The organism is Laceyella sacchari, from assembly GCF_024927925.1.
Taxonomy (GTDB): Bacteria; Bacillota; Bacilli; order Thermoactinomycetales; family Thermoactinomycetaceae; genus Laceyella; species Laceyella sacchari.
Genome location: NZ_CP103866.1, coordinates 1,761,236 through 1,818,906, shown reverse-complemented (window position 1 = coordinate 1,818,906; position 57,671 = coordinate 1,761,236). Strand labels below are relative to the sequence as shown.

Genomic DNA, 57,671 nt, shown 5'->3' with positions numbered 1-57,671 from the left:
TCACCATGGCTAAATTTATGGAAGATGGGGAATGGCATCGCCATCTGAAGCGCATGCGTTTAGTTTATAAGCGAAAAATGCAGCTGTTAGTATCTGCATTAAGAGATGCGTTTGGGCATCATCTGTCCATTATTGGCGAGCAGTCAGGTTTATACGTATTTGTCAAAGTACACTTGAACCATTCAGAAGAATGGTTAATCGAGCGTGCTTTCTCCCATGGTGTGAAAGTGTATCCCACCTCACGCTATGTTGTTCACAACTATCCAGATAAACCAATGATTAAACTCGGCTTCAGCAGTCTTTCTTTTGATGAAATCCAGTATGGTATAGAGCTTTTAAAAAGAGCCTGGTTGTAAATCAAGCCATGTTGTTCACAACTTTGATCCCGCAACCGGGTCTGTTTGCGGGATCTGCAAGTCATGTGTCAGCAAAAAAGCGGGAAAGGTCATTCAGTTGGAGGAAGGATTTTCTTCAACATATCCTTTGCCGAGTGCATACCGGTCGCCGACAAATGGCGAAGAAGGTGCTCGGCTTGTTTCACATCGGGGGCAATTCCTTCCCCATTTAACAGGCGGATGATCCAGTCATACAGGGCATCTGTGTCGCCTTGTGCAATGGCTCGTTCATACCAAAGGCGACCTTCTTGTTCATCTCGTGGGAGGTATTCCCCATCTAACAAGAGGGAACCCATTTCCCACATTGCCTTTGTTTCTCCAGCTTCTGCCGCTTGCCGCAAGAGTTTTTTGCCAGTATCTATATCTTGAGCAATACATGCTTCTCCGCAGACCATTCGCCAGCCCCATTCATACATCGCTTGTGGATTTCCTGACTCCGCCGCTTGCCTTAACCAGCGTTCACCGGCTACTTCCTGAGAATATGTGCGTGAATCCATCCTTAGGCTACCAACAGTCGCCGCTTCGTTGAGCAAAGCGACACCGATTTCACACATCAGTTTTTCTACATGATTTGGCAGGTGTTTTCGTAGATATGCTTCTACGACTCGCTCCATTTCTTCGTCGGTCAGATTTGTCGCGTTTACTTCGTTATGCATTGCTAAACCTCCCCATTCGGCATGTCATCAGTACAATCTTCTTTTATTTACCCAGTAGCGAGAAGGGTTAAAAGAGGGGCAATGGATCACTTGAAAAAAAGGTACGATATTGTATTAGAATGGAATCAAGTAATTTGATGATTTCATTGGAGATGCTATATGAATCAGTTATTATCGCACTTTCTAATAAAATTGGATGAAACCCCTACTCAAAGAAGGAGGTGTGAGATGGAGAAGAAAAAAGCCAAGGTTGGGACACCATGGCATCTTTGGCTCGTAGGAGTATTCTTTGTCTTTCTCAATGCTTGCGGAGTTTATGATTACTTTATGATGCTAGGACATGATCCGGCTTATTACCAAATGAACAAGCACGGAGAGGCCGTTGTTGCGTATTTTACTGATTATCCCATTTTGTTTAATGTTTTTTGGGCCGTTAGCATCAGCAGTGGTCTGATTGCATCCATCCTCCTTTTAGTTCGCTCTCGTTGGGCGGTTCCGGGGGCGCTGATTTGCTTTGTTTCTTTAATTTGCTTAGATGTTTTGACGTTTGCATTGAGGGATCGTTGGCATGTGTTCGGGCCATGGTCAGCACTGTTTGACATTATCATCCTGCTCATGATGTATGTTCTTTTCTTATATAGCCAGAAAATGGCCAAAATAGGCGTGTTAAGATGATGAATAAGTTGTCGAAGAGAGAGCCGGGTAGTTGTTCACCGGCTCTTTGACGTCATGTCAACATACGTCCCATTTACCAGCATCGAGTCATTTTGCAGACTTTCGATCATAAATCCTTGCTTTTGATAAAGGTGCAATGCCCGTTTATTGTGGGTCATCACGGTGAGACCAAGTCAGTGGATCTGTTGTTCTCGCACCCATGATTCCCCAAGTTTAAGCAATTTTGTGCCCCACCCCTGTTCGCAACAAGATTGCAAGAGGCCTATAGCGATGGTGGCAGCATGCCAGTTGCGGCGCATGTAGCCACGGCACAATCCCAAGTGACCTGAAATGCGCTGCCACTCACATGCCCTCCGAATCGCCCTCCAATATTTGTTGAAGCCGGATTTCTTGCTGTTGACGGGACAGGATTCGTTCACCCGGTTCAAGCAAAAAGTTTGTTTCACGGTCCAATTACTCAAAGAAGGTAAACAGCATGTCAGCATCAGTGTGATTAACTGGACGGATATGCAAGATGAACGGATCTCCTTTCGAAATAGGGGTGAAAACGCCACTATCATAACATAAAAAGAGAGGGAACAAACGAAGGTTGCTTATTTGAGCCCAGCATAGTTGAAGCGATGAGACTCATAATATGTGGTATGTGTGCCATACATGCGTAGCAGGAATCATGCGAAAACGATTGAGTGTGAGGAGCGGAACCGCCAGATGCAAGGTCACGTCATTTATCAGTTGGGCGATTTTCCACCTTTTCCCGGTGAAACGGATGACACGGGTCGGTTTAACCGAGCGATTCGGGCGATGGCCCCAGGCGGGATGTTATTTGTTCCCGCCGGTCGATACGCGGTGAAAGAAATCACGGTGACCAAGTCTATTTCCCTATGGTTTGCCGAGGGAGCCTGGGTAGAGGCGAGTGATCGGGAGACGGCGTTTTTATTTCAGTTTGCGGGGGAGAAAAGCGCTGACGGCTATCCCTTGCTAAGAGAGGCGAAACGGGGGGATTGTGCGCTTTATCTTCCGCCGTCCGCCGCTCGTGACATAAAGGCGGGGGATGTGATTTGGCTGAGCGATGACAGCGCTCGCCCGTCTGATGGACAACAAGAGATCAACTGTGAAGTGCATGAAGTCGCTGAGATTGAGTGCCTGGAGCGGGAGTTGCTGGGTGATACGGTGGAGGGCGCTGGGGTACGGGGCTGGAAGAGCTGGGAGGAATCCCCTTCCGGCCCTCGTGGTACCACGCTGATTTGTTCTGAGCCGATCCCGGTTGAAGCCGGGCGATGCTACCGATTAGAAGTGTCCGCTAAGCACAACCTCTCCGATCATGGAGCCAGCGGAAGTTGTTATGTGGAATGGGTAGGGAAGCAGGGAGAAATGATTGCCCGCTCAGATGTGATCTCTTTTTTATACAAGGGTTGGCATGTCCATCAGGGTTGCAATTGGGTTGCCCCCCGCGGAGCTACATGTGCCCGGATTTTCCTCCGGTTGCCCTCGGAGCAAGCTGTCCAATCCTGCTCTTTATCGGTGGAAAAGATTTCGTTTAAAGAAGTGTTTACCAAACTGACGGTGTGTGATTTTATCAGGCTGCCCAAACGGGTGGCGCGGGTTAATGTGGTGAAGATCACCCCGCTTATGCATTGTAGGGTAGTCAATTTTCGTTATCGCTTAAAGCAAGGTGCGTCCAAAGGTTTCGGTATATTGGCCCAACAAGTGCGTCACTTTCATGTCAATGGTTTGTACGCTGAACAGGGAGTAGAATCAGCGATTCAAGTGCGGCGCAGCATGGATGTAACTGTGGAAAATTTTATGATCCTGCCTCCGCAACGCCTCGGCTCAGGGCAGGGATATGGCGTCCAGTTTTTCGGTGGCAATCTGGGAGTGGTGGTGCGCAATGGGTATGCTTGCCGCACCAGGCACGCGGTGGACCTGGACAGTACATTTGACGCGGTGGTGGAAGGGGTGACCGATATGGAGGGGAGAGGCGTATCATTCTTGCTCACCCATAACGGATGGGGAGGAGATATGGTGTTTCGCCATTGTCGGTCGCTTTGTTCCGGCTCGTCGGGATTTGTGGCCGAAACCCAAGGAGCAACCAATCCTTATGACTTGACGCATCCCAACATTCATATCATCGACTGCACCTGGCAACGGGATGTCAGACCCGGCAATGGATTGTGTTATGGCTTTGGTGTATGGTTAAAAGCGCCGGTGTCAGGCAGGATTGAGCGCTTCACGGCCGAAACGGGAATGGGCGTGCAGGATGTCGAGGAGATGGATAATGCGGCGGTGCGCCTCCTGCCAGTTGGAAATCGATTACATGTCTGTGATGTGTCGGCAAGAAGCTTGCGTCGTGGATTGGTTATTGCTCATCCGCATGTAGCCGATGAAACGGAACCTGATCGATATATTTGTGTGGATCGTATGGCTGTGCAGCATTGCCAATCAGCCATTTATGTAAATGGGGGGTGGGGCAAGCGCTTGTACTTGCGTGACCTCACCTTGGATCAGGTTAAAAATTACGTCGTAGAGGGGAATCAGACAGGCAGCTATGAAGCCTTTGTGATGGAGCGCGTGTCAATCACCAATTCTCCGTCAGTAAAGCTTTTCCAATCCGGTCCTACGCCAAGGCCTGGTTCAGTGGTGCGCGGCTGGATAAGAAGAGTGTGGCGGGATTGGATGTCCAAAGTTGTAAAGCGTTGAAGCCTTAGGGTGATTTAAAGAGAGAATCAAGCGGTTGCTCCCTTTTTGTTATTGTGAATATAGTAAACAAGTTTGTTTTGCAAACAAAACATTCGATAAAAACTTGACCATTCGATATAATAACTAATGAGAGGTACATAAATATCTACTAAAAGAGGTGGCAGGACCTTGCAAAACTTCGTTTTTCATAATCCGACCAAGCTGATTTTCGGTAAAGATACACTCCCAGCCTTAAAAGAACAGGTTCCACAATATGGAACCAAGGTATTGCTGGTTTACGGTGGAGGAAGCATCAAGCGAAATGGCATTTATGACAAGACGATCAATCTGTTAAAGGAAATCAATGCGGAAGTGTTTGAGCTACCAGGTGTCGAGCCAAATCCTCGCTTGTCCACGGTGCACAAAGGGGTAGAAATCTGCAAAAAAGAACAAATTGATTTCTTGTTGGCCGTCGGGGGCGGAAGTGTAATTGATGCCACCAAGGCCATTGCCGTTGGAGCGAAATATGACGGGGACGTTTGGGAAATCATCACCAAACAAGCAGTGCCGTCGGCGGCGTTGCCATTTGGAACAGTGCTCACGTTGGCTGCGACCGGTTCGGAAATGAACAGTGGATCGGTGATCACCAATTGGGAAACGAAAGAAAAGTTGGGTTGGGGCTCTCCGCTGGTGTTCCCACGGTTTTCTATCTTGGACCCCACCCACACCTTTTCGGTACCGCGCGACCAAACGGTCTATGGGATTGTGGATATGATGTCACATGCGTTGGAGCATTATTTCAGCCTGGCGCCCAACGTTCCATATAATGAACGCATGGTTGAGTCGCTGTTAATCACTGTGATGGAAGAAGGAAGCAAGCTGGTTGAGGACTTGGAGAATTACGAGCTACGCGAAACCATCCTCTTTTGCGGCACCATGGCCTTAAATGGCGTATTGTCACAAGGAATGTCCGGCGACTGGGGTACGCATGGCATTGAACATGCGGTGTCGGCGGTTTATGACATCCCGCATGGTGGCGGGTTGGCCATTATTTTCCCCAACTGGATTCGTTATAACTTAGATAAGGCATTGCCCAAAATGAAACAGTTGGCGATCCGCGTCTTCCAAGTGGATCCAACGGGCAAAACGGATCGTGAGATCGCGGAGGAGGGTATTAACCGCCTGCGGTCTTACTGGAACAGCATTGGGGCTCCCAGTCGATTGGCAGATTATAACATCGATGACAGCCAATTGGAATTGATGGCTGAAAAAGCCGCTGGGGACGGCACCGTCGGTCGCACCTACCCAGTGGGGAAAGCAGACGTGTTGGAAATTTTGAAAATGAGCCTCTGACCACGCAAAGGGATCATCCTCCGGACATGCTGGGGGGTGATCTTTTTGCTTGCTTAGGGGAATTTGGGATAATGAAGGTCAGTCGAGTGAATACCTTTCCAAAGAAAAACCTCCCTGAATCAATCAGAGGAGGTCGATTGTCATTTTAATACCATTTTAATCCCAGATGGTTTATCGCTTCGCCAATATATCGGAAGCACTCTGGATCACCGCAAGTTTGAGTGGCCACTTCGGGATTTTGATATTGCTTTTGAAGCGATTGGAAAATTTCTTTATTTCCACCTGTGAACAACATTTGGACTAACTCATGCCAACGTTTTGCCAACGCCAGAACAGTTGGGTCAGTCGGAGGCGTTCCTTTGTCCATCTCTACCCGCACTTTGGCAATCAATTCTGGCCATTCCTTCTCAACGGATTGAATTGTTTCTTCGCCAAACATTTCTCTTCTTTTTTTCAGATATTCCATCTGCTCTTCATTAAAGTGTTTTCTGTCATTTTCTTGTCGACTCGTAAGGGCACGTTCCAAATTGGCCAGTTGTTGATAAAGCTCCTGTTGGGTCCGAATTTGCTCTTCTACTCGTTCTCGATGCATACGAACCAGCTTTAGTGGAATAAGCTTTCAGCTTGCAAGGATTTGTTTAATTTCCTCCAATGAAAAGCCGAGTTGCCACAGCGATAAAATTTGTTGCAACCGGAGCAAATCTTGATAAGTGTAAAGACGGTGTCCTGTTTCGGTGTATTCAGTGGGCTTCAACAGACCTAACTGATCATAGTACCGCAACGTGCGCACGGTGAAGCCTGTTTGTTTGGCCAACTCTCCCACTTTCCAAACTTGTATTGCCACTGGGGTACGCTCCTTTCGAGTGACTGATTTGAATGTACAACATGACGTAACGTAAGGTTCAAGAGGAAATCGTAAAGTGGGCCAAGAAGAGGCAGTAGCCTGCTGTTTGGTTGATGGGAAGAAATATAATTGATGCATAGTGCGTGTTTTAAATTGTATAATGACACTTTTCTATGGCTTTTATATAAAACTCTTTGGTATAATGCAGTAATAACGCATTTTATCTGCACATTAGCTATTGTGAAAAAATTGATTAAAGCATATGAAAAAGGAATATTTGAGTAGAATTAGTTGGTGAAAAATATGTCTATCCACGACAAGGTATCACGTATCGTAAAACAAATCCCGCCGTCAGGCATCAGGCGTTTTTTTGACATCGCCAGCCAAAATTCCTCCGTAATCTCGCTGGGGGTAGGAGAGCCTGATTTCAGTACGCCGCCGTCCATAAACAAAGCGGGGATTGAAGCGTTGGAGCTGGGGATGACCCATTATACATCTAACCGGGGCTTGCCTGAGTTGGTTGAAGAAATTGCTTCTTATTTGTTCAGGCGGTTTGCTTTGGAATATCGGCATGATGAGATATTGGTGACCAACGGCTCCAGTGAAGGCATCGACTTGGCGTTGCGGATGTTGATTGATCCCGGGGATGAAGTGCTGGTTGTCGAGCCGAGCTATGTGCCTTACGGTCCAATCGTGCGACTGTGCGGAGGGGTGCCCGTGCCGGTGCCAACATCACTGGAGCATGAATTTAAGCTGACGGTGGAAGATCTGGAGCGAGTGATTACACCTCATACCAAAGCCTTGATTTTTTGCTACCCCAATAACCCAACGGGCGCCATCATGGACAGGGAAGATTGGGAGCCCATTGCTCGTTTCATTGAAGAGCGGGATCTCATCGTGATTTCCGATGAGATTTATGCCGAATTAACCTATGAGAAAGAACATGTGTCTATCGCTTCTTTTGCTTCCATCAAAGACCGGGTTATCTTGGTTAGCGGCCTGTCTAAAGCATTTGCGATGACTGGTTGGCGGGTTGGATACGTGGCTGCTTCTGAACTGCTGTTGTCAGAAATGTTGAAGATCCACCAATACACAGCCTTGTGCGCTCCGACGATCAGTCAGATTGCGGCTGTCGAAGCGTTGCGAAACGGCGGGGGGCCATGCCAAGAGATGGTGCGGCGATATGACGAGCGAAGGCGACTGGCGGTGTCCGCGTTTGCGGAAATGGGACTATCTTGCACTGTGCCTGCCGGAGCCTTTTATGTTTTTCCACGCGTCACTGATTTGGGAATGGATGGACAAGCATTTGCTGAGGCATTGCTGGCTGAAGAAGAAGTGGCCGTTGTACCCGGTTGCGCTTTTGGGGAGACGGGGAAGGGGCATATTCGTTGTTCTTATGCCACATCGGTCAAGGAGTTAAGGGAAGCTTTTCGACGGATGGCGCGATTTGTGGAACGGAAGAGACAGGCGTTGCACCCGTTGCAACCGATGCGGTGAAGTGACGTTCTATTATGGCATCGATTGCGGCCAAGCAAGGGGACAGCTCCCTTGCTTAAACCGTTTGTGATCAGAAGAGATGGAACTTTTCCGATGATTGAAATTCCACCATTTCCCGAAGCTCTTTTGTGATCGATTCGGTGCCAAGTTCTTTTCGGAACTCATCCATCAGCGGTTCGTAATAATAAAGCAGGAACTGCTCGTATTTCTCATCGATTTCCTCTTCCGTCTCTTCGTCGCGATTGGGCATGGTATGCGCCATATCATTGAGATAATCCAACACGTCGTTGGAGATAAACAGCAAGTATTGGGGAACCACTTCCCCGATCACTTGTGCAAACAGGGAGCGAATTCTTTCCGCGTATTTCGCTTCGCCTGAAAAATCATATGCGAAATACGCCATGTTGAGATTGTGTAGCAGTTGGGCAATCTTTGTGTAGGCCTCCATTTTTTTGTCATAGATACGGCTGTGCACAAAAGAGCGTTGCCCCTGCATATGGGATCGGCGATTGGAGTAGACTGTGATCGCCACGGTGACAAGCGCTACAATACCGGTGATGATCGCGGCGTTTTCTTCGGCCTGCAAGCCTTTGGTGTTCATCCATACTTTGACTCCAACATAGGCGAGGCAGACCAATGCGGCGATGCTGAGCAAGACGGCGACGATTTTCCATCCGTCTTTGCGAAGGCGTGTTAAAAATTGGTTCCAAAGGTTGCCCATCCGCTTTTGGCGTTTCAGTTGCTTGACCAATTTCGCCTTCATACGCTGCTGTTTGGCGGGGTCAAGCTCATTATATTTTTCACTTAGCTGTTTATAGCGGATATGTAATAGGCTCACAATTTCACCTCCAGCCAAAACTTTATTTTAATCCATGAAAGATAACCTTTCATCTATGTTTTTTGAATTTATACTTATATCATTATGGCGAAAATGTGAAAAACAAATTAATCGTTGCGCTGAATAAATATTCATTTACAGATATAATAATGTTAATATGAATAATAATTATTAGATTCAACTTGATAGATTTACTTCTGACTGCTTTCCCCAGGCGATAGGAGGCGTGTTTCATCCATAAGTTTTTTGAAGTGATCCGCCCAACGGATCACCGCTAAGTGTATGATAAAAGAAAGGGGGCGTCGGGGAGCGGTTTGGTTCCGATGCCTGCCAGAAGTGTTTCACATCCTATAAAGGAGGCGTTTGTTCATGAGCGTGGTAAAACCTTTCAAAAAAGTGTTGGTAGCCAATCGGGGAGAGATCGCTATCCGCATTTTTCGTGCGTGTACAGAGTTGGGGATTCGCACGGTCGCTGTCTACACTGAACAGGACAAAGTGTCGCTCCACCGTTTCAAAGCGGATGAGGCTTACCTGATTGGGGAAGGCAAGGGGCCGATCGAGGCTTATCTCGATATTGAAGGGATCTTAGAAGTGGCCAAACGCCATCATGTGGATGCGATTCATCCTGGATATGGATTTTTAGCGGAAAATGCTGACTTTTCAAAGAGATGTGCTGAGGAAGGCATTGTGTTTATCGGGCCGTCGCCTGAACACATCCAAATGTTTGGGGATAAGGTAGATGCCCGGGCGATGGCTATTCAAGCAGGCATCCCCGTCATTCCGGGTACACCTGAACCTATTCAATCATTGGATGAAGCACGCGAATTTGCGGAACAGCATGGATTTCCCATCATCCTGAAGGCCGCGGCGGGTGGCGGCGGACGCGGTATGCGCGTCGTTCGCACCAGTGAAGAGCTGGAAGAAGCTTTTGAGAGAGCGCGGTCTGAAGCGAAGTCGGCTTTTGGTAACATGGATGTCTACATTGAAAAATACTTGGAGCAGCCTAAACATGTTGAAGTGCAAATCTTGGCTGACCGATACGGAAATGCCGTTCATCTGTTTGAGCGGGATTGCTCGATTCAACGTCGTCATCAAAAGGTGGTGGAAGTCGCCCCTAGTGTTTCCTTGCCGCCAGAGCTAAGAATCGAGATTTGTGAAGTGGCATTGCGGCTCATGCGAACCGCTGGTTATTGCAATGCAGGAACGGTTGAATTCCTGGTCACCCCCGATCACCGTTTTTACTTCATTGAGGTGAATCCCCGTGTGCAGGTGGAGCATACGATTACTGAGATGATTACAGGTGTTGACATCGTGCAATCGCAAATCCGGATTGCCGAAGGGTATGCATTGAGCGATCCTGAGATCGGTATACAGGGGCAAGATTCCATCACCACCCGTGGCTTTGCTATCCAATGTCGTGTGACAACGGAAGATCCGGCGAGAAACTTTCTTCCGGAAGCAGGACGGTTGCTTGCGTACCGGTCTGGCGGGGGATTTGGAATTCGATTGGACTCGGGTAACGCTTATCCTGGCGCGGTGATCACTCCGCATTATGATTCGTTGTTGGTGAAGGTGTCTTCTTGGGCGATGACTTATGAGCAAGCAGCGAAGAAAATGCTGAGAACCCTGAAGGAGTTTAGAATCCGGGGTGTGAAAACGAATATTCCGTTTTTGGAAAATGTGGTTCAGCATCCGAACTTCTTGAGCGGCGAATACAATACGTCATTTATTGATACCACGCCAGAATTGTTTGTGTTTCCCAAACGGAAAGACCGTGGTACCAAGTTGTTGACTTATATCGGCCAGACGATCGTCAATGGTCATCCTGGGTTGCCGAACGGGAAAAAGCCAGCCTTTGCTACACCACGCATACCGGCGACTTCTGTCGATCAGCCATACCCCGCGGGTACGAAGCAGATTTTGCAGGAAAAAGGCGTGGATGGGCTGCTGGAATGGGTGAAGTCCAGCAAACGGTTGTTGGTGACGGATACGACTTTCCGGGACGCGCATCAATCTTTGTTTGCCACACGCGTGCGAACCCATGATTTGTTAGCCATTGCCGAAGCTACCGGAAAGTTGGGGGCAGATTTGTTTTCTTTGGAAATGTGGGGCGGGGCCACCTTTGACACCAGCATGCGTTTTCTAAATGAAGATCCTTGGGAAAGATTGCACATATTGCGTGAGCGGATTCCCAACATCCTGTTCCAAATGTTGTTCCGTGGAGCCAACGCGGTGGGCTATACGAATTACCCCGACAATGTCATCCAAGAATTTGTTAAAGTAGCCGCCAAGTCTGGGATCGACGTGTTCCGTATCTTTGACAGCCTCAACTGGTTGGAAGGGATGCGGGTGGCTATTGATGCGGTGCGTGAAGCTGGCAAAATTGCCGAGGCGACAATCTGTTATACAGGGGATATCTTAGATCCAAACCGCGACAAATATTCGCTGACGTATTATGTGAATTTGGCTAAGGAGCTGGAGAAAGCCGGTGCCCACATGATCGCCATCAAGGATATGGCTGGTTTGCTAAAGCCTTTTGCGGCGTACAAATTGATTACGGCATTGAAAGAAGAAGTGGGTCTGCCCATTCATCTGCATACTCATGATACGAGCGGCAACCAAATGGCCACCTTGATTAAAGCATATGAGGCGGGTGTCGATATTGTTGACGCTGCACTTAGCTCCATGGCGGGGCTGACGTCCCAGCCCAGTCTGAACGGATTGGTGGCTTCGCTTGCGGGGCAGGAGCGGGAAACTGGTTTGGACCTGGCCAGCTTGCAGAAGCTGTCCGATTACTGGGAAGATGTGCGCCCGTATTATGCTGGCTTTGAAAGTGGGATCAAGGCTCCCAGCTCAGAGGTGTACGAGCATGAAATGCCTGGCGGGCAATACTCCAACTTGCATCAGCAGGCAATTGCCGTCGGGTTGGGCGACCGCTGGGAGGAAGTAAAACAAACCTATGCGACGGTCAACCGGATGTTCGGCGATATCGTGAAGGTGACTCCTTCCTCCAAAGTTGTGGGAGATATGGCTTTGTTCATGGTGCAAAACAACTTGACGGAACAAGATGTGTATGAAAAAGGGGAGCGGTTGGACTTTCCAGAGTCGGTGGTCCAATTTTTCCAAGGGTATCTCGGACAGCCGCCTGGGGGATTCCCAAAGACTTTGCAAAAGCTGATTTTGAAAGGTCGGGAACATTTTACTTGCCGTGCGGGGGAACGACTGGAACCAGTGGACTTCGCCAAGGTGCGTACGGAACTTGAAGAAAAGATCGGACGGCCGGTTACAGAATATGATTTGCTGAGCTACATCATGTATCCGAAAGTATTCCTCGATCGGGAGAAGAAAGTGAGTGAATTTGGCGACCTCTCGGTTTTGGACACGCCCACTTTCTTCTACGGCCTGCGTTTGGGTGAGGAAATCAAGGTGGACATTGAACAGGGAAAAACCTTGATTGTGAAACTGATCAATGTAGGTTCGTTGCATTCCGATGGAACGCGAACCATCTACTACGAATTAAACGGCCAACCGCGGGAAGTGACTGTGCGTGACTTGTCAGTGCAAGAAGACGCCCAGGCCCACCGCAAAGCGGATCCTGATGTGCCAGGGGAAATCGGCGCGACCATGCCTGGCAAAGTGTTGAAAGTGTTGGTGGAGCCGGGAGATAAAGTGAAAAAAGGAGAATATCTCGTCGTCACGGAAGCGATGAAGATGGAGACGACGGTGCAAGCTCCGTTTGACGGTGAAGTGAAAGCCATTCATGTGAAGGATGGACAAACCATTGAAGCGGGAGATCTGTTGTTAGAATTGGGTTGAGAGATCAAGCGATAGGAAGGACGAAGGACTGACGAGACGGTTTTGCCTCAGGTGAGCTGGGGTGAAATCGTCTCGTCTTTTTTGTGGTGCCTAATGGTTACGGATGGGCAAGATTGGACAGGAACAAGTCGTATTCGATCGCCCGTTTTATTCTGCCGTGGTTGCCGGTTGTGGTGGTTGCTTTACACAGTGAATTCCAAATCGCTTCTTCCACCGCTTCCACGGTCATTTCAAACAAACGGGAAATAGCTTCCCCGTCCTCAACAAGGTAAGTACACGAACGGGTTAGCCCGTCTGGATAATGGGGGATGCGATGGGCGGTAGAAAAAGCGATGACGATGTCTCCGCTTCCATGAGCGGCGTATGACCCGGTGCGTGCCAAGCCAAAGGTGGCTCTTTTGGCCATGCGGTGCAGTTGTCGCTCATTGACAGGCGCATCGGTGGCGATAACGATCATGATGGACCCGTCAGGTGTTTGAGTGGGAGGGTGTGTGTGTGATGCCACTGTTGTCCGGCCACGCCCAAGCAGTAGCAGATCGCGTTCTTCACCGAAATTGCTGACAACCAAAGCACCGACCGTATAGATATGTTTAGCGAATAGGGCTACCCTGGAACTGGTGCCGATCCCGCCTTTGTAGCCCATACAGGACATGCCTGTTCCGGCACCCACGCAACCTTCTGCCACTGCTTCTGTCGTCGCTGATTGAATCGCTTGATAAGCGTGCTCCGGTCTGACGTGCAATCCTCGAATATCGTTAAGGTACCCGTCATTACATTCACCCACTAGTACATTGACGGTTCCGGTCGATTCACCAATGTCGCTGTTTTGGTCGAGAAGGTAGCGAAGGGTTCCTTCGGTTACGGCGGGAACGGACAAGGTGTTCGTTAACATGATGGGACTTTCGATGGTACCTAGCTCTTGGAGTTGAATGGAACCAACCGTTTTTCCGAAGCCGTTGATCACGTGCACACTTCCCAGCACTTTTTCTTGAAACAGATTGCCGCCATGCGGCAAGATCGCTGTCACTCCCGTTCTTACTGCTTTTCCTGCCTCCAAATCATAGGACAAGGTGTGGTGGCCGACTTTTACCCCGGGCACGTCAGTCAAGCCGTTTAATTCACCAGTGTCAAATCGGCCGATCTTGATACCCAATTCACGCAATCTGAGGCGATTTTCCATGTGTGCATTCCCCCCTGTTTCAAACGGTCCCTTGTTTATACCATAACTCATTTTTAATGGAAAATATTTTTCTGCCTTGTCTGTTTCAGAAGACACGTCTGCGGGTAAGAAGGAGGTGATGACGGACGATCTCGCCCGCCCTGGGGCAGAATGGTCCTTTCGTTTGCAACTTGAAGCAGGCAAGTGTTGAAACACGAACGGAAATCATTTATTCAATATTGCAAAAGAAAGGGATTATGACATGAAAAAAGCTTGGATTTTGTTGGTTATGGTAGCCGTGTTGTTAAGTGGTTGTGCTGCTGTCGAAGAAGTAAGCAATTCCATCAATTACGCCAAACAAGCGGCTGACTACATCACCTTGGTGAGTGATTTTGCGAATGAAGCTCAAACATTGGTTGAGCAGGCTGTCACGGATGAAAATGTCCGTAAGGAATTGGAAAACAAACTACAAGCCTTGCAACAGAGCATGGAGTCTTTTAACAAATTGACCCCTCCAGAGATCGCGCAAGATATTCATCAACAAATCGTCAGCTACAATGAACAATTGAATGCAGCGATTGAGATGTATATGACGACGTTGAAAGATGCCAAAATTGATCCGACCACTTTTGAAAACTCAGAACTGATGAAAACAGTCCAAGAACTGTCCAAGCTGGCGCAGCAAATCGAGGGTTTGCAACAGTGAACAGGCCGTGTATCACACTTACTTTGTATAAACAAAAGCTCTTTCACCTACCTTTGAGAGGGGAAAGGGCTTTTAGTTATGTCAAAGAAGGGGATACGTTTATTTGCCTCTCATTGTACGCAGAGTGCAAGTCGGTGGAAGGAGAAAGATGGGAACAGTTTCTCTCTGGGCCTTCAAAATTGTCCCCCTGGGAACACAGGGGGAGGGTCGGAGAGAAACGGGGTATGTTGCTGACAGAATGATGCAAGGGAATGGGAATCAATGCTGGGGGGCTACATGAGCGGGAGGGATATCCCGCCAATGTATTGCCAAGAAAGCATTGAGGAAAACGGGGGAATGAGATACCCCAAGCCATGAGGTATCTCTTCAAGAATTGGGAAAAGATAGGTCGATGTTGCCGAATGGGTTGAAGTTATGACTGTAGAGGCATGTTCCCCAGCCCATTCGGTGAACTTAATTATTGTACATAAAAAAGTTGTAGAAAGTATGACGTATAAATGCGAAATTGTTACAAAAGTTATAAATTCGGTTCAAAATGGGCAATGATGGTGGAAACATATGATGCCAACACGGTTCGAATGATTTCCAATGCATGTTCATAAACGGCGAGATAAAGAGTGTTTTTGGTTGGCACCCCTTTTGCATGTTCTGATGGTAAAGACAGCAGAAAGGGGATAGGGAAATGAGCCATTCACAACAAAAAAGAGAATTCGGGTTTGCTACCAAGGCAATCCATGATACCGCCCATGAAAGATTCGCCGGAGGGCCGCTCGTTCCACCGATCTATCAAACATCAACCTTTGTGTTTCCCACAGCGGAGGAGGGGGCGGAACGCTTTGCTGGTGAAGCGTCGGGATACATTTACTCCCGGTTGGGGAATCCGACGGTAACCGCTTTGGAAGAGAAGATCGCATCTTTGGAAAAGGCGGAGATGGCCTTGGCGTTTTCTTCGGGTATGGCGGCGGTATCAGCGGCGTTGATGGCTTTGGTGAAAACAGGTGATCATATCTTGTGCTCCAAAGGGATGTATGGATGCACATTCAGCTTGTTGAATTGGTTGAAAAACCTGTTTGGCGTTGAGCATTCCCTTTCCACCATGAGCGATGAAGAAATGTTGCGTCAAGCGATTAAGCCGAACACCAAGCTGATATACGTAGAAACGCCTGTCAATCCTACCATGGAGTTGATTGATCTGGAGATGGTCGGGCGAGTGGGCAAGGAGTTAGGTATTACTACTATTGTGGACAACACCTTTATGTCCCCATATTTGCAAAGGCCGATCGAATGGGGTTGTGATCTGGTTATCCATAGTGCGACCAAATATATCGGCGGGCATGGGGATGTGATCGCTGGATTGGTCGCAGGTCCGCGGTCGTTGCTGGAGGAGGTGCAAAAGACCACACAAAAAGATTTTGGCGGCGTTCTCGGGCCGATGGATGCATTTTTGCTCCTTCGTGGATTAAAGACGCTGGCAGTGAGAATGGAAGCACACACGAAAAATGCACAGGCGGTGGCGCAGTTTTTAGTGTCGCACCCTCAAGTGGAGCGTGTTCACTATCCCGGATTGCCTGAATTTCCCCAGCATGCGTTGGCCCAAAAGCAGATGGACGGCTTTGGTGGAGTGGTCAGTTTTGAATTAAAGGGCGGGCATGAAGCTGCGACGCGGATGCTTAATCATGTGTCGCTGTGTCGATTGGCAGTTAGTTTAGGGGATGTTGACTCACTGATCCAACATCCAGCTTCCATGACGCACGCCATTGTCCCACGGGAAGAGCGTCTTAACATGGGGATCACAGATGGTCTCATTCGATTGTCAGTCGGTATTGAGGAGGTGCAGGATATCATCTGCGATCTTGAGAATGCGCTTTCATTTGTGTGATATGGACACAGAGACTCTGTTAAGATAAAAGAAAACACCGAAAAAGGGTGGCTGACATGGAAACGACGACGTTTGAGATCGAGACGGAGAACCGGGTCGGAATCACTCATGATGTAATCGGTTGTTTTCTTTGTTCTAATATCAGTATCATGCGAATGGAAGTGAAGCCGCATTACATCTATATCAAAATCAAATCGTTAGAGCAGAGGTTGCACAGTCAGCTCATTTCTTCCATAGGGGAGATCTCCGGTGTGCGGCGCATCGACGTGATTCCTTTCTTGCCTTCAGAAGGCAGGGAAGATCAGATGAACACGATCTTGGAAACAGTCTCTGAAGGGATGATCCTGTTGGATCAAACGTTGCGCGTTCAAGCTGTCAATCGGGCGGCACACAGTATGTTGCCGATTCCATGGGATCAGTTGAAAGGGAGACCACTCGCAGATGTGTGGGGGAGGCATATTGTTGATTGCAGGCAGTGTTTGGAAAGCGGGATCGAGGTATTGAACAAGACAGTGACGATTCAAAGGAAGACTGGGGAAACGGTGCAAATGGTGGCCAGCTACTACCCGATCCGCTCGGTAACGGCCAACTGCAACCAGGGGATCGTGATTGTGATCAGGGACATGAAACAGATCAGCGATTTGATTCAATCAGTCAAGAGTACAGGGATGGTTCAATTTGCGGACATTGTGCATCGTAGTGAAGAAATGGCTCGTTGCATCGCCCTCGCCAAACGCGTGGCCCGGTGCGACGCAACCATTTTCTTGTACGGGGAGAGCGGGACGGGCAAAGAGTTGTTTGCGCGGGCCATTCATTACGAGAGTTTGCATGCTGACGGGCCTTTTGTCCCTGTCAATTGCGCGGCTATTCCCGAGGCGCTGTTGGAAAGCGAATTGTTCGGTTATGAAGCGGGTGCTTTTACCGGTGCGGCCAAAGGCGGAAAAAAGGGATTGTTTGAAATGGCCCAAGGGGGAACCCTGTTTTTGGATGAAGTGGCCGAATTGCCTCTCCATTTGCAGGCAAAATTGTTACATGCGGTGGAAGAACGGGCGGTGCGGCGGGTTGGCGGCGATAAGTGTATCCCGATTAATCTCCGTATCATCGCAGCAACCAACCGGGATTTGTCAGCGATGGTGGCGCAAGGTCGGTTTCGGGGTGATTTGTATTACCGCTTGCATGTGATACCGATCCAGCTTCCCCCCTTGCGGGAACGAAAAAGCGACATACCGCTTTTGGCGTCCCATTTTGCAGGAAAATTCCGCCGATTGGCCGGCCGCCCGCCGTTGCCTTTGTCTTCCCAAGCTATGCATATGCTGCTGACCCATGATTGGCCTGGCAATGTCCGCGAATTGCGTAATGTGATCGAGCGAAGTGTTTATCTCTACCTTGAAGAGGAAAAGGAGCTAAAAAAGGTTCATATTGAAAATAAACCAACTAGCAAGGGGACGACAAATGCCGTTGGGCTAAAGGAACGGATGGAAGCCTATGAAAGGGAAATCGTGGCTGAGGCGCTCAAGCGATGCCAGAGCGTCCGCCAAGCCGCTCGCGATTTGGGGATCAGCCACACCGCGCTGTTGAGAAAGATGAGAAAGTATGGTCAAAGCTGAAGTGGATCAAGGGTGCAATCATTGTATCTGCACAAGAAAAAATTTGCGTCTGTGGGATGATTGAGCGTACAATGCACCTGATGTCTATTCAGTGGAGGGGTCGCCATGGATGTTTCAAAACAAGACTTATATGATCTCATTGACCGACTTGATCCGCGGGAGTGGAAAGCGGCGCATGCTTTCCTTTTGAATTTGGTGCAAACAGCGAGTCAGGATGCGTCTCAATCTCAGAAAAGGCGATTTTATGCCGAGATTGAAAAGAAAGAAGCGGTGGATCGTTCCATTTCTGAAAGGGAAATGGAACAAATGAGCGGCTTGTCGGAACAATTGACGCTAAGCGAGTTGCAAAATGAATTGGCTGTTCCAGCAAATTGGAATGGGCCGATCGACTGCCACGTGATGATCAGCGCCGCAATTGTCCCTTTTTTGCAGGAGCAATCTCCTTCGGAACAGCGAACCATCATGGAAACGATGGCAGAGCTCCAGTGCTTCCCACCGCGGGTGGAGATGCGACGCTTGTTTGGATTGGAAGGAAATCTTCAGTTAAATATGGGTTCATATCGGTCGATTTGTTACATTGATCATGAAAATGATGCCATTGTGGTGTTTACACTTGATTATAATGAATAGACTGTCCGCTGTGATTGGCTGTTGCGAACGGATGGGAGAATCCCTGCACCTTCTGCCAGAATTGAAAGAGATAGGACTATATTGTAGTATTTGATTGGAGGTGGATCACATGAGAAGGATTTTATCTGTTGTGATGGCCGGTTCTGTGGCGCTGTCTGCAGCCGCCTGTTCAAATAGCAAGACGATGGCCGATCAACAAGCCCAGAAAGAAGAAAATTCCTCGTCCAATCAGTCAGAAGCACCTTATACAGCACCTGATCCGGATGATTTATACAAGGTGGCGCCTGCCGAAGATTTATACCAACCGCCGAAAATGTACATACCAGCCCCACCCTATACGCCACCTAAGATGGCACCGTCCAATTTCAAATATGTACCGCCGGAAATGATCCATCCTGACATGGAGATCAAAACGACCGACAAGCATGTGGTGATTGAACTGCCAGACCACATCTTGTTTGATACCGACTCGGCCGTCTTGCGCAAAGAGGCTTATCCGGCGCTGGCTCAAATCGCCAAATCCCTTTCCAAAACGGAAAATGCTTCCTTCCAGATTCATGGGCATACCGATCATCGGGGTACCCATGAGCATAATCTGCAATTGTCGCAAGAGCGGGCTGACGCAGTGAAAAAGGCGTTGGTAGAAAAGTTCAGCGTAAACGAAGCACTGCTGTCAACGAAAGGGTGGGGAGAAACGAAACCGCTTGTGGCTAACGATTCTCCTGAAAACATGCAGAAAAATCGCCGGGTAGAAGTAATTGTGGTTCCCGGTGCCTGATATTCCATGCACGATCTGAAACAGGTCGTGCATGATATGTATAATAACTATTTTTTATTTAGAAAACTTAGATTTTTATTATTTGTGTGAACTAAATGATTTAGTAGGAATTTTATAAGAAGAAGTGGAATTAAATTTTATACAAAAAATTTTCCTTGGATCTGCTTAAACATTATGTTGCGGTGACCGCTGATACGGTAGGGAATGCCTGGGGGAATGTGGAGTTGGAGGAAGATGCATTAAATTATTATGCAGATGAACGCTGGACTTCAACACTGTTTATTAATAAACCCAAAATAGCGAAAAGGAGTGATTGGAATGAAATCAAACAATTTTGATACGATCGCGCACTTATATGACGAAACACGGCAATATCCAGAATTCGTTTACGAAAACATTTTCAAATTAATCGAAGCATTGGGTCAGCTTGACTCAAAGGAAGCAAAAATATGCGAAGTTGGTGTCGGTACGGGAAGAATGGCAATTCCCTTCATAAAAAAAGGATACGCGTATACGGGAATCGACATTTCTAATAATATGTTGTCCAAATTCAAAGATAAAATTGCCAACATAGATCATATAAACCAGGTCGAAGTATTTCAAGCGGATGCAACCCATCTCCCGTTTGAAAATTCACGTTTCGATATGGTATGGGGAACAAAAGTTTTACGACATATCTCCAATTGGAAAGGTGTACTTCAGGAAGCAAAGCGAGTGTTGAAGGAGAATGGTGTTTTTTTGCATGGAGAAGAATATTGGGTGGTCGCTCCGCCAACAGTAAAGGTAAGGAGACAATGGGAAAAATTCATTTTTGAACAAAATGAACGCCCTAACCGACCATTTGGAGTAACGGATGATCATGAGATTGCTAAGTACCTCGAGGAAATTGGAGGGAAGAGTCGGATTCTGACTTTATCTACCTGGCCGGTGCACGAAACGTTCTTACAAAAAATTGAGCACTTTGCGACAAGAGCCGGATCATCAACTTTTGGAATAAGTGATGAAGCATTGGAGAATTCTGTGGAAAAGTTGAAACAATGGGCTTATCATGAGTACGGGAATCTCAACTACCCCTATTCGGGGATTAGAGGCTTTCGAGTTGTAATGGGAACATTTGATTCTTAAGATGGAGCATAGTGAAAAATATGTTTTCTTCCGGCCATCCGTTAGTAAACGGTTGGCTTTTCTTTTTCTTGTAGTTCAATTATTTAAAGTCGACTAGGAGGGCGTCAGCTCCCGGGTTTTGCTCAGGCGGACATGCAATCTTGTCCAATGTGTGTTACATTGGTTAAGTAAGCCGGATTCGGCAGACAGATTATTCCATTTAGAAAGGGAGAATCATGAAGAAAAAAATCGCCAATGTGTTTTTCATTTCCATCGTATTGTCTGTTCTGTTTATTGCATGGGGTGTGGTTGCACCCAAAAGTCTTGCCAGTGTTACCTCTATGATCCAAACGTTTCTCCAAGATCAGTTTGGATGGTTTTACCTCTTTTCCGCCACTGGATTCCTCATTTTTTCCCTCTATTTGGTTTTTAGCCCGTATGGCAAAATCAAGCTGGGCAAAGACGATGATCAGCCTGAGTACAGTCGAATCAGCTGGTTTGCCATGCTGTTTAGCGCCGGTATGGGAATCGGGCTTGTGTTTTGGGGAGTGGCTGAACCGCTTTCCCATTATCACATACCGCCTGTAGGTGAAGGACAAACGCCAGAAGCTGCACGAATGGCTATGCGTTACTCTTTCTTCCATTGGGGTCTTCACCCTTGGGGAACTTATAGTGTGTTGGCCTTGGCGTTGGCTTACTTTAATTTCCGAAAAAAAACCCCCGGACTTATCAGTCACATTTTTTATCCCTTGTTGAAAGAAAAGGTGAACGGCCCGATCGGCAAAGTGATCGATGTGATTGCCGTTTTTGCCACCGTGTTTGGCGTCGCGACGTCATTGGGCTTTGGTGCCGCCCAAATCGGTGGGGGGATTTCATATCTTACTTCCATTGATAATAATTTCACCACCCAACTGATTATCATCGTTGTGGTGACGTGTTTGTTTTTGTTGTCTGCGGTTACAGGTTTGAGCAAAGGCATTCAATATTTGAGCAATCTCAATATCTTGTTGGCCTTGTTGTTGCTGTTGTTCCTTTTATTCGCCGGGCCTACAAAGTTTCTTATGAATTTGCTGATCAGCACCATCGGCGGGTATCTGCAGAACCTTCCCGCGATGAGCTTTTACATGGCTCCGTTCCAACCCGAAGCGAATGATTGGGTTCAGAATTGGACCGTTTTTTATTGGGCGTGGTGGATTGCTTGGGCTCCGTTTGTCGGCACATTTATCGCCCGTGTTTCCAAAGGGAGAACGGTAAGGGAGTTTATTATCGGCGTTCTTCTGGTACCGACCACTTTTTGCGCTATTTGGTTCGCCGTTTTTGGCGGAGCGGGCTTACATCTGGACATCAACCAAGGGCTTCCCTTATTTGAGACGATGAATGACAAAGGTACGGAAGTGGTGTTGTTTGACGTGTTACAACAATATCCGCTTGGACTGGTGATGACAGTGTTGGCTGTCTTGTTGATCGCCACCTTTTTCATCACTTCGGCCGATTCAGCCACGTTTGTGTTAGGAATGCAGACAACAAACGGGTCTTTAAATCCACCAAATCGCGTTAAGTATATCTGGGGCTTTATCATTTCCTCGTCGGCCGCGGTGTTGCTTTATTCAGGTGGATTGGAGGCGTTGCAGACAACTTCCATTATTGCCTCTTTCCCTTTCATTTTCATTTTGTTCGGAGTGATTGTTTCACTGATGAAGTCATTCCAGCAAGAGCGTTCTGCGGCTGTAAAAGTTAAATATACGGATCAACTGGAGACATCTGCCAAAAATGCTGAATTGTGAACGACGGATGTATGAAGTGGATGTTTTCGGTGCATAGTATTACTGAAAAGATTAAATCTGGATTTTTAGGAGGAGCCTGTCACCGATGGGCTCCTTTTGTCTTTTCCATTCCCACGGCCAGAAGCTGAACGTAAGAAAGGGGTAGGGAAGATGCAAATAAGTAATCAGCCAGCAATCCAGAAAATGATTTGTGATGCGTACAGTGAAGGACAACGTCAGTTATTTGGGGCCGTGCGCAAAGATGTGGAAGCGATTGTGCACCAAGATAAGATTTTCATTATTGCCGGGAATGCTTCAATCATGAAGGAGGTTTCTCCACGCATGTCTATTCGTGGGAGACGGATCGATCCAATCTTGCAGGAAATGAAAGAGAGGGAATATCACAACGATATGCGTTCCATGCTTGCCGAGATTACCGGCCAGGCCGTCTTATCTGGACAGCCAAATATTTTTATCGACAATGGACTGACATTGGATATTTATTGCATGGATAAAACAGTGTTTGATATTCCATAAAATGAGGGTGTACCACGGGCGTAATCGCAAATTTTCGTTGGGCTTGTCGATTCCTTTACAATTCCCGAGTGTTTTTATATAATGGTATAAAAATGAATATACGGAACATGATTTAGGAGGAGACTGCCACTTGGCGGTCTCCTTTTGTCATGTCTGCTTTTGTATTGTAAAGCGATAAAGCATCGCTGATCACAGTTATTTATATACACATTTTATGTGGATATAAATAAATAAGAATTGAGGAGGTACGATATGGAACAACAAGCTATTTTGGCCATAGGCATTTTTTTGGTGATTTATGCCTTAATTATTTCTGAGAAAATTCATCGCACCATTGTTGCCATGATTGGCGGAGGACTGATGGTGGCGTTGGGAATTATCGATCAAGAAACTGCCATCCATCACATCGATTTCAATACGTTGGGGTTGCTCATCGGCATGATGATCATAGTCAGCATCACTGCTGAGACGGGATTATTCAAGTATATATCAGTGGTGGCGGCTAAGCGGGCCAAAGGGGACCCTGTTCGGATATTAATTTCGTTGACACTGATCACGGCCCTGGGATCGGCCTTTTTGGACAATGTTACCACCGTGCTCCTTATGGTGCCTGTCACGTTTAGCATTACCCGTCAGTTGCGAGTGCCCCCGGTCCCGTTTTTGATCACCCAGATTATCGCTTCCAATGTGGGAGGGACGGCGACACTGATCGGTGATCCGCCCAACATTATGATCGGCAGCGCGGTGAAAGAATTGACGTTCATGGCCTTTATCGAGAACTTAACTCCGATTACTATAATCATCATGGCCGTCTATGTACCGATTTTTGTGTTAATATATCGGAAACAGATTCAAACCACGCCCGAACTGAAAGAAAGCATTATGAAACTGGATGAAAAAGCAGTTATTACCGATCATAAGCTACTCCGCAAATGTTTGATTGTTTTGGGGCTGACGATTCTGGGCTTTTTCACGCACCAGTTGTTACATCTGGAGTCGGCCACCGTTGCTCTCGGCGGCGCCTTCCTGTTGTTGCTGTTGACGGGTGAGCACACAATGGAAGAAGCGTTCACAAAAGTGGAATGGATGACGATTTTCTTTTTTGTCGGTTTGTTTGTCCTCGTGTCGGGCTTGATTGAAACAGGAGTCATCGCCCAATTGGCGGAGCAAGCGATTGAACTGACGAAGGGCGATGTGGTGGTAACGTCGATGTTGATCCTGTGGCTCAGCGCGTTCGCGTCCGCTTTTCTTGACAACATTCCGTTTGTGGCCACGATGATTCCCATGATTCAAGAGATGGGGCAAATGGGGGTCAGCAATTTGGAGCCGTTGTGGTGGAGTTTGGCGCTGGGTGCCTGCCTTGGTGGCAATGGTACGTTGATTGGGGCGAGTGCGAATCTGATTGTTGCCGGCATGTCAGGCAAAGAAGGGCATCCAATCACTTTCATCAAGTACCTGAAGGTCGGTTTTCCCCTGATGTTGTTGTCTATCGTCTTGGCCAGCGTCTATGTCTATTTCCGTTATTTGGTGTAAAGGAGAGAGCTCATGCTGCGATACGAATATGACAAGCTGAAGTTGAACATGCAGGAAAAAGCGAATGGAAACGATGTTGAATTTGACATCCGTTGCTTGGATGGAGCGATCATGGAAGCGATCAAGCGGGTGCAAGAGCTGTTTGAGGATAATGATGTGCATACGGATGTGCTGTTTTACGCATACCCCAATCATGAATATCGGGTGATTGTGCGCCAAGATTATTATGTGGACTTTATTTTGGCCCTGATGAAGCACCGGGTGTTGCAACGCGTGGAATGGATGACGTAGGTTGACACCTGTGTGCGGAACAAAACAAGGAGCCTCCTTTCCGCTTACGAAAGGAGGCTTTTTTGTAGATGGTTATGCTACTTGCTCTTCTTTGTCTTTTTCTCCTTTGGCGACAACGACCGCTACACACACGTCTCCAGTGATGTTGGTTGCCGTCCGGCTCATATCGAGCAAGCGGTCTACCCCCAACACAATCGCGATGCCCTCCACCGGCAGGCCGACCGATTGCAACACCATGGTCAGCATGATCAAACCGGCTCCGGGAACGGCAGCTGTACCGATGGAAGCCAATGTGGCTGTCAGGATGATGACCAATTGCTCTTCCAACCCTAGCGGGATGCCATACAATTGCGCGATGAACAGCGCAGCCACCCCTTGCATGATAGCGGTACCATCCATATTAATGGTGGCTCCCAGTGGCAAAACGAAGCTACTGATTGACTTGGGAACGTTAAAGTCTTTCTCAGCCACGTCCATGGTGACTGGCAACGTGGCTGCACTGCTGCTGGTGGTGAAAGCTACCTCCATTGCCCGCCCCATTTTCTTAAAGAACTGTATTGGGTTGTATTTGGCGAACAAGCTTAGCAACGCACTGTAAGTGATTCCCATGTGAACGATCAATGCCAAGATCAAGGTGATCATGTACCACGCCATCGAGCCGATCAAGTCGATGCCGGCTTGCCCGACCGCCCGCGCCATTAACGCAAAAGCGGCATATGGTGCACAAGCCATGATAATGGTTACCAATTTCAGCATGATCTCATTGCCTTGCTCGATAAACTGCCGCACTTGGTCCACTTTGTTTCCCAACAAGGCCATACCGATACCAAACAGCAACGCGAAGAAAATAATTTGCAACATGTCGGCATTGGCCATCGCCGACACCGGGTTTTCAGGAATGATGTTCAACAGAGTGTCTTTCATGCTTGGAGCTGCTTCAATTTTCGGCTTTTCAGCCGGCTTCTCAATGCTGGTACCCACACCGGGTTCGATGAAGTTGGCCAATATCAAGGCGATGGTGATCGCAACCGCAGTGGTGAGAATGTAAAGAACGATGGTCTTTATGCCGATCCGTCCCAGTTTCTTGGGATCGGCAATGCCTGCAGCCCCTGCCACCAAGGAGAAGAAAACCAAGGGGACTACAACCATTTTAATCGCTTTAATAAACAAGACGCTGATCGGGTCAAACAAATAATTGTTTAATGTTTTGAATAGTTCGGGCAAAAATAAGTTCAAGATGACACCGACGATAAGACCGAGAATAATACCGATTAAAATTTTGGTTGTCAGTGAGAGTTTCTTCATAAATTCACACCTTTCATCATTGTTTCATATTTCGTGTTGGGAAAATGGCATAGTTCATTGTATTGTCAATATCAAATTTATTATAACATTTAAATATGGCAATTTGCATCATGGTGTGAATATTTACCTGTTTGCACCACATAATCATGCCATTTCAACAAAGATAAGGTTATTTACGGCAATTTATTTTCATAATGGTATATGACGGGTGTGAAGAAGTTGAGATCATTGTCAAATGACGGGTTGCGGGATCTGTAATTTTATGCATATTGCTAATGAAATGCTTGACCCCCAATTATCCGCCAGAGGTTTCCTTTCCATCATGCAGGCGTTCATTAAAACACCCAGACCGTTATTAGTCTGGGTGTTGATTATTCTCCCGATCAGTGTGAGGCCAAAAATTGTTTCCCATATTCGCCATGATCATGAATGGCAGGATGTTCCGCTTGAATCGTCGAATGTTCGATGCCGTACGTCTCCCTGAGGAGATGATTGATGGTCCGGATGGTACGCAGGGGATCCGCATCTTCGTGAACAAACACATGCGCTGACAGCGAGTAGTGGTCAGTGGATATCGCCCATAAGTGCATTTCGTGGACATCAACCACCCCCGGTGCCGACTGGATGTCGTTGCGAATGGCCTCAAGGTCGAATGTGGTGGGAACCGATTCCATCAGGATCAGATAAGATTCTCGAATTATCTTTGCTCCGCCATAGAAGATGATGCCACCGATCATCATGCTAACCAACGGATCAAACAGGGTGTATCCAGTTATGATGATAAGCAGAGAGGAAACAATGATGCCGACTGAGCTGAGCAAGTCGCCGAAAAAATGCCATAAGGCACTTTTAATATTCAAATTTTCTTCTTTCTTGGATTGGCGCATCAAAACAACGGTCAACACCAAATTTACCAGTAAGCCCACGATAGCGACCCCCAACATCAGCCGCAGGTTGATTGCTTGGGGCCGGATCATGCGAAGGATGCCCTCGATGAAAATGCCAACCGATATGGCGGCGAGCGCCAATCCATTCAAAAAAGAAGCGATGATTTCAAAGCGAAGGAAGCCAAAAGTGTATTTGTGATCCGGTTTGCGTGCAGCCAGGTAGACAGCGGTCAAACTTAATCCCAACGCGATCACATCCGAAATCATATGTGCCGAATCCGACAAGAGAGCGAGAGAGTTTGACAGCAATCCGCCGACGATTTCGACAATGGTGAAAAACAATGTCAAGCACAGGGTGATCCATAAGGCGGTTTTAGATGTTGGCTGCTGTTTGACGTGATTGAGATGATGATAATCATGGGATTTAATGATGTTCGCCCTCCTTTTTATAATAATTATCATTTGATAATCATTATAATTATATGCCAGTTGTTTATCAATAGCAAGCTATTCACTGCTTTTCGGATAGGTGGATGCAAAAGGGCGAAATAAGCAAGAGGCACGAACATGATACTCAGACGTTGCTCACTGTCAAACTTTTCAAAGGAAGAGGCTGTCGGAAGTTCTGCACTATTCGGAATTGGTTGAATGGCGGGAAAAGAGTTATAAGTCCTTCAGATTCCACTCACTATCAATAAATGCAAACTGTTTTTTTGGTTGGCAGTAATGAGAGGCCTTTGGAAGCAAGTCTGTTTGCTGAGAGGTTAGTGACATCAAGATGGACGTATGTAGGATGCTTACATGATTTGCCCAGAGGAACGGATAAGCACTTTGTTACGTGCGAAACAAATGGTCGTTACCAATCACATCTTGAAATTCTGCAATTTCTTCTGCGGTTGCCGTTTGTATCTTCACTAAATAATTAAATTCTCCACTGATGCGAAATAAATCGGTTACAGCTTCAGTCTCTTTACAAAAGTCGATAAAAGCGAGACAATGTTCTGTTTTTACGAGCATGAAAGAGGTTGTGCCTCTGTTTAAATTATGCATATTCAATGCAGCATGATAACCAGATATGATCTTTTTATCTGTTTCATCAATTTGTCCTTTCATGCCTGATGCCTCCTGATCACTTTTGTAAAGTAAACTTACTATTATAAACAAACTTATATTTCATAAGAATCATGGCATAATATCGTTATCTTTTATATGTATTACGCCAGTTCATATCCCTATCATAGAAAAAGAACAACTTAGCACAGGAGTGATTATATATGAGCGTAAAAGGACGGGCCCATATTGCCATTCAAGCGAGAGATTATACAGAAACCATCGAAATTTTATACTCAAGCCCCAGGATTTAACATCGGCCATCGTTGGACACTTCCTTCTTTCCAGATCAGAGAAGCAGCTATGCTTGTTTCTCCTGACCGAAGAACTTGCATTGAAGTATTTGATCATGAGGCAGTCATCCATGCTCAAGGAAGAAAAGCTGAGTCGGAAGATGAGGTTGCTTATGGGGCGTTATTACATTTAGCTTTATATGTAGAAGATGTAGAGGAAATGTATCAAAAAGCGCTTGTTTATGGTGCAAAAGCGTGTATTCACCCAGAGCAACTGTACCTGGGCGAACCTCCGCTTGTGGTAAAAAATGCTTTAGTTTATAGTCCCAATGGAGAAGTAATTGAATTTATCGAAGAAGTAGATTTTAATCGATCCACCTGTAAAGCAAACCGCATGCAATACTAGTGATCGTTGCGGGAACATTTCCTTGCAGATCAATTGCCGCTTGGGCTCCCTCCGGAAAATAAAATACTGTGCAACCTGTGGGGTCTTCTTCGTATTCGGCCATTCATAAGATGTTTTCTGCCATTCACATCCCCCCTTTTGTATCATAGTGAGAGAGGTTAATGTATTGGATAAGAAATGCCAAACACCCTACTAGTGTAGGGTGTTTGGCTTACAGCTCTATTTAATAGTCTTAGCGACGTCTTTTTTTTCTTTTCTTTTTCTTGCCACCAATTCCGATATAAATGGTGTTCTTGTTAATATTTTTGTTCCAGTTTGAATTCCAGTTTGTGTTTTTTCTAACCCATTTTTTAATGCGTTTACTCATCAAAATCCCCTCCTTTACAGGCGGATTTGAAAGTGATTTCTATCAACTTTCTATATATTCATATGCATGTTGATAGAAAAGAGCTTGGACGAATCATAGGGTATGAATTCACTATTTTAGAGAATTGTAATAAGGAGGTGTGGGAACAGACGCAGCGAATGGTTTAGCGTCAGTCCTTCTGACATGCATATCAAGATTAAGAAGTTAACAAGCGAAGATCTGTACCGGCTTGTAACTGTTGATAACCAGACGGGGACTTAGGCTAAGACTGCCTTTCGGAACAGGTTGCTTTCAAGACATGTGTGATATGAAAAAGAGCGGAGATCATCCGCTCTTTTTTTCAGAAATAGCGAGGGTTAAAATGATATTGATAATCGTTATCAACAATGGTATAATGATGGCAACGATAACCAGTCGCGGTGAGGAAGGTTATGTCTCCAGTGTAGTCAACTTCCTGCGGCTGCCCGGCAAATAATGAGGTGAAAGAAATGGGTATGAGAGATGGGAACGTGTTGTCTGATGAGGATATGATGTATGGTTGGCTCTGTTGTGACAGATGCGGCAATGTGATGCATCCCGAATGGATACGGGCTGTTCAAAACACAGTAAACCAAGTGATTCAGGCCTATTACCGCTTGCCCGTTGAAAGACGTTCGGGCATCCGCATTCTTGAATTGATCGGCCGATATTGGAGAGTTGACGCCAAGCTGTTTGAATCGGAGTATCATTACCATGAAGTGTTGTTGAAAACGACTGATCATTTGATGCAATATTTGCTCAACGATCATCGTGCGGACCCGCCTGTGTTTTTATTTGAAGAGTTGCATGCGTTCATCAAGGAGTTGGATCTGAATTTGCAATTAAACTTGCATGTGGTTCATTGGACCCCTGATTCGCTGAACATCAAAAAATATGTTGTTTCAGACAATCCGTATGTATTGGACGCATTTAAGCATATCATTTCTGTCTTTTGCCATCGGGGAATGTTATCTTTCCCTGAAAAAATTGCGGTGATCAATCTTTTAAATGGAAGCCAAAAGACAGTGGAAATTGAACAAGACCTGCAAAAATCCCTGGATTATCTGCGCTTGACCAAAACATCATTGCAGGAATATGGATTTTTCTTGCCGGGATAAAGGACGAGCTCTGACGCACTGGAACGGAACACAAGCTTTCAGCCCTGCGAGCAACTGAGATGTTCGCAGGGATTTCTGTTCGTCAGCTCCCGCAAGGAGTAGAAAATGTAGAAGACGCTTGGCGTCTTGAGGCTGCTGACAAACTGCCTTGAAAGGCAGGGTCAGCAGCCTTTTTTGTCGAATCAATAAAAAACACTCTATAAGGAGTTTTTTCTATGTTTAGAACAAACCCGAGTAAAGAACATCAACCAGAACTAGTTAACATAGAAGAATTAGTTCCACGAGATCACTTGTTACGGAAAATTAATGAAACGATCGACTTCTCCTTCATTGCTGAGAAATGTAAAGAATTATACTGCCAAGATAATGGGCGTCCATGTCTTGACCCAATTATGTTATTTAAAATGCTACTCATTGGATATTTGTTCGGCATTCGTTCCGAACGCCGACTCATTGAGGAGATTAAAGTTAACATCGCTTACCGTTGGTTTGTAGGGTTATCTCTAACCGACCCAGTCCCACATGCATCTACTTTCAGTCAAAACCGTCGAAGACGGTTCCAAAGCTCCACTATTTATCAGGAAATATTTGATGAAATTGTCATTCAGGCGATCCAACATGGATTTATTCAAGGAAAAGAGCTTTTTAGTGACTCCACTTTTCTTAAAGCCAATGCCAATAAAGGAAAGTTCAAAAAACAATTAGTTAAAGTTACTCCCAAAGGATATATGGATGATTTAGAACAAGCAATTGAGCAAGATCGAGAAGAGCACGGAAAGAAGCCTTTAAAAAAAAAGCCCATAAAGGTTGAAACGAAAGAAATTCGTGTAAGTACGACCGATCCAGATAGTGGTTATATGGTTCGAGATGGAAAACCCGAAGGCTTTTTCTATCTCGATCATCGTACTGTCGATGGTTTACATAACTTCATTACAGATGTATTTGTTACACCAGGAAATGTCCATGATTCAGTTCCTTATTTAGAAAGGTTAAATCGTCAGAAAAGCCGCTTCGGCTTTTCGGTGAAAGCTGTTGCTCTGGATTCTGGTTATTTAACTATGCCTATTTGTCGTGAATTGAGAGGACAAGGAATCTTTACGGTTATTGCACATCGGAGTTTTCGACCAGATAAAGACCTCTTTCCGAAATGGAGATTTAAGTATATTCCTGAGCAAGATGTATATCTTTGTCCAGCAAAGCATCAACTTACATATCGAACGACCAACCGTGAAGGATACAGACAGTACAAATCCAATCCCGAGATTTGTAAGCAATGTCCTTTTCTTAAGAATTGCACAAAGTCAAAGAACCACACAAAAATCCTAACACGTCATGTATGGGAAGATGCAAAAGAGTGGGTTAGACAAAATCGCTTGAGCCCACGTGGAAAAACTTTATATAAGCGTCGAAAAGAAACGATTGAACGTAGCTTCGCTGACGCGAAGGAACTTCATGGTCTTCGATACGCACGCTACAGGGGGCTTGCAAAAATTCAAGAGCAATGCCTCCTAACTGCTGTGGCTCAAAACATAAAAAAGTTGGCTATGCTGCTTTCGAGAGCAGGTAAGGGAGGTGGTTTTAAGTTTATATGGGTTGATATTCATCCATTAATTGTTTATATCCCTTTTATATACAAAAACCCTGCGATCAACAAAGTTGATTCGCAGGGTTTGTCAACATTCTCAAGACGCTTGGCGTCTTTTTTTATTGCTCTGTGATGGATGAATTTTGTAATATGGCTTGATTTGATCTTTTTATCCAAAAATATTCATCTTATTTCATACATATTGTATCAAGTTTTACGAAGATAATACCTTTATGATCTAAGGATGAAATAGTTAAGGTTTTTTGTGAAATTGACTTACAATTGTGATGTTTTCGCTGGTGTAGGAGGTTGGTTTATGGATTTGTTTAGAAAGAAAAGTATCTCTGCCATGATGCAACAAGCCCAGACAGGCACAGCATTAAAAAGAACCTTGGGTACATGGGATCTGACATTGCTGGGGTTGGGAGCCATCATCGGCACGGGAATTTTTGTGCTTACAGGCACAGGGGCGGTGACGGCCGGTCCAGGAATCATGATTTCATTTCTCATTTCGGGTTTGGCATGTGCTTTAACAGCCTTGTGCTATGCTGAATTTGCCACCTTGGTGCCCGTCTCGGGGTCTGTGTATACATTTGCTTATGCGACATTGGGAGAATTGATCGCCTGGATTATTGGATGGGATTTGATTCTGGAATATCTTCTTGCAGTCAGCCTTGTTTCTGCGGGATGGTCGGGATATTTACAAAGTTTATTGCAAGGCTTAGGCATCTCCTTGCCGACAGCTTTGACGGCGGCTCATGGAGCTGTGCCAGGGGTGGAGACATGGTTTAACTTGCCTGCTTTTGCCGTTGTCATCGTGATCACTTTTTTTGTAGCCAGAGGAGTAAAAGAGTCAGCGCGTGTGAATAATATCATGGTGTTGATTAAAACAGCTGTCGTGATCTTGTTTGTGATTGTGGGCATCGGTTATGTCAAACCAGATAATTGGCATAATTTTATGCCTTTTGGTTTGGAGGGAGTTTTCTCTGCGGCCGCAATCACATTTACCGCATTTTTGGGGTTTGACGCCGTTGTTGCCGCTGCCGAGGAAACCAAAAATCCGGCAAAAGATTTGCCGCGGGGGATCATGTATTCGCTTTTCATCTGCATTCTTTTGTATATTGTTGTTTCCGGGATCATGACGGGGATTGTTCCTTTTGCTGAGTTTGAAGGGGTTGCTCATCCGGTTTCACTTGCGTTGCAGTATGCGGGGCAAGACTGGGTTGCTGGTTTTATCGATTTGGGAGCGATTGTGGGAATGCTTACCGTTATGCTGGTTATGCTGTTTGGACAAACTCGAATCGCTTTCGCTATGTCAAGGGACGGCCTCTTGCCCTCCGTTTTCTCCAAGGTCCATCCAAAGTTCCAAACGCCGTATCGGGCTACGTGGATCATTGGTAGTGTGGCCGCTTTACTCGGGGGCATCGTGCCACTGGATCGTTTGGCGGAGATGATCAATATTGGGACATTGACTGCCTTTGTCCTGATCTCACTAGGGGTAATTGTTCTTCGTAAAACGCAACCTGATTTGCCGCGCAAGTTTCGCACTCCTGCTGTCCCCTTTGTTCCACTGTTGTCGATGGCAGTTTGCATTTTTTTGATGACGAATTTGTCTGCAACCACTTGGTACGCGTTTCTCATCTGGTTGACCATTGGATTGTCTATTTATTTCTTGTATTCCAGAAAAAGATCTCATTTGAATGGGTGATAATGAAAAACAGCCAGGAAACGTTGGTTTCCCGGCTGTTTTTTTGTTTTTTTAGTCAGTGGGAATGCCTCGTGCGGCCCAGATCGCATCGATTTGGGTGGCGTGCGCACCATTGTAGAGCATGACGTCCGCTTGCTTAATTGCCTTGGCGCCATCGGCAAAGGTTGCGTTCGGTGTCAGGGACCAATGGGATTGAAGGATTAGTTTTGTGGCTACATCCCGTCCAAATGCTTTCGCCATATCATATTCGCCTTGGGACCAGATTTCGCCGTCATCATGCACTTCACCAGCCCAATCGCGCGGATATACTTTGTTTGTGTCTAAGCGGCGCAAGCAAGGTGGGTTGGTGGAGGAATATGAGACAGCATCCCATTCACCAATGCAAGCTTTCCCGAATGAGTCATTGCCAGTCATGGCGTCTTCATAAGTGGCTCCCAGGAAATCGCCGAACCCTTCGCCCATCGCTCCACCTTCAGCCGATTGACCCCAGTCAGGCACTTGATTGTCTTGGATCGCATGACCGTACTCATGCGCGATGATTCCGGCATCTTCTGCATCATCCACACCGCCGGTGCCAAAAGTTAATGATTTGGTGGCCGGAGAATAGTAAGAGTTATCTGCCGTTGTGCCGTTTACATTGACTTTGATCGCACGATTGTTGATGTTATTGAAGCCGAGACTTTGAATGTAGCGTTGCAAACTGTCGATATGATAATAGGCCATGACATCCTCAAAACTGTCATTTGCGCGAGTATAGTTGAACGTATTCGTTGCGGAATATGTTTTCGCTTTTGACGAAATGGTGACGTACTGTCCTCTGAGATAACCTGAGCCGTCCAGCCCCTGTAGGATGACCGATTTCAGTTGGCTTGTCAGTGCTGCAGAATCCTTGTCCTGATTGTCGCTCAAACCAGAGGCGGTTCCTTTGGTTTCCACCGGATTGGGGTTAAAGACGGTACCGGTACCAGTAGCGTTTTGCACTCGGTTTTTCTTCTTGAGCAATTTCCCGCTACCGGCGTGAATGTACGTATCCCATTCATCCTGAGGCGTCTTTGTTTTCACGACAATGCGGTAAGACGGGATGGCTGTGCCGTTTTGAATCACATAGCCAAATTGGCGCGATGCCGGCGTCCATTTGCCAGTGTCGTTTCCACCTATATAACTGAGCGCTTTTGCTTCCGCTTCAGACTGGGAGATTTTCCTTTTCATTTGTTCAATCGAACTGTACGGGACATAGTCCGAGACAGCGAGCAGGGGTGTGCCTGTACGGTCGATGGTAACCGTTACCTGTTTGGTGAAGACGGGTGCACCTTGGATCTCTTGTTGATAGCGAACGTAGGAGCCTGCAGGGGTATCAATGGTCGTCACGTATTTAAGGCCGGAAAGATCTGATGGCAATTGGTATTTATCAGCGTTCTGCTTCAGGTACTGATCCGCTATGGACTTGGCATCAAGCGTTTTTACTTGTGATTGGTCAGAGTTGGTTCCCGGTTCGGCAAATGCGATCGGGATGGACAGCGTCAAAGCGATCGCTGTCGTTGTAGCGATCAAGAAATTCCGTTTGGCCATGGGTAGCACGCTCCTTCAGTGAATGAATCTTTTATAAAAACATTATATAATTTACTTTTAAAAAAGAATAACAATTTTAACTAAATAATTATAAAAAATATCTGATTAGACATTGACAGTGGCATATTTGAAAAAGGCCGCTTGGCATATGGCGGTGCTGGCGCGTTGTGAGGCGACTTCATTTGGCTGAGGTGTCTTGATAACAAAACAAGCCGATGGTTGGAAACCATCGGCTTGTTTACACTGAGGCCATATTCAGTTTTGTTTCTTTTCGAGGGTGTCCCTGGGAGTGAGTTCGCCAAATTTGGTAAGTTCATCTTGAGTAAGGGCGTTTTCCCGGGCGGAAGAGGACAGCCTGGTGTTGATTGAGCCGGATGGTGTCCTTTTTCCGTCAAAGACGATTTCAGGATCTATATCAGGTTTCATCAAGGGTGACCTCCTTGAGTTCGCGTCAATCGGCCAGTTGTGTTATCGGCCAGTATATTGGTGAGCTTCGTGATTCGGTTGTGTTGTGCGCGACATGATTTGTTGAGACATTTGCTCTTGCACTGATGCGGGCTGATGTAATGACTGGGTTTGGTTTAGGCGATCCATGGATTGTTGTAGTTGGGACAGTTGCTCTTTTAGTGCGTTCACTTCATTGGAAAATTGGTTTCGCAGTTGGTTTAATTCGTTTTGCACATCTTTGATGTTCATAAAAATCACTCCTTGTCGTTAAGAGGAATCATCTGAAGTAGTTTGATCAAACAAGCGGAAGTTCATACTTCCAACGAGCTTGGACAAAGATGTGCAGAGAAGGAAGCGATAGAGGAGTGTTCCTGCGTCTGCCGCAGGGTGTGAGGTATGGATTTGCCAAGTAACAAAGATTCACATAAAAAGAGCCCTTTGATCGGCATTATCAGGGCTCTTTTCATATGCGTAAGATTTCTTTGTAAAATGGAGTTTGTCTCTCCCATTTTAATTATAAAGGATAAATGGGATAAGATATAGGCTGTTTATTCTTAGAGCAAAGTTCTAGAATTTATACGTAAAATATTGTAATCAACGCTATGGAGCATTGCTTTAAAGTGGCGATTGGCAGTGTTTAAAAGAAGGGGAGAGTAGAAATGAGTGCTTATGTTGTCAGCTTGCAGGAGATTGATCATACGCAGCTTTTGCGCGTCGGGGGCAAAGGATTGAATTTAGGGGAATTATCGAAGATGGATGGCATACACGTGCCAGAAGGATTTTGTGTTACAACAGAAGCTTATCATCAGGCACTCAAGCACAATGAAGCCTTCCGTGCATTGGTGCATCAACTAACAAAGCTAAACACAGATGACCGAGATCAAATCGGTGAATTGTGCAAGAAGATTCGAAAAGTGATAATGGAAGTGGAGATTCCTTCCGATGTTGTGAAAGATGTTTCTCATGTTCTTACCCGGCTTGGCGATGAACATGCCTATGCAGTGCGTTCCAGTGCAACTGCTGAAGATTTACCACATGCCTCTTTTGCCGGTCAGCAAGACACCTATTTAAATATCATTGGCAAAGATGCAATATTGCAACACATCAGAAAGTGTTGGTCTTCCCTCTATACTGATCGCGCCGTGATTTACCGCATGCAAAACGGATTTGATCACAGCCAGGTACATCTTTCTGTAATTATTCAACGGATGGTATTCCCACAGGCTTCAGGCGTTTTATTTACTGCCGATCCCATTCATTCAAACCGAAAGGTGGTATCGATTGATGCCAGTTTTGGCTTGGGTGAGGCCATTGTCTCGGGCTTGGTAACAGCGGATTGCTATAAAGTGCAAGAAGATAACATCGTCGATAAGATGATAGCAACCAAAAAATGGGCTATCTATGGACAAAAAGAAGGTGGAACCGAGACGCAGCCCATCGATCCTGATCAACAAAATTCGCAAACCCTTACGGACCAACAAATCTTACAATTGGCACGCATTGGTAAACAGATTGAGACGTACTTTGGTTGCCCACAAGATATCGAATGGTGTTTGGTTGATGACACATTTTATATTGTCCAGAGCCGGCCAATTACGACTTTATACCCCATCCCGGAAGCGGATGATCAAGAAAATCGCGTCTATATTTCGGTCGGCCATCAACAGATGATGACGGACCCCATGAAACCATTGGGCCTGTCGATATTTCAGTTAACATCGTTTCAGCCCATGAAGAAAGCGGGAGGAAGGTTGTTTGTCGATGTTACGCATTTGCTGGCTTCACCTGACAGCAGAGAAATGTTATTCAATGCCATTGAACAATCCGATCCGCTCATCAAAGATGCGCTCATCACCATCGTGGAGCGAGAAGGCTTTATTAAATCGCGACCCAAGGGTGAAGGAGTCCAACATATCAGTAAAATCAATGAAGGGATGTCTTGGGGATTTTTGGAGAAAAACCTCCATAAAGACCCGACCATCGTTCGTGATTTGATTAAGCAGAGTGAAGCATCGTTGGCAGAGTTAAAACAAAACATCCAAACGAAATCAGGGTTGGATTTGTTTGATTTTATTCTGGAAGATTGCCTGCGACTAAAGAAGATGTTATCTGATTCACAAAGCTTAGATGTGATTATGGTTGCTATGAACGCTTCCTTTTGGATCAATAAAAAAATGCAGGAATGGTTAGGTGAGAAAAACGCGGCAGATACGCTGACTTTATCGGTACCCAATAACATTACTTCGGAGATGGGGTTGGCGTTACTGGATGTCGCCGATGTAATTCGTCCTTATCCGGAAGTGGTTCATTATTTGCAACATACACAAGATGAAAATTTTTTGGATGAACTGACGAAGTTTGACGGTGGGCAGGAAGCGAAGGAGGCGATCCTTGCTTATCTTGACAAATACGGCATGCGCTGTACAGGTGAAATCGATATTACCAAACCTCGTTGGAGTGAAAAACCAACGTCACTCATCCCGATGATTCTCAGTAACATCAAAAATTTTGAACCCAATGCCAGTGCGCGAAAATTTGAGCAAGGACGGCAGGAAGCGTTGAATAAGGAACGAGAGTTATTAGAGCGGTTGAAGCAACTGCCAGATGGGGAGCATAAAGCTAAACAAACAAAACAAGTGATCAGACTGATTCGGGATTTCATCGGTTATCGAGAATATCCAAAATACAGCATGATTAATCGCTTTTTCGTTTACAAGCAAGCGTTGATGAAGGAAGCCGAACAGCTTGTACAAGCCAACGTCATTCGAGAAAAAGAAGATATCTTCTATCTCACGTTTGAAGAACTTCGCGAAGTTGTCGCGACAAACAAACTGGATGATCAGATCATCAACAAGCGAAAAGAAGAGCACAAACGATTTGAAAAACTTACTCCCCCGCGCGTTATTACGTCTGACGGAGAGATCATTGCCGGTAAATACAAACGAGAAAACCTCCCACCGCATGCAATTGTCGGCCTGCCGGTTTCTTCTGGAGTAATAGAGGGCAGAGCACGGGTCATTTTAAAGATGGAAGAGGCAGATCTGGAAGATGGAGATATCTTGGTCACAGCATACACCGATCCTAGCTGGACACCATTGTTTGTAAACATCAAAGGATTAGTTACCGAAGTGGGGGGATTGATGACTCATGGAGCCGTCATCGCGCGTGAATATGGCTTGCCAGCCGTTGTGGGTGTTGAAAATGCCACCAAGCGGATAAAAGACGGGCAACGTATTCGAGTGCATGGAACGGAAGGGTATATTGAAATATTGTGATTACTTTTTTAATGAACAGCACCGCTCTAATGTTTACCAGAGCGGTGCTTTTTTTGTTTTGTAAACTGGTTTGCTCTCCAAACAAATTACAGAAACTAAGGCGTGTCTGATCAATACAGGATGAGAACTTTGCTGATTCCCATTGTCCACAAAGTGCTTAATGTGCGTTCTGCCTAGCGCGCATTTTTGGCTTTTTTCAATTTGTTATATCCTCGGTCTCCATACGGTTGCAACTTTTGCAACCATTTTTCTTCCATCTCTTTCAATTCAGTTTGATATTTCTCCAATTCATCGGGGTGGGTGATGATTTCTTCACGCGGTTTGATTCGTTCCAGTATGTCAAAAGTGAAAGCGTCCTTTCCGTATTGGTTCCAATCCTCTTGCAATTCACGGTTTATATGGCTGTTCATCGACAACATAAATGTTTCCCGATTGAAGGCTGCATCCAGATTCATGCTGCTGCCGATCAACATTTTTCCGTTGATTTGGTTTTTGAGTTGATAAATCCCCATGGGACGATGAGTTTGCTTGTAGTTTTGAATGAGTTGTTTGCGCTGTTGCTTATCCATCCCTATCACTCCTTTTCTTCAAAGAATCCAATATTGACTACCATCTGGCGTTCTGTCCATAAAACCATACTCAATCAGATAGCGCCGCAATGTGACGTAATCCGGATAGATGTGTTCCAAAATGCGGTTCACTTCCAGTTCGCTGTATTTGCGGTTTGCTTGAAACCTGGTGATGAGATGTTTGAGGATGGCCACTTTCCGCTTTTCTTTCTTGGGAAATTCGGCCAACGGTCCTTCTAGACCCTCAGGGAAATATTTCTCCAAGATTTGGCGCTGTTCCGCTTCAGTGATATCAAAACGCTGATCCACTATTTTGGCTTGACGCGGGGGATTGATCCACTTTGTTGGTTTGGCGGCATGTTCTTCTGTTAGTTCCATCAGAGCGAGGAATACCTTGGCCTGCTTCATTTTTTCGCGTAAGGTAAAGCGGTGGTGCCGGATGGTGGAGGTGCTACCGCCACCAAGTTCTTGAACGATCTCTTTGTCGGTCAAGCCCTGGAAAAAATAGTCCAGCATTTTTTTTTGCAGATCAGTCAGTCCCGTTAATTTTTTGTCCAAGCCCAACAAATAGGTAAACATAGAGCCGTGTTGTTTATGGATGTGATGCTGGGTGTATCGTTCGGCTTCAAAGAAAGTATCGCCGTCAGAATAAATGATCCCTTTTTCAAAAGATTGGCCGCAGATTAAGCAACGATAGATGCCAGCGTCCTGATCGTACACATAGCCTTGTTTTAATTCGGCGACGGACGCGTCCCAGAACAAGTCGGATATATCTTTCATTTATAAACGAAACTCCTTATCGTTTGTTTTATACATAAACATAATATAATAACGTCTGTTATTTTGCAACGGCGAGCTAAATCTGATTGATGGTCCGTTTCACCATCACTTATTTTTCACTAGTGAGTGTAGTAGAATGAGCATGTAAGCAAGCTCGATATCAGATATGCAACCGAAGAAACAAACAAGGAAGGAGACTGCTGATATGGGGTGTCAAGGCGTTATATCAATTGACGGGTTTGAACTGGCATACCAAATTGAGGGAGAAGGGGTGCCGGTATTGGTTGTCGGTAGCAAGATTTATTATCCGCGATTGTTTTCAAAAAAGATAAAGCAAGCGTTGAAGCTCATATTCATTGACCACAAGGGATTTGCCAAGTCGACTTCACAATCTTTCAAGCCGGAGGATTATAGATTGGAGCGCATTTTGGATGATATAGAGAAGATGAGAGAAACACTTCAGATTGAAGATGTTGTCATCCTTGGCCATTCAGGGCATGCCTTTCTCGCGTTGGAATACGCCAAAAAATACCCGTCCAATGTGCGGAAGGTGGTTTTGCTCAATTCAGCTCCTACCAACAGCCCTGAACGGCAAGCGCAAAGCATGGCTTTCTTTGAGGAAACGGCAAGTCCGGACAGAAAAAGAAAGTTTGAAGAAGACATCGCATTATTAGCGGGCGATATTGAAAAAGAGCCGGAGAGACGGTTCGCTCACATGTGCATCCGCATGGGCGCCCACAGTTTTTTCGATTACACCATTGATGCAACTTCCATGTGGGAAGGGGTGCGCACAAACATGCCGATCATCGACCATTTATGGGGGGAAGCTTTTGCGCGGCTGAATATGATTGATGCGTTGGCAGCATTTGACAAACCTGTGTTTGTCGGTCTGGGTAGATTTGATTATCTGGTGGGTCCTGTCTCGTTGTGGGATCCTGTTGACGAAGGGTTTGCGAATGTGAAGAAAGTCGTTTTCGAACAAAGCGGGCACTACCCCATGTATGAAGAGCCCACTACTTTTGACACGACGTTAATTAACTGGATTTATAACGGGTCTTGAATCAAATTCATCGACAAAGGAATGATGTGTGTTGAAGCCACGTATCACAGTAATTACCCTAGGCGTGGATGATTTGGAAAAGTCATTGGCATTTTATCGTGATGGGTTGGGATTTTCCACAGAAGGCATCATCGGGGCAGAACATGAGCACGGCGCAGTGGCATTTTTTGACTTGCAATCAGGGTTGAAGCTTGCGATTTGGCAGCGCAAAAATATTGCTCATGATGCAAACGTTCCACTGACTGCGTCCAGCCCGGTTGAGTTTACCCTTGGACATAATGTGGGAAGCAAAGAAGAAGTGGATCAAGTAATGGATCAGGCAAAACAAGCGGGTGCGACCATTACAACCCCAGCGCATGATACCTTTTGGGGCGGGTACGCAGGTTACTTTCAAGATCCTGATGGGCATCTGTGGGAAGTGGTCTGGAATCCGCAGTGGGAGATTTGAAATACTTGAAGGAGAGTGTAGATCATGCGCAAAACCTGTGTTCCGACTGGAGTGGAGCCGACAGATACGGGCTTTGGATATACATTGTCCTTAATCGGCGGCAAATATAAAATGATTATTTTATATTGGCTGTCTGAGAATAAGGTGATGCGTCACAATGAGCTGAAGCGGAGTATTGGCAACATTTCCTTTAAGACGTTAAGTGTGATGTTAAAAGAGTTGGAGGCAGACGGCCTGATCATTCGCAAAGAATTTCCCCAAATCCCCCCAAGAGTTGAATATTCCTTGTCTGAACGAGGCCGTTCGCTGATTCCCTTGTTAAATATGATGTGTGAGTGGGGAGAAAAAAACAGATTGCCAAAGGCCGAAACCAGAGAACGGTAGGTATGGCGAGTTGTTTAAATAAAAAGAAGTATCCCCATAACCAGGTGATACTTCCTTTTTGCGTGTTAGATCTGGTCGATAAAATTCACATATTCCTGGGCGCTTTTTGATACTTCGCTTGCAGACGGCTTGTGTTCTTCGCCATAAAACGCAAAAAACGAGCGGTAATCTGCATTGCAATACTTAAAAGTCATTTCAAATGGAACCAACACTTCATCAAGTGTATACTGATATCGTCCATTTTTGCTGTAATCCTCTTTTTTAATCCCTGCTGTCACACCTAAAGCAACTTTACGATTTTTGAATTTATCTCCATTTGAGCCATAGGCCCATCCATAAGTTAAAACATCGTCTAACCACTTTTTCAGGAGAGGAGGGCAATTAAACCAATAGATTGGGAATTGTAAAATAAGATTGCCATGTGACTCAACCAACTTTTGTTCTTTTTGCACGTCGATGTTCCCATCAGGGTAAACCTTGGTCAAGTTGTGAATTGTATATTTTTCTGGATATTTACTTAGCTCTTCTACCCACCGCTTATTAATGACCGATGTTTCTATGTTTGGGTGAGAGACAATAACCAGTGTTTTCATCAGTGGTTCCTCCTTCAAGGATATTTCAATTTGAGTATAAGATGATGACTATAGATATGTAAGTATGCACTTTTATTACAGGTACTTACCAAAAGGTGAGTATTGTATCTTAAGTTGACTCATCAATTGAAAGAGAAAGAGAAAGATGATAACTAAGCATGAATAATAATCAAACAAGTTTGTAGCACGAACATATGCCAACCAGTAAATGTTTATGGTAGGATATCAAAATAGTATTTCTTATTGGATAAGTCAGATCTATTTATTTGTCCTGTGCCATGCAAACGGACAGAGGGGAGAGAGGGAAATGATAAATTTGTCAATGTTAGAGAAGAAGCTTGATGAACTGTTTCAACTAGACCGCTTTGGTAGTGATCCTGCGTTTAGTCGATTTATTCCCATGGTTTATGATCCGATTGGATTTGATTGGAGAAATGTATTTCATCATAAATTCACACAACAATTTAATGGCTTGATGCTAAAAGGTGCTGAAGAAGTTAGCAATGTATTTTTGGCCGTGTTTCCAACCGATGATGTCTTAACCAAGTTCCTGGTTCAATCTCAAGAAGGGGATTTGCTGTTTATGCATCATCCACTGTTTATGGAATGTGGAGATCCAAGGGGGGCATGGGGAAAAGGATTTGTTCCTATTAAGGAGCATTTTATCGACGCTGTTCGTGAAAAGAAATTATCCATCTATACTTGTCATATGCCCATGGATGTTAATAAAAAGGTAGGAACAAGTATATCAATCGCAGAAGCCTTCCATGCAACGGTGGTTGATTCATTTTTCGAAGAATGTGGCTTGATTTGTGAAATACCCGAGACAAACACAGAGGCACTTATTCGCAAGTCATTACAGATCTTCGATATTCCTTATGTGGATTTTGAGGGAAGGCACTTGAGTAAAATCAATCGGATTGCCATTGTGGCTGGATGTGGAGATAAAGTCAGTGCTATGAAAGAAGCAGAGGAAAAAGGAGCCCAAGCATATATCACTGGAGAAGTTCATTGTCATATCGATAATGATTATGGTCGGCAGAGATATCAACAGATGATGGAATACGTTAATCAAACTTCGATGTCGTTGATCGGTGTCTCCCACGCAGCATCTGAGTTTTTAGTCAAGAAAACACAAATGAAAAACTGGTTAGAGAAGCACTTTGATATACACTGTATTCTGTTACCACAAGATAAATGGTGGAGATAAGCAATGATGACACGTGACAGAGAAACGATGAAAAAGACTATCTCCTTTTGTGAGATAGTCTTTTTTATTCTTTAACTATCTAATCCTTAATGTTCCTTGTTTTTTCTTATGACGACCAACAGTTTTCCCAGTAAGGTGACTAGTACAAGACAACCGGCGGCAAACGGAAGGTGAGAAGGTGCCAATCCGGCTAGCATCATCATTCTCCCAAGTGCGGAACCAATCGCACTGCCTAAATAATTAGCGGAACTGTTTAAAGCACAGTAGCTGCACTATGATCTGGTTGTAAGTGAAGTAATACATGTTGTTGCGGGGCTTGTGATGCCCAGCCCATTCCTCCCCAAAGAACAAAGGGCAGGAAGCTGAGAATAGGAAATTTGAGTCCCAAGGGCAAGCTGAACATGGCAAAAGCCATGATGGCTAGAATACCGGACATGAGCCAGCCTGGTCGGCCCGTTCGATCAATCAGGCTACCAATGGAGAAACTCCCGATCACTCCACCAATCCCCCATGCCCATAGATATGGTGTAATGTGATGAATGTCTGCTAGGCTATGCAAGATGGATGCGATATATGTATAGAGACCTAAACTCGCAACGCTAGTCAGAAGAGTAATTCCAATGACTGCTGTAATTCGTTTATTGGTCAGCATTGCAATACGTTGACTCAGAGACAGTGGTGCCGAAGCCGAAAAGCTGGGGAATCAGATTACCATACCCATCATGGCGATTAGACCAAGTACAGTGATAAACCAGAGAGTCCCGTGCCAACCTAGATATTCAGCAACGATCATTCCTAGGGGAACACCTACGACTGTTCCCATGCTCATGCCGCCGAGTACCATTCCAAGGGTACGGCCTTGTTTCTCTTTGGGCACGAGGGACGCAGCAGCTGTAGCAGCCAGTGGAAAAAAAGTCCAGCTCCTATTCCTGCAACAGCACGAGCCATAAGCAGCCAAAAGAAGCTCGGGGCTAAAGCACTAGCTCCATTACCTACTGAAAATACGGCGAGTGCCAATAATAATATTCGGCGCATGGGCTTTCCAGCCAAAAATGTAGCAAAAATTGGAGCGGCCAGTGCATAACAAAGAGTGAACACGCTAACAGCTTGTCCCGATTCAGAAGCACTGATTTTGAATGTTTCTCCGATATCTGGGAGCAGACCAGCCTACCACATAGGCATCAAATCCAAGAGTGAACATGCCGATTGTGAGGAGAAGAACTATTCGCATGATACCCCTCCTTATTTTTTGCACCATATGTAGCATGGTTGAATTCACAGCTAAATTTGAGAGGCCAACCCTGAGAAGGATTTCTGCATAAAACGATATAATGAAGCGAGCCTTTATACCCGAAAGAATACCAAACGATTAAGGCGAAAAGAACGATGGATATTTTTGAGGGTTATAACGATTAGTTATATCAATTGGAGTGAAACAGATGAATATAGAGTGGTTCCATAGTTTTGTTGAAGTAGCTAAGCAACAAAGCTTGTCTAAAGCCGCCAAAGCACTTAATCTTTCTCAACCGGCATTAAGTAAACATATCCGTAATTTAGAACATGAGCTTGATATTGTATTATTTCATAGAACATCTACCGGTATTGAACTGACAGAAGCCGGCGAACGTTTTTACAATCGAATCGTGCCTGTCCTCACTGAATTAACAGCCATTCGTCAAGAGTTAAGGCAATTTCGCCGAACTGTCCCTATTGCCATAGGGTGTCTACCTATTCTGGCAACTTATTATTTACCTCCGAGGATCAAGGAACCTCGTCTCTTGGATTGACCAATGACATTGATGATTCAAAATACTTCTTGGGAACTGATCCAATCATTACAGGAAGGACGGCTTGATGCGGTCTTTGTTGATACATCAGATGTTGGGGATTCTTTGTGGAGTTGCGAATTGTTTACAGAGCCTTACTATGTGGTGCTTCCTGTACATCATCGTTTTCGTTCGCGAAAAACGGTTAAGTTTGCCGAGCTCTGTGATGAACTACTAATCGTTCACCAAGCCCCTTGTGATACAAGAAAGCATATTTTCGAACAGATGGCGTTGCTGGGCCATAAGCCTAATATTATCAGCGAGGTAGCGTTTGGAGACTTTATTCTTGGGGCTGTAGTAGCAGGGATGGGGATCACCATACTCCCCGAATTGATGGCTAAACATATCGGCCATCTCCAGTTGCTTGCTCTACACTAATTTCGGAAGAAAAAGATCAATTTCCATAGCTCCCCGTAGTCGAAAGCTAGGATTGCAATTATATAAAGTGATCTCAGCGGATGATGAATCTCCATCTACGAAGTAGTGACGTAGGTAGTATTCTGCGTCACTTTTGGTTTTAACCATAGAGTGCCTATCGTACGTGTGCTAATATATAAACAAGTTTGCCGCACAAACAAAAATGCATTTATTCGAGAAATCAAAAGGGATAATGAATAGCAAACAGATCCATACCGGTGTTCGTGCAACGCTCAATCACTAAAGGGTTTGTAGCATCTGCCATTTTGCAATTGCAAGAACAGGGAGATGTACAACCTCTTCACCGGTTAAGAAATTCGCGAACTCTTTCACGTCAGGCACTTCATCTAATTCCTGCATCAAGTCTTCATGTTTCATGTCACTGATTTCAGGCTTTTTCCCCTTTTAAATGACTCATATATTTGTAACGCTTATGCGGTCAGTTCCTCTCCCAAGTCAATAGGATGTTACTTTACCTTCTTTCAACTTATAGAACGCCATTCAGGCGTTTTTTTGTTTTTAATAAATGATTTTATTTCTTATTTACAATAAATTAAATTATTTTCAAAAGGATTCGTTGTCTATATGAAGAAATTTCAGGGTGTGCGTCGTTTATCACATCTTGGGAGGTTACATCATGAAAAAAGTTTACGGTGCGCTCTTTGCTCTTATGGTTGTTTGTTCTTTTATTATCACATCGGCAGTACCTGTTATGGCTGCCACTTCCTATGATGTAGTCTTGTACTTTCCTTTCAGTCGATACCCTGAAACAGGAGATCACATTCGTGATGCGATTGCCGCAGGACATTCTTCTATCTGTACCATTGATCGTGATGGAGCGGATGAAAGAAGAAAAGAATCTTTAGCTCCATATCCTCCAAAGAGTGGATATGATCGCGATGAATGGCCAATGGCCATGTGTCTTGAGGGCGGTGCTGGAGCTGATGTGCGCTACATTTCCCCTTCGGATAACCGTGGCGCTGGTGCATGGGTAGGAAATCAATTGGAGCCGTATCCAGACGGAACACGTGTAAAGTTTATCGTTCAGTAATATAAGGCAGAATAAGACCCGCGCTATACAATCTGCCGTGACCTGTGTTTCTGGAATTTAATCTTAAGAAATCTTCAAAATAAAGGGGAAGAGAGAACCTTTCTCTCTTCCCTGAGAATGTTGACAAACCCTGCGAATCAACTTTGTTGATCGCAGGGTTTTTGTATATAAAAGGGATATAAACAATTAATGGATGAATATCAACCCATATAAACTTAAAACCACCTCCCTTACCTGCTCTCGAAAGCAGCATAGCCAACTTTTTTATGTTTTGAGCCACAGCAGTTAGGAGGCATTGCTCTTGAATTTTTGCAAGCCCCCTGTAGCGTGCGTATCGAAGACCATGAAGTTCCTTCGCGTCAGCGAAGCTACGTTCAATCGTTTCTTTTCGACGCTTATATAAAGTTTTTCCACGTGGGCTCAAGCGATTTTGTCTAACCCACTCTTTTGCATCTTCCCATACATGACGTGTTAGGATTTTTGTGTGGTTCTTTGACTTTGTGCAATTCTTAAGAAAAGGACATTGCTTACAAATCTCGGGATTGGATTTGTACTGTCTGTATCCTTCACGGTTGGTCGTTCGATATGTAAGTTGATGCTTTGCTGGACAAAGATATACATCTTGCTCAGGAATATACTTAAATCTCCATTTCGGAAAGAGGTCTTTATCTGGTCGAAAACTCCGATGTGCAATAACCGTAAAGATTCCTTGTCCTCTCAATTCACGACAAATAGGCATAGTTAAATAACCAGAATCCAGAGCAACAGCTTTCACCGAAAAGCCGAAGCGGCTTTTCTGACGATTTAACCTTTCTAAATAAGGAACTGAATCATGGACATTTCCTGGTGTAACAAATACATCTGTAATGAAGTTATGTAAACCATCGACAGTACGATGATCGAGATAGAAAAAGCCTTCGGGTTTTCCATCTCGAACCATATAACCACTATCTGGATCGGTCGTACTTACACGAATTTCTTTCGTTTCAACCTTTATGGGCTTTTTTTTTAAAGGCTTCTTTCCGTGCTCTTCTCGATCTTGCTCAATTGCTTGTTCTAAATCATCCATATATCCTTTGGGAGTAACTTTAACTAATTGTTTTTTGAACTTTCCTTTATTGGCATTGGCTTTAAGAAAAGTGGAGTCACTAAAAAGCTCTTTTCCTTGAATAAATCCATGTTGGATCGCCTGAATGACAATTTCATCAAATATTTCCTGATAAATAGTGGAGCTTTGGAACCGTCTTCGACGGTTTTGACTGAAAGTAGATGCATGTGGGACTGGGTCGGTTAGAGATAACCCTACAAACCAACGGTAAGCGATGTTAACTTTAATCTCCTCAATGAGTCGGCGTTCGGAACGAATGCCGAACAAATATCCAATGAGTAGCATTTTAAATAACATAATTGGGTCAAGACATGGACGCCCATTATCTTGGCAGTATAATTCTTTACATTTCTCAGCAATGAAGGAGAAGTCGATCGTTTCATTAATTTTCCGTAACAAGTGATCTCGTGGAACTAATTCTTCTATGTTAACTAGTTCTGGTTGATGTTCTTTACTCGGGTTTGTTCTAAACATAGAAAAAACTCCTTATAGAGTGTTTTTTATTGATTCGACAAAAAAGGCTGCTGACCCTGCCTTTCAAGGCAGTTTGTCAGCAGCCTCGGGGAAGAGAGAACCTTTCTCTCTTCCCTTTATTTTATTTAATCAATCCCAGAAATCGACTGTTGCGGTTCCACCGACGTCCTTTTCGACATAAAATTCAGCCTTTTTGTTGTCTCCATCCACATAACCGCCAATACCGCGGAAAACACCACATTGACCGGCACTTAAGTATACATATCCCACAAGTTCATCTGCGTTGTTTGGATCATATTCATATAAATAATATGTGGTGGATGGGCCAGATGCGAGGCAAACCATAAAGTCCCCTCCACCAGAATACGCGTATGCGCTGGAATAGGTGAAGGTGGAAGATCCCACATAATCCCATTCCCCAGGTCCATAAGTGGATGCTCCGTTTCCACTCAACACAGTTGACTTGGGAACGACTAAACCCTTTTGGCCCACTTCGCTGGCAGAGGCGGTTGTGAATGGAATGATTAAAGCGCAAGCCAATGCCAATAGACAGAGACTAACACGTTTTAAATTCATCCTCAGCCCTCTTTTCATAAATTTAATTATATTATGAATATATCATAAATTCTAATGAAGTAAAATAGAAATAATACAAATAATTACTATTTTTCGTCTGTTTTTAACTCTTTCGCTTCCCTTCCAACCTTAGTTTTAAATTTAGGGTGATGAGAGTCTTGTGATGGCGTATGTCTGGAAAGGGAATGAGGGTGAAGTTTTAATATGCCAGGGATATGGCTTGGCAAATGTGGAAAATAATGTTCCTAATACTCCGCAAACAAAATATCGAATCGGCTCAATCACTAAAAGGGTTTACAGCAACTGCTATTTTGCAATTGCAAGAACAGGGAGCTCTTTCCGTACAGGATACTATCGATCGTTACCTTCCTGGCTTCCTCAATGGTAAACATATTAATTCATCTGGTATTTATTTCAGACGAATCTCTTTGCTCCATGTATTTCTCCTTATCAGCAAAATTATGGTTACGGATGGGCCACTCAACAGATTGGGATTGGTGGTAAAAAGCAGAGTTGTATAAGCCATTATGGAGATATTAATGGCTTCTGCGGTGACAGTCTTTGATTTGTAGATGATAATTTAACAGTTATTGTACTACGTAATCTTAGTTTTACTCCTGTGACTTTGGATAGCCAAAAAGTGCTTTTCGGCGTTCCTATCAAGATTTTAGAGGAAATTCGGCAATTGGATTTAAATGAAGCAACGATTTATCATTTGCTTGAACCTATCAAACGGAGAACTCAAATCGAGAGTTACAGATTTCCTACGAAAAAGAGTAGCTATATCTGACGACAACCAAGGTACATGGCTCTCCTTGTCAATACCCTATATCGATAACTGAGAAACAAGTAGAATATGTTGCAGAATAGATGGATGAAAGCTAAATTTTCGAACTAACCACAACTACTCCGCGATTATGGTATAGAGAAATGGATAATTGAGGGTCAATCTTATTAAGGCTTGAGATAAACGATCTGTACACACGGCTTCAATTAGAAAGGGATATGCAGGAATGCAGTGGCTTTCATCGCGGGGGTAGGGGGCGTAGCATCCATCTGCTAGGCAATGCATGTTTGAGTTGAATTAGGGTATTAGACGGCCGAGATCTGTTATAGAAAGCTTAAGCGTAATAAAAAGCGCTCATATTTCCATTGGCGTAAACAAGTTTGCTACACAAACAAAACGAATTTAAAAATAAAACTCAATCAGCATCAAATAACCCTTTCTCTATATAGAAGTCAACTTTTTATTTTTTCTTGACCCTCACGCATGCGTGATACCCCATAATTCTGAGCTACATGCAATTCAGGTGACAGGTCAACTTCGTGCCGAATAAGAGCGAGAAATTTTAGAGCAGCCTCCCGATGCTCGGAAGTGACAATCCGCGATTGCTTAAGGATAGAATGGCTACAAGACATCCACTTGAACATGGACAAGTCTCCTTCAGATGCCAGAATGTAGTAATTCGCTGGGTTATTGCATTTTCCAAGGGAATGTAGAACTGATGGACAAATATTGGAATCTAATCAAACCTAAACAGCAACTTGTGATTCAATCCGCCATGTTTTTGTTTGAGGCTGATATTTGCTGGCAGATGTCACAATGGTTATTGTCAATCAAGGGGGGACGGGCTTTTTTTTAAGATATCTCTGGAGTCAGTCGGTATCGAAATATGTGGGTTCTGATCATGATACATGGGATCATTAACACGCCTCCCCATTTGCTTTTGGAGTGATGGAACATGTTAAACATGAATATGCAGATGGGATGATTGGCATCTTAACTGAAATATATTCTTGAATCTTTTGGCTTTAGTCACATCACCTTCACATTTTGCAAAAAGGCGAAACCGGTCAAGATATGGTATGATGGCATTGAATATGATTGGGACGGAGGTTTTGTTCCATGTCAAGTCAAGAGTTCTTTCAGGTGTATGGGTATTGGAGCAACTGGGATTACAAATTGAACCTTGTATTCCTGGCGATCGGAATACTGTACGTTTGGTTAACGGGCCCGTTTAGAAAGCGTTTCAAAGATGCGGAACCGGTGCCCGGATGGAAGAAGTTCTGTTTTCTCAGCGGATTGATTATTTATTTCTTTGCGTTGGGAAGTCCGCTTAATCTGATGGCGCATGAATTGTTCAGCATGCACATGATGCAAATGTCGCTTTTATATTTTGCTGTGCCGCCTTTGCTGCTGTTGGGCATGCCTGCTTACTTATTGCGGCCTGTCGTCAAACTGAAAGTCGTGCGCGGCATCATCCGTTTCTTCACCAAACCGTTATTCTCTGTGTTTTTCTTTAACGGGTTGATATCTTTTTATCACGTGCCGGTGGTTTTTGACAAGATCATGAAAGAACACCTATTGCACAACCTATCGCACGGTATCTTGTTGTTTGCAGCATTATGCATGTGGTGGCCGATCATCGGACCAATTCCGGAATGGGATCGCATCAAACCGATTCCCAAATTGGGGTTAATCTTCGCTAACGGCATTTTGCTCACTCCGGCTTGTGCGATGATTACTTTCACTGACATTGTCTTGTTCCAATCTTATATGGAGATGTCACAAGTCTTTCCGGTGATGAGTCCCATTCACGATCAGCAGCTGGGTGGCGTCATCATGAAGATCATGCAGGAGATCGTTTATATCACGGCGATCGGCTTGGTGTTCCTTAAATGGCTTCGACAAGAAAGAGCCAAAGATGAAGCTGAATTGCGTGAGTGGCAACAACAGAACCAGATGAAGCTTAGAGAATCTTGATAGTGGTGGTGTAACGCATGCACAAGGTTGGAAGCGCCACTCTGGCGTGCTTGGTTTTGCTTCTCGCCACAACGGCTTGCCAAAACGCAGAGGCCCCAGGCCAAGGGGCGTCGTCGACGACTGAAACAGCAGGGCCGCAAGATATTTACCAGCGGCACTGTGCCAACTGCCATGGCGGGAACTTACAAGGTGGATTTGGCCCAGCATTGAAGAAAGTGGGGGTCAAATACGACAAAGATGAGATTCTCCAGATCATTAAAAAGGGAAAAGGCAATATGCCGTCACAAGACTATGTGAGCAAACAAGATCAAGCCACCTTGGCTCAATGGTTATCCGAACAAAAATAAAAGCAAGGCATCCGCAAAATGGATGCCTTGCTTTTTTGCTTCGTGACCGATTTATGCCAAAGAGAATATAGTAAAGTTAAAAATGAATATGGAGTTCGCTTATGACAGATCAACAGCAACTTGTCTGCCAACACAGTTTGTCTTCATTGTTGCCTGAACCGTGTTGTGCGCGATTTCCGATACTGTCCGAACAAAGAGAGGGACGCACGTTTCTGCTCAATCCGACTGTTGAAGAGTTGTGTTCCTTGTCCAAACACCATAATCCGATCATTGCTTATGACCTATTGCCATCCCCAGACGCATATCCGTTCTTGCGTGAACGTACCGTGTGGGTTCCTTCCTATGCTTTTCGGCATCATTTCAAACTGCGACAAATCTCGGCCGATGTGAGATATCCTGTTCCCCGCGCCGTTCCTTTTTTGATTCAACATAAAAAAAAGATGAAACAGCATTTGGGTGCATTAGGACAAAAGGTGTTATGGATAGATGATCGCTTAATACCGCATGCAGAGAAAACAGCTCTTTTGGACACATTGCGGCTGATATGCCGTTTGTCACCTCAATTGAAGGTCATGTGGGTTACTGATCGGAAAGAAACCAAACACCAGCACATCCGGTTTGTTCCTCCTGGCAAAGCGGATCAACTTGCGTTGTGGCAGGGAGCAGATCTCACATTGACAATGGGTTCAGCCGAGTGTTCATTTGCAGCTTTCCATGTGCAATGTCTCCATGCTGGCATTGTCGTGTTAACGGATGACCAGGGAGACCATGGAGAGTGGATTCGTCACCAATATACCGGTTTGGTGCTCAATCCCAAATTCCTCCACAAAGAACTGCGGCATTATTTGCCGATGTTGATGAACCATCCCGATCGGCTGTTCGGACTTAAAAAAAACGGGCAAGCAATGGTGAAAAAGACCTTGAAAACAAGCGAGGCGACTGGCAATGTGTAAGCCTTGTATAGCTAGCGTAATTATGCCCACCAAAAACCGTTGGGAAAGTGCATGGCGGTGCATTCATAACCTTAGCCGCTATACCGAAGAGCGTTATGAGATCATATTGGTTGATAATGCTTCAGATTTTATCCCGGATTATATCTTGAAACGAGATGACCTTTATTTTATTCGCAATGGATGGGACAGAGGAGAAGTGGCAGCCATCAACCAAGGGATGAAAAAAGCATCGGGTGAATACATCGTCTGGTTGAAGCAGAGGGCAGTGCCCTCACATCGTTGGTTGACCCAGATGATTAGAGTGCTTAAAGAGACACCCGCGGCCGGCATGGTCGGACCGATGACCAATCGGGGATTGGAAGAGCAACGTTTGCCTGTTCCATTTCAAGCGCTAAGCAAAATCCATCGCTTCAGCAACCAATACAACCACAGTGACCCGCGTCACTGGAAAGAAGTGTCCCGCCTCCAATCTTTTTGTTGTGTCTTGCCGCGGGCTGTCGTGGAAGAAGTGGGTGAATTGGATGAGTGGTTTGGCATGGGAAGCCATGAAGTGGATGATTATGGCGTTCGGCTCAAACAAGCCGGGTATCGGTTGGTGGTAGCAGGAGATACGTATGTTCATCAGTTCCGCGATACAGAAAAAAACAAAGGGGACTTGCGTGAAAGAAAAAAGAGGGAATCGCAAAACCGACGGTACTTCATACACAAATGGGGAAGTGATGTGTTTGAAGCGGCTGACGCAAGAAAGTGAAGAGAGAACCATCCGTCGGATGAAGTAAAAGTGCGCGAAAAAGAAACGATCCACTTTTAAATGCGTACGCTGGATTCTTCCAGCATCTTTTTTATGGTGTGATATGCAGAGGACAGAGCGGGGAGATCGCCGTAACGGATGATCAGATGGCATGGTTTTTGTTGCCCACGTATTTTATAGCAGACATTGGTGTTGAACTTATGAGATGCAGTCGGGACATGTTGCCAGAGCCACAGGATGTCTTCCTGCATATAGTCAAGCGAAGTGACAAAACCTATTCCGCAGTATTCCAAATATACTTTGCACTCATCCACACCCTCATGGTGCATGATCGACACGTAATATTCTACCGCTCGGGGCGGAAACCCCAGCGCCAATCCCACTTCCCGATGGTAAGCAGGGGAGTCAGGAGGGAGGAGGTGTGTTTGTTTTAAAAAACGGCGTTTGTTGGTCTCCGTTTGAAAATATAAGAGCTGGTCCATCTGATGCAGGCGGACACCGACACTTGGATAAGAAGCCAACTTCAATGATTCAACCGCATGATACGTTTGGTAGTGTGGATTGGTGAGCAAGGCTGGTTTAAAACCGCGCAAAAAAGACTCAATATCTTTCATGCCACGTGCTCCTTTCGCTGTGTGAAAAGATTCAACCTCAAATATTTATACCCTCATTCCGAATTTCCTTTTCATCGTTTTCAATTTTTGTAATTAAAAGGAGTTGAATATCAGTGTAGTAAAAAGCCTTAGCCGCACGGGAACTAAGGCTTTTCGACTTAAGCTACATGATCGTCTGTCGCTTTTTTTCGCTTGAACATTGGTAAGTTGGAGAAGAAGAGGACACTAACCAAGATGAGAAACATCCCGATGACGGTACCTGTTGTTATCGGCTCATTCAGAAACATCATGCCCCAGATCACACCAAAGGCTGGCACCAGCATGGTTACATAATTGGTTTGTGTCGGCCCGACATCCCGAAGCAACCGAAAATACAGCAAGTAGGCGAACGCAGTGGATAAGATCGCCAATGCCATGATGGAGAGAGTGACGGGAAGGGATGGGAGGTTAGCAGGGACATCCAGGGTTGCAAAAGGCAGGATGCACACTGTGGCTCCCAATAACTGCCCGATTGACAGAGATAAGGGCGATACGTCAAACGTTTTTTTGGCGTAGGTCGAGCCCAAGCCGTAAAAAAGCGCGGCGAGAAGCGAAGCGGAAATAGCCAAGACAGTGACCAAGTTTAATTCCATGGGTGACCAACCGACAAGAACACAGACACCAACAAAGCCAATCAGAAGTCCCAAAACCTTCTGAACAGTAAACATTTCCTTTAACCACACTCGCGCGACCACCGCAGTGAACAGGGGAGTTGTTGCGTTTAAAATGGCGGCGAATGAGGAGGTGATATGGACTTCAGCGTAAGAAATCAAGACAAAGGGAAGGGCTGTGTTCATGAGACCAAGCAAATAATACTTTGCATGATCTTTCTTTATAGTAAAGGGAATCTTCAATAAAAAAGCATAAGCAAGCAGGGTCAATAAGGCGATTCCCACGCGCAACCAAACCAAAAAGACAGGCCCCACCTCTGAGACCGCCACACGGATGTATAGAAAAGAAGCCCCCCACAATGCGGCTAGCGCCAATAGGATTCCTAAGTTTTTTAAGCTCATCTCAGTCTAACCTTTCTGTACACGAAATGTCTTTCTTTTATAGTGTAATCAAAACCGTAGTCTCTTTACAGGGGGAAAATAAAAAAACGGGTCCAAGCCTGGTAGGTCCAGATTTATATCAAAAAGCGCCCCAAAGGGTGGGCGTCATGGTGAAAATCGGAACCGCCTGTGACGAAGAGATGATGTTTCTCAGCGAGGCGAATCAGCTTGTTGACATCCCGTGGACGGTGTTCGCGGTGCCAGACTTCGAGGCCGTCCAACCCCAATGTGATCATCTCTTCAATATGGGTCGGGTTTTTAAAACAATAAGGGTGGGCGAGGACGGCGACTCCACCAGCGTTATGAATCATCTGGATGCCCTCTTCTAACGAAAGCCCTGTCAAATCAACGCAAGCGGGTCGACCGTCACCTAAGTAATGCCGAAAAACATCACGCACACTGTAGAGATAGCCTTTGGCAACGATCGCTTTTGCAATATGGGGGCGGGTGATAACACCGTCGCCGCTGTATTGGCGAACATCTTCCATGGTGATTGGCATGTTGAACTGGCGGAATTTATCAATAATGCGTCTGGCCCGTTCGTTCCGGTCTTCATGGAGAATGCGTAACCGCTGTTGCATTTGGTGTAAATCCCGCAAGTTATAACCCAATACATCCACATTATATTTTCGCCAACGCGTACGGATCTCCACACCAGGAATCACGGTCAGCGAGGCGGATTGGCTGGCTGCCATCGCTTCAGCAACACCGGCCACTGTATCGTGATCGGTGATGGCGATGGTTTGCAAGCCCATCGCAGATGCTTTTTTCACCATTTCAGCGGGTGTAAACACGCCATCTGAAGCACAAGTGTGAATATGCAGGTCGAATGTTCCAAGTTCAAGATCATTGATGATGTTCATTATAGCCTCCTTTGGCATCTCATCAATCAGTCACTTTCGCCCTGAATCTCTTCTTGTTTTCATCCCACATTCCTTCTGGGATGTTGCTACGATGAAGATTGGATTTTTTTACAAAAACAGCAGGAATGGATAAGAAGGTGATTGTATATTACTCTCAACAAAACAATGATCGGTGTGATGTTGTCATATGAAAACAAGAGAGATGCTCCCAGGACACTTGCTTTACGATATTTTCGACTCTGACCTGTCCGTCGACTATCTGATTGAATCGTATGAGGAGTGGCGGCAAAATTGGCGCCAGGTGCCGCATTTTGTTTCTGATTCTTTGGAATGGATTGCCGCCAAATACGGGTTTGATCAACACAGGATGGAAGATGAGAGAGAAACGGTTCTTGAGTTGATCAAGGAAGAATATCCCGAAGTGTGGGCATATCTCCATCCCGGTGGCTCATTTAGCAAGTATCATTATGACTATGCCCGTTCTGCTTACTGGTGCCGCTACCGATTGCGTCAATTGTGCTTATCAGAGGAGATACGTGACGAAACCAGCGTAGATGAATCCGAAAAGTGAGAGCAACGGCAATGTTGGCACACCTACGCATTTCTTTGAAAAATGACTTGAGAACCCTTTTTGGGGGACTCAAGTCTTTCATTTGCTTTGAATAATCTTTTCTGTTTCGGCGACTAGATCCCGGAGCATATCGGCTGCTTGCTGTATCTGGGTTTCATCTTTGGAGAGCAGGGTAAAAATCTGATCTACTCTTTTTTTATAGTCAACAGGCTTGATTGCAAACTGATCAACCATCATGACTGCTTTCTTCTCATTGATGCAATATTGTTTGTTCTTGGCAAACAAAACTTGATTCAAACTAGAAATCGCGCGGAAGCAATGTCCAGCAACATAAGCAAGGTCATCCTGATATACAGCTTTATCCACAAACATCAGGGAAAAAGATGCTTCGAAAAAAAAACATTTTATGATGGCTTCTTGCAGAGTTTCTGGGTAAGGCTGGGTTTTCGCCTTTAA

At 45.2% G+C, this 57,671-nt stretch carries 53 protein-coding genes and 3 pseudogenes (2 of these 56 running past the window's edge); 34 read left to right on the top strand and 22 right to left on the bottom strand.

Annotated elements, in window-relative coordinates; all coding sequences use genetic code 11:
• Positions 1 to 356, top strand: partial view of a MocR-like pyridoxine biosynthesis transcription factor PdxR gene (gene pdxR, locus NYR52_RS09065; RefSeq protein ID WP_259435495.1) — the final stretch only. 1,027 nt of this gene lie to the left of the window's left edge; only the last 356 of its 1,383 coding nucleotides appear in the window; its start codon lies beyond the left edge, outside the window; the stop codon is at positions 354 to 356.
• Positions 357 to 445: 89 nt separating this feature from the next.
• Here pdxR and NYR52_RS09060 read toward each other — a convergent pair whose 3' ends face one another.
• Entirely contained in the window at positions 446 to 1,051 is a 606-nt protein-coding gene (locus NYR52_RS09060; protein WP_054096406.1) for a tetratricopeptide repeat protein, read from the bottom strand.
• Positions 1,052 to 1,279: 228 nt separating this feature from the next.
• Between NYR52_RS09060 and NYR52_RS09055 the strand changes: the two genes are divergently transcribed.
• The 3 genes from NYR52_RS09055 (at position 1,280) to NYR52_RS09045 (ending at position 5,755) form a co-directional block, all read left to right on the top strand.
• Positions 1,280 to 1,726, top strand: a complete 447-nt coding sequence (locus NYR52_RS09055) for a hypothetical protein (protein ID WP_132220650.1) — start codon at positions 1,280 to 1,282, stop codon at positions 1,724 to 1,726.
• Positions 1,727 to 2,380: 654 nt separating this feature from the next.
• Positions 2,381 to 4,423, top strand: coding sequence for a hypothetical protein (locus tag NYR52_RS09050; protein WP_259435494.1), 2,043 nt, complete (start codon positions 2,381 to 2,383; stop codon positions 4,421 to 4,423).
• Positions 4,424 to 4,591: 168 nt separating this feature from the next.
• Positions 4,592 to 5,755, top strand: coding sequence for an iron-containing alcohol dehydrogenase (locus tag NYR52_RS09045; RefSeq protein WP_132220644.1), 1,164 nt, complete (start codon positions 4,592 to 4,594; stop codon positions 5,753 to 5,755).
• Positions 5,756 to 5,900: 145 nt separating this feature from the next.
• Here NYR52_RS09045 and NYR52_RS09040 read toward each other — a convergent pair whose 3' ends face one another.
• Both NYR52_RS09040 and NYR52_RS09035 read right to left on the bottom strand, forming a co-directional pair.
• A complete protein-coding gene (locus tag NYR52_RS09040) occupies positions 5,901 to 6,347 on the bottom strand; it encodes a TipAS antibiotic-recognition domain-containing protein (RefSeq protein WP_259435493.1) in 447 nt (148 codons plus the stop codon).
• A gap of 27 nt (positions 6,348 to 6,374) precedes the next feature.
• Entirely contained in the window at positions 6,375 to 6,599 is a 225-nt protein-coding gene (locus tag NYR52_RS09035) for a MerR family transcriptional regulator (RefSeq protein ID WP_259435492.1), read from the bottom strand.
• Positions 6,600 to 6,902: 303 nt separating this feature from the next.
• Here NYR52_RS09035 and NYR52_RS09030 point away from each other — a divergent pair, with 303 nt between their 5' ends.
• Positions 6,903 to 8,096, top strand: coding sequence for an aminotransferase class I/II-fold pyridoxal phosphate-dependent enzyme (locus NYR52_RS09030; RefSeq protein WP_310795314.1), 1,194 nt, complete (start codon positions 6,903 to 6,905; stop codon positions 8,094 to 8,096).
• Positions 8,097 to 8,166: 70 nt separating this feature from the next.
• On the opposite strand, the gene NYR52_RS09025 is transcribed toward NYR52_RS09030, so the two are convergent.
• Positions 8,167 to 8,934, bottom strand: coding sequence for a hypothetical protein (locus NYR52_RS09025; protein ID WP_132220636.1), 768 nt, complete (start codon positions 8,932 to 8,934; stop codon positions 8,167 to 8,169).
• 369 nt (positions 8,935 to 9,303) lie between these two features.
• On the opposite strand from NYR52_RS09025, the gene pyc reads away from it, so the two are divergent.
• Positions 9,304 to 12,750 (top strand): pyruvate carboxylase, encoded by a 3,447-nt coding sequence (gene pyc, locus NYR52_RS09020; RefSeq protein ID WP_259435491.1) that lies wholly within the window; start codon positions 9,304 to 9,306, stop codon positions 12,748 to 12,750.
• Between the two features lie 97 nt (positions 12,751 to 12,847).
• On the opposite strand, the gene NYR52_RS09015 is transcribed toward pyc, so the two are convergent.
• Positions 12,848 to 13,930, bottom strand: coding sequence for a P1 family peptidase (locus NYR52_RS09015; RefSeq protein WP_259435490.1), 1,083 nt, complete (start codon positions 13,928 to 13,930; stop codon positions 12,848 to 12,850).
• A 241-nt stretch (positions 13,931 to 14,171) separates the two neighbouring features.
• On the opposite strand from NYR52_RS09015, the gene NYR52_RS09010 reads away from it, so the two are divergent.
• The 10 genes from NYR52_RS09010 to NYR52_RS08965 all read left to right on the top strand — a co-directional run bounded on the left by NYR52_RS09010 (position 14,172) and on the right by NYR52_RS08965 (position 24,737).
• A complete protein-coding gene (locus tag NYR52_RS09010; RefSeq protein WP_132220632.1) occupies positions 14,172 to 14,615 on the top strand; it encodes a DUF6376 family protein in 444 nt (147 codons plus the stop codon).
• A 682-nt stretch (positions 14,616 to 15,297) separates the two neighbouring features.
• Complete coding sequence (gene megL / locus NYR52_RS09005; protein WP_259435489.1) at positions 15,298 to 16,494, top strand: methionine gamma-lyase; 1,197 nt, start codon at positions 15,298 to 15,300, stop codon at positions 16,492 to 16,494.
• A gap of 56 nt (positions 16,495 to 16,550) precedes the next feature.
• On the top strand, positions 16,551 to 18,101 hold the full coding sequence (locus tag NYR52_RS09000; protein WP_259435488.1) for a sigma 54-interacting transcriptional regulator: 1,551 nt from the start codon (positions 16,551 to 16,553) through the stop codon (positions 18,099 to 18,101).
• Between the two features lie 105 nt (positions 18,102 to 18,206).
• Positions 18,207 to 18,731, top strand: a complete 525-nt coding sequence (locus tag NYR52_RS08995) for a hypothetical protein (RefSeq protein ID WP_132220626.1) — start codon at positions 18,207 to 18,209, stop codon at positions 18,729 to 18,731.
• A 109-nt stretch (positions 18,732 to 18,840) separates the two neighbouring features.
• A complete protein-coding gene (locus NYR52_RS08990; protein ID WP_259435487.1) occupies positions 18,841 to 19,509 on the top strand; it encodes an OmpA family protein in 669 nt (222 codons plus the stop codon).
• Positions 19,510 to 19,827: 318 nt separating this feature from the next.
• Positions 19,828 to 20,634, top strand: coding sequence for a class I SAM-dependent methyltransferase (locus NYR52_RS08985; RefSeq protein ID WP_259435486.1), 807 nt, complete (start codon positions 19,828 to 19,830; stop codon positions 20,632 to 20,634).
• A 215-nt stretch (positions 20,635 to 20,849) separates the two neighbouring features.
• Positions 20,850 to 22,397: a glycine betaine uptake BCCT transporter gene (locus NYR52_RS08980; RefSeq protein ID WP_259435485.1), complete on the top strand. Its 1,548-nt coding sequence runs from the start codon at positions 20,850 to 20,852 to the stop codon at positions 22,395 to 22,397.
• A 150-nt stretch (positions 22,398 to 22,547) separates the two neighbouring features.
• Positions 22,548 to 22,913 (top strand): hypothetical protein, encoded by a 366-nt coding sequence (locus tag NYR52_RS08975; protein WP_259435484.1) that lies wholly within the window; start codon positions 22,548 to 22,550, stop codon positions 22,911 to 22,913.
• A 252-nt stretch (positions 22,914 to 23,165) separates the two neighbouring features.
• On the top strand, positions 23,166 to 24,446 hold the full coding sequence (locus NYR52_RS08970) for an ArsB/NhaD family transporter (RefSeq protein ID WP_132220618.1): 1,281 nt from the start codon (positions 23,166 to 23,168) through the stop codon (positions 24,444 to 24,446).
• A gap of 12 nt (positions 24,447 to 24,458) precedes the next feature.
• Positions 24,459 to 24,737 carry a hypothetical protein gene (locus NYR52_RS08965; RefSeq protein WP_132220616.1) on the top strand — a complete coding sequence of 93 codons (279 nt, stop codon included), beginning with the start codon at positions 24,459 to 24,461 and terminating at the stop codon, positions 24,735 to 24,737.
• A 72-nt stretch (positions 24,738 to 24,809) separates the two neighbouring features.
• Here the strand turns inward: NYR52_RS08965 and NYR52_RS08960 are convergent, their stop codons facing one another.
• The 3 genes from NYR52_RS08960 to NYR52_RS08950 all read right to left on the bottom strand — a co-directional run bounded on the left by NYR52_RS08960 (position 24,810) and on the right by NYR52_RS08950 (position 28,042).
• Entirely contained in the window at positions 24,810 to 26,042 is a 1,233-nt protein-coding gene (locus NYR52_RS08960) for a dicarboxylate/amino acid:cation symporter (RefSeq protein ID WP_259435483.1), read from the bottom strand.
• Between the two features lie 383 nt (positions 26,043 to 26,425).
• Positions 26,426 to 27,358 carry a cation diffusion facilitator family transporter gene (locus NYR52_RS08955; RefSeq protein WP_259436747.1) on the bottom strand — a complete coding sequence of 311 codons (933 nt, stop codon included), beginning with the start codon at positions 27,356 to 27,358 and terminating at the stop codon, positions 26,426 to 26,428.
• 405 nt (positions 27,359 to 27,763) lie between these two features.
• A complete protein-coding gene (locus NYR52_RS08950) occupies positions 27,764 to 28,042 on the bottom strand; it encodes an Lrp/AsnC family transcriptional regulator (protein ID WP_259435482.1) in 279 nt (92 codons plus the stop codon).
• 186 nt (positions 28,043 to 28,228) lie between these two features.
• On the opposite strand from NYR52_RS08950, the gene NYR52_RS08945 reads away from it, so the two are divergent.
• Positions 28,229 to 28,678, top strand: a complete 450-nt coding sequence (locus NYR52_RS08945; protein ID WP_310795313.1) for a VOC family protein — start codon at positions 28,229 to 28,231, stop codon at positions 28,676 to 28,678.
• A 232-nt stretch (positions 28,679 to 28,910) separates the two neighbouring features.
• On the opposite strand, the gene NYR52_RS08940 is transcribed toward NYR52_RS08945, so the two are convergent.
• Positions 28,911 to 29,045 carry a hypothetical protein gene (locus tag NYR52_RS08940; RefSeq protein WP_259435481.1) on the bottom strand — a complete coding sequence of 45 codons (135 nt, stop codon included), beginning with the start codon at positions 29,043 to 29,045 and terminating at the stop codon, positions 28,911 to 28,913.
• 488 nt (positions 29,046 to 29,533) lie between these two features.
• Here NYR52_RS08940 and NYR52_RS08935 point away from each other — a divergent pair, with 488 nt between their 5' ends.
• From NYR52_RS08935 to bcaP, 3 genes are all read left to right on the top strand, one after another.
• Positions 29,534 to 30,181, top strand: a complete 648-nt coding sequence (locus NYR52_RS08935) for a hypothetical protein (RefSeq protein WP_259435480.1) — start codon at positions 29,534 to 29,536, stop codon at positions 30,179 to 30,181.
• 215 nt (positions 30,182 to 30,396) lie between these two features.
• A complete protein-coding gene (locus NYR52_RS08930; protein ID WP_375163141.1) occupies positions 30,397 to 31,899 on the top strand; it encodes an IS1182 family transposase in 1,503 nt (500 codons plus the stop codon).
• A 183-nt stretch (positions 31,900 to 32,082) separates the two neighbouring features.
• Positions 32,083 to 33,474 (top strand): branched-chain amino acid transporter BcaP, encoded by a 1,392-nt coding sequence (gene bcaP / locus NYR52_RS08925; protein ID WP_132220604.1) that lies wholly within the window; start codon positions 32,083 to 32,085, stop codon positions 33,472 to 33,474.
• Between the two features lie 51 nt (positions 33,475 to 33,525).
• On the opposite strand, the gene NYR52_RS08920 is transcribed toward bcaP, so the two are convergent.
• The 3 genes from NYR52_RS08920 to NYR52_RS08910 all read right to left on the bottom strand — a co-directional run bounded on the left by NYR52_RS08920 (position 33,526) and on the right by NYR52_RS08910 (position 35,739).
• The gene (locus tag NYR52_RS08920) at positions 33,526 to 35,043 is read right to left on the bottom strand and encodes a M36 family metallopeptidase (RefSeq protein ID WP_132220602.1); all 1,518 of its coding nucleotides are present in this window, start codon (positions 35,041 to 35,043) and stop codon (positions 33,526 to 33,528) included.
• Positions 35,044 to 35,298: 255 nt separating this feature from the next.
• Positions 35,299 to 35,472, bottom strand: coding sequence for a hypothetical protein (locus NYR52_RS08915; protein ID WP_158283254.1), 174 nt, complete (start codon positions 35,470 to 35,472; stop codon positions 35,299 to 35,301).
• A 39-nt stretch (positions 35,473 to 35,511) separates the two neighbouring features.
• The gene (locus NYR52_RS08910; RefSeq protein ID WP_132220600.1) at positions 35,512 to 35,739 is read right to left on the bottom strand and encodes a hypothetical protein; all 228 of its coding nucleotides are present in this window, start codon (positions 35,737 to 35,739) and stop codon (positions 35,512 to 35,514) included.
• Positions 35,740 to 36,149: 410 nt separating this feature from the next.
• Between NYR52_RS08910 and ppsA the strand changes: the two genes are divergently transcribed.
• On the top strand, positions 36,150 to 38,765 hold the full coding sequence (ppsA, locus tag NYR52_RS08905) for a phosphoenolpyruvate synthase (protein WP_259435479.1): 2,616 nt from the start codon (positions 36,150 to 36,152) through the stop codon (positions 38,763 to 38,765).
• 173 nt (positions 38,766 to 38,938) lie between these two features.
• Here ppsA and NYR52_RS08900 read toward each other — a convergent pair whose 3' ends face one another.
• Both NYR52_RS08900 and NYR52_RS08895 read right to left on the bottom strand, forming a co-directional pair.
• Complete coding sequence (locus NYR52_RS08900; RefSeq protein ID WP_132220596.1) at positions 38,939 to 39,334, bottom strand: GIY-YIG nuclease family protein; 396 nt, start codon at positions 39,332 to 39,334, stop codon at positions 38,939 to 38,941.
• Positions 39,335 to 39,352: 18 nt separating this feature from the next.
• A complete protein-coding gene (locus tag NYR52_RS08895; RefSeq protein ID WP_132220594.1) occupies positions 39,353 to 40,114 on the bottom strand; it encodes a DUF2087 domain-containing protein in 762 nt (253 codons plus the stop codon).
• 205 nt (positions 40,115 to 40,319) lie between these two features.
• Here NYR52_RS08895 and NYR52_RS08890 point away from each other — a divergent pair, with 205 nt between their 5' ends.
• The 3 genes from NYR52_RS08890 to NYR52_RS08880 are packed head-to-tail and all read left to right on the top strand — an operon-like array spanning position 40,320 to position 42,006.
• Positions 40,320 to 41,174 carry an alpha/beta fold hydrolase gene (locus tag NYR52_RS08890; protein ID WP_132220592.1) on the top strand — a complete coding sequence of 285 codons (855 nt, stop codon included), beginning with the start codon at positions 40,320 to 40,322 and terminating at the stop codon, positions 41,172 to 41,174.
• Between the two features lie 31 nt (positions 41,175 to 41,205).
• The gene (locus NYR52_RS08885) at positions 41,206 to 41,622 is read left to right on the top strand and encodes a VOC family protein (RefSeq protein ID WP_132220590.1); all 417 of its coding nucleotides are present in this window, start codon (positions 41,206 to 41,208) and stop codon (positions 41,620 to 41,622) included.
• A gap of 24 nt (positions 41,623 to 41,646) precedes the next feature.
• On the top strand, positions 41,647 to 42,006 hold the full coding sequence (locus NYR52_RS08880) for a winged helix-turn-helix transcriptional regulator (RefSeq protein WP_022738174.1): 360 nt from the start codon (positions 41,647 to 41,649) through the stop codon (positions 42,004 to 42,006).
• 65 nt (positions 42,007 to 42,071) lie between these two features.
• Here the strand turns inward: NYR52_RS08880 and NYR52_RS08875 are convergent, their stop codons facing one another.
• Positions 42,072 to 42,599, bottom strand: coding sequence for an NAD(P)H-dependent oxidoreductase (locus NYR52_RS08875; protein ID WP_132220588.1), 528 nt, complete (start codon positions 42,597 to 42,599; stop codon positions 42,072 to 42,074).
• Positions 42,600 to 42,906: 307 nt separating this feature from the next.
• On the opposite strand from NYR52_RS08875, the gene NYR52_RS08870 reads away from it, so the two are divergent.
• Positions 42,907 to 43,809, top strand: coding sequence for a Nif3-like dinuclear metal center hexameric protein (locus NYR52_RS08870; RefSeq protein ID WP_259435478.1), 903 nt, complete (start codon positions 42,907 to 42,909; stop codon positions 43,807 to 43,809).
• Positions 43,810 to 44,512: 703 nt separating this feature from the next.
• On the opposite strand, the pseudogene NYR52_RS08865 reads toward NYR52_RS08870, so the two are convergent.
• A pseudogene (locus NYR52_RS08865) lies at positions 44,513 to 44,940 on the bottom strand (MFS transporter).
• A gap of 308 nt (positions 44,941 to 45,248) precedes the next feature.
• On the opposite strand from NYR52_RS08865, the gene NYR52_RS08860 reads away from it, so the two are divergent.
• From NYR52_RS08860 to NYR52_RS08850, 3 genes are all read left to right on the top strand, one after another.
• On the top strand, positions 45,249 to 45,596 hold the full coding sequence (locus NYR52_RS08860; protein WP_259435477.1) for a LysR family transcriptional regulator: 348 nt from the start codon (positions 45,249 to 45,251) through the stop codon (positions 45,594 to 45,596).
• A 3-nt stretch (positions 45,597 to 45,599) separates the two neighbouring features.
• Positions 45,600 to 46,013 (top strand): LysR family transcriptional regulator substrate-binding protein, encoded by a 414-nt coding sequence (locus tag NYR52_RS08855; protein ID WP_259435476.1) that lies wholly within the window; start codon positions 45,600 to 45,602, stop codon positions 46,011 to 46,013.
• Between the two features lie 709 nt (positions 46,014 to 46,722).
• Positions 46,723 to 47,103, top strand: a complete 381-nt coding sequence (locus NYR52_RS08850) for a NucA/NucB deoxyribonuclease domain-containing protein (RefSeq protein WP_281275214.1) — start codon at positions 46,723 to 46,725, stop codon at positions 47,101 to 47,103.
• Between the two features lie 232 nt (positions 47,104 to 47,335).
• Here NYR52_RS08850 and NYR52_RS08845 read toward each other — a convergent pair.
• Positions 47,336 to 48,685: pseudogene (locus NYR52_RS08845) on the bottom strand (IS1182 family transposase); the annotation flags it as partial.
• Positions 48,686 to 48,814: 129 nt separating this feature from the next.
• Positions 48,815 to 49,261 (bottom strand): YndA family protein, encoded by a 447-nt coding sequence (locus NYR52_RS08840; RefSeq protein WP_259435475.1) that lies wholly within the window; start codon positions 49,259 to 49,261, stop codon positions 48,815 to 48,817.
• Positions 49,262 to 49,457: 196 nt separating this feature from the next.
• On the opposite strand from NYR52_RS08840, the pseudogene NYR52_RS16760 reads away from it, so the two are divergent.
• The 5 genes and pseudogenes from NYR52_RS16760 to NYR52_RS08810 all read left to right on the top strand — a co-directional run.
• A pseudogene (locus tag NYR52_RS16760) lies at positions 49,458 to 49,656 on the top strand (serine hydrolase domain-containing protein); the annotation flags it as partial.
• A gap of 1,511 nt (positions 49,657 to 51,167) precedes the next feature.
• Positions 51,168 to 52,025, top strand: coding sequence for a cytochrome c oxidase assembly protein (locus tag NYR52_RS08825; RefSeq protein WP_022738183.1), 858 nt, complete (start codon positions 51,168 to 51,170; stop codon positions 52,023 to 52,025).
• 17 nt (positions 52,026 to 52,042) lie between these two features.
• Positions 52,043 to 52,372 carry a c-type cytochrome gene (locus NYR52_RS08820; protein WP_259435472.1) on the top strand — a complete coding sequence of 110 codons (330 nt, stop codon included), beginning with the start codon at positions 52,043 to 52,045 and terminating at the stop codon, positions 52,370 to 52,372.
• A gap of 101 nt (positions 52,373 to 52,473) precedes the next feature.
• The gene (locus tag NYR52_RS08815) at positions 52,474 to 53,325 is read left to right on the top strand and encodes a hypothetical protein (protein ID WP_259435471.1); all 852 of its coding nucleotides are present in this window, start codon (positions 52,474 to 52,476) and stop codon (positions 53,323 to 53,325) included.
• Complete coding sequence (locus tag NYR52_RS08810) at positions 53,318 to 54,076, top strand: glycosyltransferase family 2 protein (RefSeq protein WP_132220576.1); 759 nt, start codon at positions 53,318 to 53,320, stop codon at positions 54,074 to 54,076. The genes NYR52_RS08815 and NYR52_RS08810 overlap by 8 nt, the downstream gene beginning before the upstream one ends.
• 56 nt (positions 54,077 to 54,132) lie before the next feature.
• Here the strand turns inward: NYR52_RS08810 and NYR52_RS08805 are convergent, their stop codons facing one another.
• The 3 genes from NYR52_RS08805 to NYR52_RS08795 form a co-directional block, all read right to left on the bottom strand.
• Positions 54,133 to 54,690: a hypothetical protein gene (locus NYR52_RS08805; RefSeq protein WP_132220574.1), complete on the bottom strand. Its 558-nt coding sequence runs from the start codon at positions 54,688 to 54,690 to the stop codon at positions 54,133 to 54,135.
• Positions 54,691 to 54,848: 158 nt separating this feature from the next.
• Positions 54,849 to 55,742 carry a DMT family transporter gene (locus tag NYR52_RS08800; protein ID WP_259435470.1) on the bottom strand — a complete coding sequence of 298 codons (894 nt, stop codon included), beginning with the start codon at positions 55,740 to 55,742 and terminating at the stop codon, positions 54,849 to 54,851.
• Between the two features lie 113 nt (positions 55,743 to 55,855).
• Positions 55,856 to 56,644: a PHP domain-containing protein gene (locus NYR52_RS08795; protein WP_054096305.1), complete on the bottom strand. Its 789-nt coding sequence runs from the start codon at positions 56,642 to 56,644 to the stop codon at positions 55,856 to 55,858.
• A 187-nt stretch (positions 56,645 to 56,831) separates the two neighbouring features.
• On the opposite strand from NYR52_RS08795, the gene NYR52_RS08790 reads away from it, so the two are divergent.
• Positions 56,832 to 57,215, top strand: a complete 384-nt coding sequence (locus NYR52_RS08790; protein WP_022738195.1) for a hypothetical protein — start codon at positions 56,832 to 56,834, stop codon at positions 57,213 to 57,215.
• Between the two features lie 78 nt (positions 57,216 to 57,293).
• Here NYR52_RS08790 and NYR52_RS08785 read toward each other — a convergent pair whose 3' ends face one another.
• Positions 57,294 to 57,671, bottom strand: the final stretch of a protein-coding gene (locus tag NYR52_RS08785) for a nucleotidyltransferase domain-containing protein (protein WP_259435469.1). 465 nt of this gene lie beyond the right edge of the window; only the last 378 of its 843 coding nucleotides appear in the window; the start codon falls outside the window, past its right edge — the gene reads right to left on this strand; its stop codon occupies positions 57,294 to 57,296.

What these genes read in the sequence shown, in the direction of transcription:
- NYR52_RS09060 (WP_054096406.1), bottom strand. Translation starts at nt 1,051, where the DNA reads ATGCATAACGAAGTAAACGCGACAAATCTGACCGACGAAGAAATGGAG.
- NYR52_RS09055 (WP_132220650.1), top strand. Translation starts at nt 1,280, where the DNA reads ATGGAGAAGAAAAAAGCCAAGGTTGGGACACCATGGCATCTTTGGCTC.
- NYR52_RS09050 (WP_259435494.1), top strand. Translation starts at nt 2,381, where the DNA reads ATGCGTAGCAGGAATCATGCGAAAACGATTGAGTGTGAGGAGCGGAAC.
- NYR52_RS09040 (WP_259435493.1), bottom strand. Translation starts at nt 6,347, where the DNA reads ATGCATCGAGAACGAGTAGAAGAGCAAATTCGGACCCAACAGGAGCTT.
- NYR52_RS09030 (WP_310795314.1), top strand. Translation starts at nt 6,903, where the DNA reads ATGTCTATCCACGACAAGGTATCACGTATCGTAAAACAAATCCCGCCG.
- pyc (WP_259435491.1), top strand. Translation starts at nt 9,304, where the DNA reads ATGAGCGTGGTAAAACCTTTCAAAAAAGTGTTGGTAGCCAATCGGGGA.
- NYR52_RS09015 (WP_259435490.1), bottom strand. Translation starts at nt 13,930, where the DNA reads ATGGAAAATCGCCTCAGATTGCGTGAATTGGGTATCAAGATCGGCCGA.
- NYR52_RS09010 (WP_132220632.1), top strand. Translation starts at nt 14,172, where the DNA reads ATGAAAAAAGCTTGGATTTTGTTGGTTATGGTAGCCGTGTTGTTAAGT.
- megL (WP_259435489.1), top strand. Translation starts at nt 15,298, where the DNA reads ATGAGCCATTCACAACAAAAAAGAGAATTCGGGTTTGCTACCAAGGCA.
- NYR52_RS09000 (WP_259435488.1), top strand. Translation starts at nt 16,551, where the DNA reads ATGGAAACGACGACGTTTGAGATCGAGACGGAGAACCGGGTCGGAATC.
- NYR52_RS08995 (WP_132220626.1), top strand. Translation starts at nt 18,207, where the DNA reads ATGGATGTTTCAAAACAAGACTTATATGATCTCATTGACCGACTTGAT.
- NYR52_RS08990 (WP_259435487.1), top strand. Translation starts at nt 18,841, where the DNA reads ATGAGAAGGATTTTATCTGTTGTGATGGCCGGTTCTGTGGCGCTGTCT.
- NYR52_RS08985 (WP_259435486.1), top strand. Translation starts at nt 19,828, where the DNA reads ATGAAATCAAACAATTTTGATACGATCGCGCACTTATATGACGAAACA.
- NYR52_RS08980 (WP_259435485.1), top strand. Translation starts at nt 20,850, where the DNA reads ATGAAGAAAAAAATCGCCAATGTGTTTTTCATTTCCATCGTATTGTCT.
- NYR52_RS08975 (WP_259435484.1), top strand. Translation starts at nt 22,548, where the DNA reads ATGCAAATAAGTAATCAGCCAGCAATCCAGAAAATGATTTGTGATGCG.
- NYR52_RS08970 (WP_132220618.1), top strand. Translation starts at nt 23,166, where the DNA reads ATGGAACAACAAGCTATTTTGGCCATAGGCATTTTTTTGGTGATTTAT.
- NYR52_RS08965 (WP_132220616.1), top strand. Translation starts at nt 24,459, where the DNA reads ATGCTGCGATACGAATATGACAAGCTGAAGTTGAACATGCAGGAAAAA.
- NYR52_RS08960 (WP_259435483.1), bottom strand. Translation starts at nt 26,042, where the DNA reads ATGAAGAAACTCTCACTGACAACCAAAATTTTAATCGGTATTATTCTC.
- NYR52_RS08950 (WP_259435482.1), bottom strand. Translation starts at nt 28,042, where the DNA reads ATGAAAGGACAAATTGATGAAACAGATAAAAAGATCATATCTGGTTAT.
- NYR52_RS08940 (WP_259435481.1), bottom strand. Translation starts at nt 29,045, where the DNA reads ATGAGTAAACGCATTAAAAAATGGGTTAGAAAAAACACAAACTGGAAT.
- NYR52_RS08935 (WP_259435480.1), top strand. Translation starts at nt 29,534, where the DNA reads ATGGGTATGAGAGATGGGAACGTGTTGTCTGATGAGGATATGATGTAT.
- NYR52_RS08930 (WP_375163141.1), top strand. Translation starts at nt 30,397, where the DNA reads ATGTTTAGAACAAACCCGAGTAAAGAACATCAACCAGAACTAGTTAAC.
- bcaP (WP_132220604.1), top strand. Translation starts at nt 32,083, where the DNA reads ATGGATTTGTTTAGAAAGAAAAGTATCTCTGCCATGATGCAACAAGCC.
- NYR52_RS08920 (WP_132220602.1), bottom strand. Translation starts at nt 35,043, where the DNA reads ATGGCCAAACGGAATTTCTTGATCGCTACAACGACAGCGATCGCTTTG.
- NYR52_RS08910 (WP_132220600.1), bottom strand. Translation starts at nt 35,739, where the DNA reads ATGAACATCAAAGATGTGCAAAACGAATTAAACCAACTGCGAAACCAA.
- ppsA (WP_259435479.1), top strand. Translation starts at nt 36,150, where the DNA reads ATGAGTGCTTATGTTGTCAGCTTGCAGGAGATTGATCATACGCAGCTT.
- NYR52_RS08900 (WP_132220596.1), bottom strand. Translation starts at nt 39,334, where the DNA reads ATGGATAAGCAACAGCGCAAACAACTCATTCAAAACTACAAGCAAACT.
- NYR52_RS08895 (WP_132220594.1), bottom strand. Translation starts at nt 40,114, where the DNA reads ATGAAAGATATATCCGACTTGTTCTGGGACGCGTCCGTCGCCGAATTA.
- NYR52_RS08890 (WP_132220592.1), top strand. Translation starts at nt 40,320, where the DNA reads ATGGGGTGTCAAGGCGTTATATCAATTGACGGGTTTGAACTGGCATAC.
- NYR52_RS08880 (WP_022738174.1), top strand. Translation starts at nt 41,647, where the DNA reads ATGCGCAAAACCTGTGTTCCGACTGGAGTGGAGCCGACAGATACGGGC.
- NYR52_RS08875 (WP_132220588.1), bottom strand. Translation starts at nt 42,599, where the DNA reads ATGAAAACACTGGTTATTGTCTCTCACCCAAACATAGAAACATCGGTC.
- NYR52_RS08870 (WP_259435478.1), top strand. Translation starts at nt 42,907, where the DNA reads ATGATAAATTTGTCAATGTTAGAGAAGAAGCTTGATGAACTGTTTCAA.
- NYR52_RS08860 (WP_259435477.1), top strand. Translation starts at nt 45,249, where the DNA reads ATGAATATAGAGTGGTTCCATAGTTTTGTTGAAGTAGCTAAGCAACAA.
- NYR52_RS08855 (WP_259435476.1), top strand. Translation starts at nt 45,600, where the DNA reads ATGACATTGATGATTCAAAATACTTCTTGGGAACTGATCCAATCATTA.
- NYR52_RS08850 (WP_281275214.1), top strand. Translation starts at nt 46,723, where the DNA reads ATGGTTGTTTGTTCTTTTATTATCACATCGGCAGTACCTGTTATGGCT.
- NYR52_RS08840 (WP_259435475.1), bottom strand. Translation starts at nt 49,261, where the DNA reads ATGAATTTAAAACGTGTTAGTCTCTGTCTATTGGCATTGGCTTGCGCT.
- NYR52_RS08825 (WP_022738183.1), top strand. Translation starts at nt 51,168, where the DNA reads ATGTCAAGTCAAGAGTTCTTTCAGGTGTATGGGTATTGGAGCAACTGG.
- NYR52_RS08820 (WP_259435472.1), top strand. Translation starts at nt 52,043, where the DNA reads ATGCACAAGGTTGGAAGCGCCACTCTGGCGTGCTTGGTTTTGCTTCTC.
- NYR52_RS08815 (WP_259435471.1), top strand. Translation starts at nt 52,474, where the DNA reads ATGACAGATCAACAGCAACTTGTCTGCCAACACAGTTTGTCTTCATTG.
- NYR52_RS08810 (WP_132220576.1), top strand. Translation starts at nt 53,318, where the DNA reads ATGTGTAAGCCTTGTATAGCTAGCGTAATTATGCCCACCAAAAACCGT.
- NYR52_RS08805 (WP_132220574.1), bottom strand. Translation starts at nt 54,690, where the DNA reads ATGAAAGATATTGAGTCTTTTTTGCGCGGTTTTAAACCAGCCTTGCTC.
- NYR52_RS08800 (WP_259435470.1), bottom strand. Translation starts at nt 55,742, where the DNA reads ATGAGCTTAAAAAACTTAGGAATCCTATTGGCGCTAGCCGCATTGTGG.
- NYR52_RS08795 (WP_054096305.1), bottom strand. Translation starts at nt 56,644, where the DNA reads ATGAACATCATCAATGATCTTGAACTTGGAACATTCGACCTGCATATT.
- NYR52_RS08790 (WP_022738195.1), top strand. Translation starts at nt 56,832, where the DNA reads ATGAAAACAAGAGAGATGCTCCCAGGACACTTGCTTTACGATATTTTC.